This is a genomic window from Sorangium sp. So ce281, assembly GCF_051527395.1.
Lineage (GTDB): Bacteria > Myxococcota_A > Polyangia > Polyangiales > Polyangiaceae > Sorangium > Sorangium cellulosum_B.
Genome location: NZ_CP150322.1, coordinates 5365343 through 5423013, shown reverse-complemented (window position 1 = coordinate 5423013; position 57671 = coordinate 5365343). Strand labels below are relative to the sequence as shown.

General features: G+C 70.9%; 44 protein-coding genes and 1 pseudogene (2 of these 45 running past the window's edge). 24 read left to right on the top strand and 21 right to left on the bottom strand.

Translation table 11 applies throughout. From position 1 onward, the window contains the following. Positions 1-1211: the 3' portion of a glycoside hydrolase family 15 protein gene (locus WMF27_RS20490; protein WP_437767203.1), read on the top strand. The gene continues 1060 nt to the left of window position 1, outside the view; only the last 1211 of its 2271 coding nucleotides appear in the window; its start codon lies beyond the left edge, outside the window; it ends in the stop codon at positions 1209-1211. Between the two features lie 36 nt (positions 1212-1247). Here WMF27_RS20490 and WMF27_RS20485 read toward each other — a convergent pair whose 3' ends face one another. Next, on the bottom strand, positions 1248-2084 hold the full coding sequence (locus tag WMF27_RS20485; protein WP_437767204.1) for a polysaccharide deacetylase family protein: 837 nt from the start codon (positions 2082-2084) through the stop codon (positions 1248-1250). A 312-nt stretch (positions 2085-2396) separates the two neighbouring features. Here WMF27_RS20485 and WMF27_RS20480 point away from each other — a divergent pair, with 312 nt between their 5' ends. From WMF27_RS20480 to WMF27_RS20470, 3 genes are all read left to right on the top strand, one after another. After that, complete coding sequence (locus WMF27_RS20480; RefSeq protein WP_437767205.1) at positions 2397-3563, top strand: alpha/beta hydrolase family esterase; 1167 nt, start codon at positions 2397-2399, stop codon at positions 3561-3563. A gap of 411 nt (positions 3564-3974) precedes the next feature. Further along, positions 3975-4760: a response regulator transcription factor gene (locus tag WMF27_RS20475; RefSeq protein ID WP_437767206.1), complete on the top strand. Its 786-nt coding sequence runs from the start codon at positions 3975-3977 to the stop codon at positions 4758-4760. A gap of 153 nt (positions 4761-4913) precedes the next feature. Then, positions 4914-6452, top strand: coding sequence for a hypothetical protein (locus tag WMF27_RS20470; protein WP_437767207.1), 1539 nt, complete (start codon positions 4914-4916; stop codon positions 6450-6452). A gap of 78 nt (positions 6453-6530) precedes the next feature. On the opposite strand, the gene WMF27_RS20465 is transcribed toward WMF27_RS20470, so the two are convergent. Both WMF27_RS20465 and WMF27_RS20460 read right to left on the bottom strand, forming a co-directional pair. Then, positions 6531-7598, bottom strand: a complete 1068-nt coding sequence (locus tag WMF27_RS20465; protein ID WP_437767208.1) for a tetratricopeptide repeat protein — start codon at positions 7596-7598, stop codon at positions 6531-6533. A 48-nt stretch (positions 7599-7646) separates the two neighbouring features. Then, a complete protein-coding gene (locus WMF27_RS20460) occupies positions 7647-9161 on the bottom strand; it encodes a serine/threonine-protein kinase (protein ID WP_437944426.1) in 1515 nt (504 codons plus the stop codon). Positions 9162-9372: 211 nt separating this feature from the next. Here WMF27_RS20460 and WMF27_RS20455 point away from each other — a divergent pair, with 211 nt between their 5' ends. From WMF27_RS20455 to WMF27_RS20445, 3 genes are all read left to right on the top strand, one after another. After that, complete coding sequence (locus tag WMF27_RS20455; protein ID WP_437944424.1) at positions 9373-9780, top strand: Kazal-type serine protease inhibitor family protein; 408 nt, start codon at positions 9373-9375, stop codon at positions 9778-9780. 373 nt (positions 9781-10153) lie between these two features. Further along, the gene (locus tag WMF27_RS20450; protein WP_437944423.1) at positions 10154-11917 is read left to right on the top strand and encodes a CotH kinase family protein; all 1764 of its coding nucleotides are present in this window, start codon (positions 10154-10156) and stop codon (positions 11915-11917) included. Between the two features lie 66 nt (positions 11918-11983). Then, a complete protein-coding gene (locus WMF27_RS20445; RefSeq protein WP_437769828.1) occupies positions 11984-12241 on the top strand; it encodes a serpin family protein in 258 nt (85 codons plus the stop codon). 126 nt (positions 12242-12367) lie between these two features. Here the strand turns inward: WMF27_RS20445 and WMF27_RS20440 are convergent, their stop codons facing one another. The 4 genes from WMF27_RS20440 to WMF27_RS20425 all read right to left on the bottom strand — a co-directional run bounded on the left by WMF27_RS20440 (position 12368) and on the right by WMF27_RS20425 (position 14788). Beyond that, a complete protein-coding gene (locus tag WMF27_RS20440; protein WP_437767212.1) occupies positions 12368-12511 on the bottom strand; it encodes a hypothetical protein in 144 nt (47 codons plus the stop codon). Beyond that, a complete protein-coding gene (locus WMF27_RS20435) occupies positions 12508-13629 on the bottom strand; it encodes a hypothetical protein (RefSeq protein WP_437944421.1) in 1122 nt (373 codons plus the stop codon). The genes WMF27_RS20440 and WMF27_RS20435 overlap by 4 nt, the downstream gene beginning before the upstream one ends. 105 nt (positions 13630-13734) lie before the next feature. Beyond that, on the bottom strand, positions 13735-14124 hold the full coding sequence (locus tag WMF27_RS20430) for a hypothetical protein (RefSeq protein ID WP_437944419.1): 390 nt from the start codon (positions 14122-14124) through the stop codon (positions 13735-13737). 136 nt (positions 14125-14260) lie between these two features. Beyond that, positions 14261-14788 carry a hypothetical protein gene (locus WMF27_RS20425; protein WP_437767215.1) on the bottom strand — a complete coding sequence of 176 codons (528 nt, stop codon included), beginning with the start codon at positions 14786-14788 and terminating at the stop codon, positions 14261-14263. Between the two features lie 489 nt (positions 14789-15277). Here WMF27_RS20425 and WMF27_RS20420 point away from each other — a divergent pair, with 489 nt between their 5' ends. Then, positions 15278-15439: a hypothetical protein gene (locus WMF27_RS20420; protein WP_437767216.1), complete on the top strand. Its 162-nt coding sequence runs from the start codon at positions 15278-15280 to the stop codon at positions 15437-15439. Between the two features lie 146 nt (positions 15440-15585). On the opposite strand, the gene WMF27_RS20415 is transcribed toward WMF27_RS20420, so the two are convergent. Continuing rightward, positions 15586-16572 (bottom strand): protoglobin domain-containing protein, encoded by a 987-nt coding sequence (locus WMF27_RS20415; RefSeq protein ID WP_437767217.1) that lies wholly within the window; start codon positions 16570-16572, stop codon positions 15586-15588. Between the two features lie 184 nt (positions 16573-16756). Further along, positions 16757-19501, bottom strand: a complete 2745-nt coding sequence (locus tag WMF27_RS20410; RefSeq protein WP_437944416.1) for a bifunctional acetate--CoA ligase family protein/GNAT family N-acetyltransferase — start codon at positions 19499-19501, stop codon at positions 16757-16759. Positions 19502-19686: 185 nt separating this feature from the next. On the opposite strand from WMF27_RS20410, the gene WMF27_RS20405 reads away from it, so the two are divergent. From WMF27_RS20405 to WMF27_RS20390, 4 genes are all read left to right on the top strand, one after another. Continuing rightward, on the top strand, positions 19687-21288 hold the full coding sequence (locus tag WMF27_RS20405) for a pectinesterase family protein (protein WP_437944414.1): 1602 nt from the start codon (positions 19687-19689) through the stop codon (positions 21286-21288). A 70-nt stretch (positions 21289-21358) separates the two neighbouring features. Further along, positions 21359-22432, top strand: coding sequence for a mannonate dehydratase (uxuA, locus tag WMF27_RS20400; RefSeq protein WP_437944412.1), 1074 nt, complete (start codon positions 21359-21361; stop codon positions 22430-22432). A gap of 120 nt (positions 22433-22552) precedes the next feature. Next, entirely contained in the window at positions 22553-23827 is a 1275-nt protein-coding gene (locus tag WMF27_RS20395) for a hypothetical protein (RefSeq protein ID WP_437944410.1), read from the top strand. Between the two features lie 257 nt (positions 23828-24084). Then, positions 24085-25824: a hypothetical protein gene (locus WMF27_RS20390; protein ID WP_437944408.1), complete on the top strand. Its 1740-nt coding sequence runs from the start codon at positions 24085-24087 to the stop codon at positions 25822-25824. 77 nt (positions 25825-25901) lie between these two features. On the opposite strand, the gene WMF27_RS20385 is transcribed toward WMF27_RS20390, so the two are convergent. Continuing rightward, a complete protein-coding gene (locus WMF27_RS20385) occupies positions 25902-29564 on the bottom strand; it encodes a hydantoinase B/oxoprolinase family protein (RefSeq protein ID WP_437944407.1) in 3663 nt (1220 codons plus the stop codon). Between the two features lie 498 nt (positions 29565-30062). Here WMF27_RS20385 and WMF27_RS20380 point away from each other — a divergent pair, with 498 nt between their 5' ends. The 3 genes from WMF27_RS20380 to WMF27_RS20370 all read left to right on the top strand — a co-directional run bounded on the left by WMF27_RS20380 (position 30063) and on the right by WMF27_RS20370 (position 33821). Continuing rightward, positions 30063-31049 (top strand): Rpn family recombination-promoting nuclease/putative transposase, encoded by a 987-nt coding sequence (locus tag WMF27_RS20380; RefSeq protein ID WP_437767224.1) that lies wholly within the window; start codon positions 30063-30065, stop codon positions 31047-31049. A 161-nt stretch (positions 31050-31210) separates the two neighbouring features. Continuing rightward, on the top strand, positions 31211-32032 hold the full coding sequence (locus tag WMF27_RS20375) for a hypothetical protein (RefSeq protein ID WP_437767225.1): 822 nt from the start codon (positions 31211-31213) through the stop codon (positions 32030-32032). 175 nt (positions 32033-32207) lie between these two features. Then, positions 32208-33821: a protein kinase domain-containing protein gene (locus tag WMF27_RS20370; RefSeq protein ID WP_437944405.1), complete on the top strand. Its 1614-nt coding sequence runs from the start codon at positions 32208-32210 to the stop codon at positions 33819-33821. A gap of 55 nt (positions 33822-33876) precedes the next feature. On the opposite strand, the gene WMF27_RS20365 is transcribed toward WMF27_RS20370, so the two are convergent. Both WMF27_RS20365 and WMF27_RS20360 read right to left on the bottom strand, forming a co-directional pair. Continuing rightward, positions 33877-34821, bottom strand: coding sequence for a bifunctional methylenetetrahydrofolate dehydrogenase/methenyltetrahydrofolate cyclohydrolase (locus WMF27_RS20365; RefSeq protein ID WP_437767227.1), 945 nt, complete (start codon positions 34819-34821; stop codon positions 33877-33879). Between the two features lie 120 nt (positions 34822-34941). Continuing rightward, positions 34942-35739: a hypothetical protein gene (locus tag WMF27_RS20360; RefSeq protein ID WP_437767228.1), complete on the bottom strand. Its 798-nt coding sequence runs from the start codon at positions 35737-35739 to the stop codon at positions 34942-34944. A 432-nt stretch (positions 35740-36171) separates the two neighbouring features. Here WMF27_RS20360 and WMF27_RS20355 point away from each other — a divergent pair, with 432 nt between their 5' ends. Continuing rightward, positions 36172-41109 carry an MG2 domain-containing protein gene (locus tag WMF27_RS20355; protein WP_437767229.1) on the top strand — a complete coding sequence of 1646 codons (4938 nt, stop codon included), beginning with the start codon at positions 36172-36174 and terminating at the stop codon, positions 41107-41109. Positions 41110-41184: 75 nt separating this feature from the next. On the opposite strand, the gene WMF27_RS20350 is transcribed toward WMF27_RS20355, so the two are convergent. After that, positions 41185-42747 (bottom strand): endo alpha-1,4 polygalactosaminidase, encoded by a 1563-nt coding sequence (locus WMF27_RS20350; RefSeq protein WP_437944403.1) that lies wholly within the window; start codon positions 42745-42747, stop codon positions 41185-41187. A 265-nt stretch (positions 42748-43012) separates the two neighbouring features. Between WMF27_RS20350 and WMF27_RS20345 the strand changes: the two genes are divergently transcribed. Then, positions 43013-44500 (top strand): sigma 54-interacting transcriptional regulator, encoded by a 1488-nt coding sequence (locus tag WMF27_RS20345; RefSeq protein ID WP_437767231.1) that lies wholly within the window; start codon positions 43013-43015, stop codon positions 44498-44500. On the opposite strand, the gene WMF27_RS20340 is transcribed toward WMF27_RS20345, so the two are convergent. The 7 genes from WMF27_RS20340 to WMF27_RS20310 all read right to left on the bottom strand — a co-directional run bounded on the left by WMF27_RS20340 (position 44490) and on the right by WMF27_RS20310 (position 51046). Then, positions 44490-44678, bottom strand: a complete 189-nt coding sequence (locus WMF27_RS20340) for a hypothetical protein (RefSeq protein WP_437767232.1) — start codon at positions 44676-44678, stop codon at positions 44490-44492. The genes WMF27_RS20345 and WMF27_RS20340 overlap by 11 nt on opposite strands. A gap of 152 nt (positions 44679-44830) precedes the next feature. Then, a complete protein-coding gene (locus WMF27_RS20335) occupies positions 44831-45457 on the bottom strand; it encodes a leucine-rich repeat domain-containing protein (RefSeq protein ID WP_437767236.1) in 627 nt (208 codons plus the stop codon). Further along, positions 45370-46983, bottom strand: a complete 1614-nt coding sequence (locus WMF27_RS20330) for a hypothetical protein (RefSeq protein WP_437767237.1) — start codon at positions 46981-46983, stop codon at positions 45370-45372. The genes WMF27_RS20335 and WMF27_RS20330 overlap by 88 nt, the downstream gene beginning before the upstream one ends. 167 nt (positions 46984-47150) lie before the next feature. Further along, positions 47151-48011, bottom strand: a complete 861-nt coding sequence (locus WMF27_RS20325; protein WP_437767238.1) for a formylglycine-generating enzyme family protein — start codon at positions 48009-48011, stop codon at positions 47151-47153. Next, positions 48011-48889, bottom strand: coding sequence for a hypothetical protein (locus tag WMF27_RS20320; protein WP_437767239.1), 879 nt, complete (start codon positions 48887-48889; stop codon positions 48011-48013). The genes WMF27_RS20325 and WMF27_RS20320 overlap by 1 nt, the downstream gene beginning before the upstream one ends. A 4-nt stretch (positions 48890-48893) precedes the next feature. Then, the gene (locus WMF27_RS20315) at positions 48894-50585 is read right to left on the bottom strand and encodes a serine/threonine-protein kinase (protein ID WP_437767240.1); all 1692 of its coding nucleotides are present in this window, start codon (positions 50583-50585) and stop codon (positions 48894-48896) included. A gap of 65 nt (positions 50586-50650) precedes the next feature. Next, positions 50651-51046 (bottom strand): VOC family protein, encoded by a 396-nt coding sequence (locus tag WMF27_RS20310; RefSeq protein WP_437767241.1) that lies wholly within the window; start codon positions 51044-51046, stop codon positions 50651-50653. Positions 51047-51418: 372 nt separating this feature from the next. Between WMF27_RS20310 and WMF27_RS20305 the strand changes: the two genes are divergently transcribed. The 3 genes from WMF27_RS20305 to WMF27_RS20295 are packed head-to-tail and all read left to right on the top strand — an operon-like array spanning position 51419 to position 52766. Beyond that, positions 51419-51952 carry a hypothetical protein gene (locus tag WMF27_RS20305; RefSeq protein ID WP_437767242.1) on the top strand — a complete coding sequence of 178 codons (534 nt, stop codon included), beginning with the start codon at positions 51419-51421 and terminating at the stop codon, positions 51950-51952. Then, positions 51949-52494 carry a hypothetical protein gene (locus WMF27_RS20300; protein ID WP_437767243.1) on the top strand — a complete coding sequence of 182 codons (546 nt, stop codon included), beginning with the start codon at positions 51949-51951 and terminating at the stop codon, positions 52492-52494. Before WMF27_RS20305 ends, WMF27_RS20300 begins: the two co-directional genes overlap by 4 nt. Then, complete coding sequence (locus WMF27_RS20295) at positions 52491-52766, top strand: hypothetical protein (RefSeq protein WP_437767244.1); 276 nt, start codon at positions 52491-52493, stop codon at positions 52764-52766. The genes WMF27_RS20300 and WMF27_RS20295 overlap by 4 nt, the downstream gene beginning before the upstream one ends. On the opposite strand, the gene WMF27_RS20290 is transcribed toward WMF27_RS20295, so the two are convergent. Continuing rightward, the gene (locus WMF27_RS20290; RefSeq protein WP_437767245.1) at positions 52741-53883 is read right to left on the bottom strand and encodes a hypothetical protein; all 1143 of its coding nucleotides are present in this window, start codon (positions 53881-53883) and stop codon (positions 52741-52743) included. The two genes, WMF27_RS20295 and WMF27_RS20290, sit on opposite strands and share 26 nt — an antisense overlap. Before the next feature lie 541 nt (positions 53884-54424). Here WMF27_RS20290 and WMF27_RS20285 point away from each other — a divergent pair. The 4 genes and pseudogenes from WMF27_RS20285 to WMF27_RS20270 all read left to right on the top strand — a co-directional run. After that, positions 54425-54547 (top strand): annotated as a pseudogene (locus WMF27_RS20285) (IS481 family transposase); the annotation flags it as partial. Between the two features lie 100 nt (positions 54548-54647). Then, a complete protein-coding gene (locus tag WMF27_RS20280; protein WP_437767246.1) occupies positions 54648-55811 on the top strand; it encodes an IS481 family transposase in 1164 nt (387 codons plus the stop codon). Between the two features lie 715 nt (positions 55812-56526). Further along, positions 56527-57495 (top strand): ATPase, encoded by a 969-nt coding sequence (locus tag WMF27_RS20275; protein WP_437767247.1) that lies wholly within the window; start codon positions 56527-56529, stop codon positions 57493-57495. 174 nt (positions 57496-57669) lie between these two features. Beyond that, positions 57670-57671: a 2-nt sliver of a cupin domain-containing protein gene (locus tag WMF27_RS20270; RefSeq protein ID WP_437767248.1), read on the top strand. It continues 946 nt past the right edge of the window; just 2 of its 948 coding nucleotides fall inside the window; only part of the start codon is in view: it crosses the right edge, with 2 bases visible at positions 57670-57671; its stop codon lies off the right edge, out of view.

Below are 57671 nucleotides of genomic sequence, written 5' to 3'. Positions count from 1 at the left end.
CGGGCGGTTACCACCTCGTGTGGCCGCGCGATCTCAGCCAGATCGCGCTCGCGTTGCTCGCCGCAGGCGACGCGCGCTCGCCCGTGGCCGCGATGCGGTTCATGAAAAGGATCCAGCTCTCCGCGTCGGACGGCACCTGGGATTTCGGCTCTCTCCATGTCTCGAAGGAGGGTTCATTTTACCAGAACACCTGGTCCGACGGAGAACCGTACTGGAGAGGCCTGGAGCTCGATCAGGTCGCGCAGCCGATCGACCTCTGTTATCACGTGGTCGAGGCGCGGCTCGTCGCGGCGGATGCGTGCTGGGATCTCGCGCGCCGCGCCGCCGACTTCCTCGTCGCCTTCGGCCCCTGGACCCCGCTCGATCGATGGGAGGAGGTCTCGGGCGTCTCGCCGTCGACCCTGGCCTTCGTCTGCGCCGCGCTCACCCATGCCGCGGAGATCGCGGGCGCGATGGGTGACCCCGAGCGCGATGCCCGGTACAGAGAGACGGCCGAGCGCTGGGCCCGGCAGATCGACGGCTGGACGTTCACCACCCAGGGGGGCACCGCCAACGGGCGGTATTTCGTGCGCGTCGACGGGACCGGCAGCCCGGACGCCCCGAGAGACCCGAACGACGAGCGACGCTACGTCTTGCGTGGGCGCTCCTGGCTGGAGCGCGACATCGTCGATTGCGGCTTCCTCAGGCTCGTCGTCCTCGGGGTGCGCCCGGCGCACGCGGCGAACATCGCCGATTCGCTGGCGGCCTGCGACGCCGCGCTGCGCGTCGAGGTCCCCGGGGTCGGCCCTGGATTCTATCGCTATGTCGGCGATGGGTATGGCTTCGACCCGCTCACGGGCGAGCGGACACGAGGCATGTTGTGGCCGATTCTCACGGGCGAGAGAGCCGAGTACGAGCTCGCGAAGGCGCTCGAGAAGCCCACCTCGCCGGCGGCGGCGCGCAAGAGGATGCGGCCCTACCTCGACGCGATGGGGCGCTTCGCGACCTCGTCCCAGATGCTGCCGGAGCAGGTCTTCGATCGCGGGCCCCGCGCCGGCCAGCCGACCGGCTCGGCGGCGCCGCTCGGGTGGGCGCACTCCGAGTTCGTCCTGACCCTGCGCGCGCACGACGACGCGACCCTCTTCCGCCTGCCGATGAGCAGCCCCGGAGGCGCCACCCGAGGGGACGCGCGTCCTCGCGGGACGGGCGTGGCTCCGCCGCTCCGCGACTGATCCGCCTCGGGGGGCCTCGTCCACGCCACGGGCAGCCTAGCGAGGCACCTCGCCGTGGATCACCTGCCGCACGGTCAGGACGACGACGCGGCCCGCGTCGCGCTCCTCCGCGAGCCAGTCCAGGAGGGTGGAGAAGTCCTGTCTGGAGATGCTGTACTTGCCGCAGGCATCACAGACATGGTGGAAGATGAGCTGTATCCATCCGCCGTCCTGCTGCGCGCTGCGGATGATCGCCTGGATCGTGGGGACGCCCTGGCTGCGGGTGAGGGAGCCGGCCGCGCGGGTGGCGGTGGGGTCGCGGGGAGGGATGGACTCCGCCCGTGGGCACACGATGCATGAGGGGAACGCGAGCCCGCCCGCGCGCCTTCCGCTGTCGTAACCGCAGGAGCGCACCAGCTCGACGCTGACGCTGTCGTGGGCGCCCCAGGGATAGGCGAAGTCGCTCACGGCGAAGCCCAGCGCGAGGAGGGCGCGGCGATCATCGCAGATCTGCCGGCGCTGCTCGCTGACCTTGAGCCCGGGCAGCCGCACGTGATTGATGGTGTGGCCGCCGATCTCATGGCCGTCGGACGCGAGCGCGCGGAGCTGCGCGACCGTCAGGTAGCCGGGGCGGTCGAGTGCACCGCTGTTCACGAAGAACGTGGCATGCATCCTGTGCTCGGCGAGGATGGAGCGCACGGAGAGCTGATCCGCCAGCGTGTCGTCGAACTCGATGGATACGACAAGGGCGCCCGGGGGACGCCGCGTCAGGTGGACCGGGGAGAGGAGGACGGCGGCGAGGCACGCCACGACGAACGCCAGCACCGCCTGCTGCCGGCGCGTCGCGGGGCGCGCACAGCCCCTCTCCGTGGGCACGATCTCCACGGAACACATCGCCGTATCATCGACCGTGCCCGGGCCTCCGGCGCCCTTCCGGGGAGACCAGCGCGCTCTCTGCGCCTTCCCGGAATGCCTGGAGATGCTCCCGGGACGGCGAGCGGCGGCGAGCGGCGGCGGCGTCGAGGCATAGGCCAGTATGCCCATGCCTCGAGCCTGCGACGTCGGATATGACAGCCACGTGCATCGGGTGATGTGACGACGGACGGCGAGCCGGGAAAACGAGGGGCGGCGCTGTCCCACGCTTCCGAGGACATGGCCCGAGCACCGGATGGCGGTCTTGAACCCACCGGACAGAGGTGCTGACCAATGATGTACGGACGAACGAGTTTACCGAAGCTGATTCTGGTATTGGGAGCGCTCGGCATCTCCCTCTGGGGCTGCGGTGGCGATAGCGACGGGACCACCAGCGCCGGCGGCGACGGCGGCGGCCCCGCCGCCGGCGCCAGCACGAGCAGCACCTCGGGCAGCGGCAGCGGGTCGGGAGGCACGACGAGCTCGGCCAGCGGCAGCAGCAGCACCGGCAGCGATGGCGCCGGTGGGAGCGGCGCCGGCGGTGGCGCCAGCACGAGCGGCGCCGGCGGCGACGCCAGCACGAGCGGCGCCGGCGGCGACGCCAGCACGAGCGGCTCCGGCGGCGGCGCCAGCACGAGCGGCGCTGGTGGCGGCGAGCCCATCACCTGCCCGTCGCCCGCGCTGAGGGCCGGCGACACGAACAAGACGATCACGATCGGCGGCTCGAACCGCAGCTATGTCCTGCATGTCCCCGCCGCGTACGACGGCAGCAAGCCGGTGCCCCTCGTGGTGGACCTCCACCCCCTCGGCGGCTCTGGCCCGTCGGAGCGGTCGGGCTCGCCGTATCCGGCGCAGACCGACCCGGAGGGGGTGATCATGGCGTTCCCGTCAGGGCTGTCCGGCCCGTCGGGCGGCGCCTGGAACGTGGGGCCCTGCTGCGTGAAGAACACCGACGACGTGGCGTTCGTCAAGGCGATGGTGGCCCAGATCCAGGAGAGCGCCTGCATCGACCCCAAGCGCATCTACGCGGTCGGCTTCTCGATGGGAGGTGGAATGTCCCACTACCTCGCTTGCCACGCGGCCGATACGTTCGCCGCCGTGGCGCCCGCCGCCTTCGATCTCCTGCAGGAGAACGTCGGCGATTGCAAACCATCGCGCCCGATCACCGTGATCTCGTTCCGCAGCACCGGGGATCCGATCGTGCCTTACGCCGGTGGATACTCCGCGGTGGTGAGCGGCATGCCCATCACGTTCCTCGGGGCGAAATCGACCCTCGAGAAGTGGGGCCAGATCAACAAGTGCACGGGCTCGCCATCGGCCGAAGACAGCAAGGGCTGCTCGACCTTCTCGAACTGCGAGGGCGGCGTCGAAGTGGCCCTCTGCACGAAGCAGGGAGGGGGCCACGACTACGGCAACGCCGCGGTCGGCTGGCCGGTCCTGAAGCGGCACGTCATGCCGTGACCGCCTCCTGACGCGCGCTCCGCGCGCTCGACGCGGCGCGTCCCCTCATTCCCGCGCGCGGCCTCCCTCGATCGTCGCCGTCCTGCCCACACCCGCCTCCACGTTCGTGCGACTCCGCTGACATCGAGATACGACCCGCTGTTGGATGCAATGACGCTACGCATCCCACAGCGCGGTCTGTCGGGCTGCAGCGCCATCAGAAGAATCTGTTGCCGGTGCGCGAATACCGCGTGATCGTAGCTGCGGCGTGACACGCGAACTCGCGCGTTGGTGGCTGACGCCTTGATCGTTCGACGTGGTGAGTGATACTTTGGGAGCCTGCCTCCCGAGCGGCTTCGTCGTCCAGCGGGAGGCGTCAACGAGCTTCCCATGAAGGTCAGCGGAACCACAATCCTGACGCGGAAAACCTTGGTGAGCCGGAGATTCGGCTCGGAAGCGTGGCGCGGCCTCTTTCGTGACATGGCGCTGAGCCACCCGTGGTTCAGGCAGCCGATCACGGCGAGCAGCCTGGTTCCGCTTCCCGAGTTCCTCACGTTCCACGACGAGCTCGTGCGGCGCTTCTATCCGGACCGCAAGGACGCCCTCTTCGAGCTCGGGGCCGAGTCGGCGCGCTGGGCGCTCGTCGATGGCCCGCTGAAGCGCTTCGTCCGAGATCCGGGGATCTCCTCGCTGGTCACGACCATTCCCACCCTCTGGCATCGTTACTTCTCCGAGACCGACAGCCGCTCCGAGGCGGCGCTGCGTGACGCCGGCGTCGAATTTCGAGTTCACGACCTCCCGGCCTGGCACCCGTACTTCGAGCACTTCGTGATCGGGTACACGAAGGAGATGCTGGAGCTCTATTGCGCCAACCCGATCTGGACCCATCGCCTCGCCGGGGGACGCGGGACGACGTACAACTATCTGCTCGCCACCGATCCCGCTCCGAGCGCTCCTCCGAGCGGCGAGCGCGCCAGCGGCGAGCGCGCCAGCGGCGGGCGCGCTCGGCCCGTCCGGTCGCGAAGGGCGCTCACGGCGCGCGAGCTGGAGGTGCTGCGGCTCGTCGGGGTCGGCAAGACCAACCGCGAGATCGCCGTCGTCCTTCACATCTCCCAGAAGACCGTGCAGCATCACATCGCCCACGCCTACGACAAGCTCGGCATCTATAGCCGCGCCGGCGCGACGCTGTGGCTGGGCGAGCGGGGGCTCCTGGGCTGACGCGCGGCGAGACGGCGCCAGTCCGTCGATCGCCGGTGGAAGAGGGCGAGCGCCACCGCGACCCGCAGGCCGGATCGAGGTGCTGGCCGGCGATCGCGGACACGCGCACCCGCCGGAGCCGGCCCGGGAAATTCGTGTATTCTGGGGAATACCATGCTTCTCGTTCGTTCCGCAGGAACCTGCAGCTGGGCCGTCGTCGGGCTGGCGTCGTGCCTTTGGGGCTGCAACGCCATCCTTGGCATCGATGAGCCGACGCTCGCCGCCACGGGCTCGACGGCTGGAGCGGGAGCGAGCGGCGCTGGCTCGACCGGCGCTGCGACCAGCGCCGGCGCAGGGGACGGAGGCGGCGGATCGGCCAGCGCGGGCGGCGGCGGGTCGGCCGGCGCGGGCGGCGGCGGGGCGGCCGGCGCGGGCGGCGGCGGGGCGGCCGGCGAGGGCGGCGGCGGGGCGGCCGGTGTCGGGGGGGCATCGCCGGTGGGTCCAGGCATCGACGAGACCTTCGGCGTGGCCGGGATCGCGAGGACCGATCTAGACGGCAAGCCCGCCAGGTCCTTGTCCATCGTCGAGCTCCAATCGCTGCCGTCAGGGAGGATCGCCGTCTCCGGACATGATGAGTATCTCTTCCCCGAGGCCTACGACCGCGGCGACGCCTTCGTCGCGTTCCTCACCCCCGAGGGGGGGCTCGATCCCTCGTTCGCTCCGGCGTTCAACGGCCAGGAGGGGTTCCAGAACGGCCGCGGCGTCCTTCCGATCGATCTCGCCATCAGCACCGACAAGGTCTGGGGGGCCTACGTCGATGAGGCGCATGGCGACATCCTGGTGCGCATGGGACACCTCAACGACGGCACCGATTACACCAGCCGGCTCTGGGTCGCCCAGGTGCTGCCCTCCGGCTCCACGCTGACCCCGTTCGGAACCGGCGGCCATCGCGAGGCGCCGGGAACGTACATCTTTCCGAGCACCCTCGGAGGCCAGCTGCACCGCGAGCTGACCCATTCAAAGCTGGGCGACAGCCTCGCGCTCGTCGACGTCGGACCTGGGTTGTCTCCGACGAGCCAGACCATCGAGATCCCCATCGAGGTGTCGCCCCCGCTCGTGGCCGCCGCGAGAGACGGGTTCGTCTACGTCGTCGGCTACCTGAGCGTCTTTCGCCTCGCCGAGACCCGCTACGGGCTCGAGCTCGATTCCTCGTTCGCCAATGGCACGGGCGGGTATGTCCAGGTGAACGAGGCCGATCTACAACGGACACGTCAGCCGTTCGCGCTCGTCACCGACCGAGCGAGGAACATCTATGTCGGGTTCGGCGCGGACTGGAACCAGCCGCGGGCGTCGGCGATCGTCAAGTTCAAGTCGGATGGCAGCGGCCTCGACCTCTCCTTCGGTGCATCGGGCATCCTGAAGAGCGATCCGGCGAGCGAGGCCGCGTGGTCGTGCCTCGTCCTCGACCGCAGCGGCCGCGTCGTCGTCGCCGGCAACGATCTCAAGGGACCGGTCGCCCTCCGCTTCGCGGCCGATGGGGCGCCCGACCCGTCGTTCGGCTCCAGCGGCTCCGGCGGCATTCCCCTCCCGTTCCCGCCCCAGCGTTGCGCGCTCGACGCCGCAGGCCGCCTGATCCTCGCCGGAAGCATCGCGGACGCCGGCGACGCCGACGGCAGAGCGCTGCTCGCCGTCACCCGGCTCCACATCGACTGAGCGAGCCGCCGGAGGCGAGCGTCTGCAGGCGTGTCGCCGCCGCGCTGCTGCCGCGCCCTGCCGCCTCCTTGCCGGAGATCACCACCACGATCCCTGCACCGCGACCCCGCCCGGGAGCAGCGCCGCAAGCGCGCTCCACGACGGCGCCTTCCCGCCGGCGCGCACCTCGGAGCCCGCGGAAGAGGGCGCCGTGAGCAGGAGCGTCAACCCTCCGGCGGCCAGCGCGCCCCCCGCGATGAAGGCCACCGTCGCCCCGTCGCCGAGCGCTCTCGCGGAGTTGCGCAGCTTGAACCCCGTCGGGTCGCAGCGGTCCTGCGCGTCGCAGCGGCCGGGCTCGTCGCTCTCGCCGCTCTTCGCGAGCGCGAGCCCGCCGAGCACCGCACCGGCCGCAACGCCCGCCGCGCCGAGCCCCAGGGCGGCGAACGACACCGGGCGCCTCCACGGCGCCGCCCCGCTCGGCGCGCCGGTCGCCCGCTCGCTCTTCGCGCCGGTGCCGGGTACGTTCTCCGAGCGTGCGCTGCGCATGCTCGCCGGGCTTGCGTCGCGCTCGAGCGGCGGGATCCGTGCGACGCCCGCGTTGCCGTCCGCGACCTCGATCTGCTGCGTCCAGGGCTTGCGGCCGGGCGCACGGGCGACGATCTCGTGCGCTCCGCCGTCGACCGGCACCGGCGCGGCCCACTGCCCCGCACCGACCGGCACGCCGTCGCGCGTGATCGCGAGCCCCGGGATCGAGCGCACCTCCTCCGGGACCTCGATCGTCAGCGTCGCCAGCCTGGGCCTCAGCGCCGCCGCCTTCTCGGCAGCCCGCTGCCCGCGCTCTGGCTGCCCGGCGCGGGGCGCGAGCGATTCGACGAGCGCATACTGGGACCACGCGCTCGCGAGCTTGCCCCACCGCTCGTAACACTCGCCGAGCGTGAGCTTCGCGCCGAGGCCGGTGGGAGCGAGGCGTGTCACCTCCTCGAGCCTGGGGCACGCGCTCTCGTACCGGCTCGCGTCCATCTCGGCGACGGCTTGATCATAGAGCGCCTGCGCCGCGAGCGCGGCCTGGGAATCGACCCCCTGCGCCCGCGCCACAGCGGGCGCGAGGAGGCTCAGCGAAAGGACGAGCGCGCGTGTTGCTCGCGCGCATTGCAGAGGTCTGGTCATCGCTTGCTCTCCGTCGTTCGATCCTGCCGATTGCCGATGGCAGAGGCTCTAGAAGACGCCCTCGTACTTCTTGGCCGAAGGGGGCGGTTGCGGGGCGCTGATCGCCGCAGGAGCGCTGGCGACCGCCCTCGCCGCTGGGCTCGCCCTCGGCTTCGCGGAGGCCGGCGCAGCTGCGCTGGCCGGCCTCCCGGCGGGCGGTGAGGCCACGGACCTCGGCAGCGTCGTCGTGGCGGATGGAGCCGAAGCCGCGGAGGCCGTTGTCACCGGCGCTGCGCCGGACGGCGGGTCGAGGGGCGGCGTGGCCACAGAGGGAGCCGGCAGCGGAGCGGCCTCCCGGGTCTCTTGAGAAGCCGGCAGCGGGGCGGCCTCTCGGGCCTCTCGAGACGCCGCCGGCGCGCGAGGGGTCGCCCCCTCGGCGCCCGCTCCGGCAGAGCCCCATGCGAGCCACACACCTCCGCCCGCGAGCGCCATCGCACTCAGCACCGCGCTCAGGAGGATCCCAACCTTGTGGGCCTTCATTGGCGGCGATGGCGCGGTGACGTTCCCCCAGGAGGAGCCTGTCGCAGCAGCAGCAGCGGCGGGCGGCGCGCTCGTGGGCAGCGCGAGCGCGGGTTGCGACACATGGCCAGACGGCAGCGCTCCGCTGTGCGCCGCGAACCCCGGCAGCGAGGCGGCGCTCTGCCGAACCGCGCCCGCGGCAGGGCCGGGCGCCGTCGGCACGGCTTCCAGAGCCGCCATGAGATCCTCGATGCGTTGAAAGCGATGCTCCGGCCGCTTCTGGAGGCAGCGCGCCACGACGGCATCGAGCTCTGGCGGCACGCCCGGGCGGAGCTGGCTCGGCGGGGGCGCCTGATCCTGGAGCACCCGCCCGACGATCTCGGTCAGCGTGTCCGCGGGGAACGGCACCCGGCCCGTCACGAGCTCGTAGAGGACCACGCCCATCGCCCAGATATCGCTCCGCGCGTCCACCTGCTTGGCGTGCATCATCTGCTCTGGGGACATGTAGAGCGGTGAGCCGAGCATCGATCCCGTCTTCGTGAGATCCATCCCATCGGGCGTGACCAGCCTCGAGATGCCAAAATCGAGGACCTTCACGCGCGGCGATCCGTTGGGACGGCGGGTGAGAAACAGGTTGGCTGGCTTCAGGTCGCGGTGCACGATCCCGAGCACGTGCGCCTCGGCGATCGCGTCCGACGCCTGGAGCACGTAGGTCACAGCGTCGCGCACGGGCAGCGGGCCGTGCGCCTGCACAACCTGCTTCAGATCCATGCCGTCGAGAAACTCCATGACCATGTACGGCGCGCCGTTCTCGAGGCTGCCCACGTCATGGACCTTCGCGACGTGCTCGCCCTTGAGGCGAGCCGACGCCCGCGCCTCGCGCAGGAAGCGATCGAGCGCCACCTGGGTCCCCATCGCCTCGGGCAGGAGGAGCTTGATCGCGAAGAGCTCGCCGAGATCGAGGTGGCGGGCCGCAAGGACGATCCCCATGCCTCCTCGCCCGAGGACGCGCTCCACGCGGTACTTGCCAAGCAGGATCGTTCCCGGATGAATGATCGCGTCCATGCCGTGTCGCTCCAGCGACCGCCAGGTCGCGCGGTTCGCAGGCAAGAACATCCGTGACAGCGCGGACGATCATACAGACGCGACCTGGAAGAATCCAGGCGGCATTCCGTTCGATTTTTGTCCGCTACAGCGGTAACGGCGAGCAGACGCCTTCCAGGACGACTCGCCGTCGGTGATCGTGAGAGGGCCGCGCAGGATTGAAGGAAACATCATGAACGTTCAGGCTTGGTTCAAGGGCAGTCGCATTGCATCCGTCGTCTGGCTCTCGCTCGCCATGGCCCCGCTCGCCGCGGGCTGTCAGGTGGAGGTGGCCGACGATGCGCCCGAATCGATCGACTCCGAGTCGAGTGAGGTGAGGGAAGGCGGCGGGCCGCAGGGCGGCGTCTGCGGCGGCATCGCGGGGATCGCGTGCGAGCGCGGCTTCTTCTGTGACTACGACATCAAGGCGCAGTGCGGCGCGGGCGATCAGACGGGCGTCTGCGCGCCCATCCCGCAGGCGTGCACCCAGCAGTACGATCCCGTTTGCGGCTGCGACGGCAAGACGTACAGCAATGCATGCTTCGCGAACGCGGCGGGCGTGTCGGTCGCGTCGCGCGGCAAGTGCGGCGCGCCCTCGTGAGCGCGCGCCGCGGGGGGGCCTGATGTGCCGCGTCCCCCCGCGGCGTCGAGTCGATAGCTCTCGCCGTCCTCCCGTATCGATGTCGACCTACCTTGCTCTCCTCGGGGAGCGGAGGGGCCTGCGCGTTCGTCGCGGGAGGGCGCGCGGCGCGCCTGCGCCGCCCTCCTTCCACGCCACGTGGAGATCTACGCTGCATCATGAAGGGAAAAAACTTCTGTGATTGATGTGGAAAATTCCACCATACCCCAGCCCTGCGCCTCGGGCCGATCTGGCCGATGACGGCATGCCGCACGCTTCTGGCGCGAGGTTTCGTCACGCGATCGACGCAGAATTGACATAAGATCGCCCCGAAACGCGAGCTGAGGAGCGATCGATGATCTTGAGAATTCTTCGTTGCCTGTTGCCTTTCGCCACGTTGGCGGCCGCGCCTCTCGTGGGCTGCGGTTCGTCCGACGACCCCGGCGCGACCGGGACGGGCGGCGGCGCGAGCAGCAGCACCGGAGGGCAGGGCGCGGGCGGCGCAGGCGGCGGCGGCGGCGCGGCGGGCGGCGCCCCCACGGAGCCGCCGGATTACGCCGCCGCGTTCCCGCAGGACCGGGTTGCCCGCATCGACATCACCATCACGCCCGGGCAGTGGCAGCAGATGGTCGACGACATGACGGACATGGCTGGCGAGTTCGGCTCGCAGGCCGGTCCATTCATGCCACCTCCGGAGTGGGTCGCGGCCTGCGATGGTCTCGTGGCCGGCGACGCCTGCACGATCTCGCTCTTCGGATCCGACACCGCGGGGACGTGCGCGGCGCTCGCCGGCGGCCTGACCTGCCAGCCGAACCCGCAGGACCCCGACGAATTCACGCCGCCGCAGGACTGGATCGACGCCTGCGAGGGGCTCGCGGCGGACGCCGGCTGCTCGATCGACATCTTCGGGACCGAGACCGAGGGGACGTGCACCGACGTCGAGGGCGAGCTGGCCTGCATGCCGGCCGGCCCCGGAGGGGGCGGCGATCCGGGGCTCGTCAGCAGCGTCGAGCTGCTCCCGCGCACGCCGGTCTACGTCGAGTGCGACGTCGCCACCGAGGATCGGCAGTGGAAGCACGTCGGCATCCGCTTCAAGGGCAACTCGAGCCTGCTCCTGCCCTGGAACGCGGGTAACTGGAAGCTGCCGCTGCGCCTCAACTTCGACCGATTCGAGGACGCGTATCCCGAGATCAAGAATCAGCGCTTCTACGGCTTCGACTCGATGTCGTTCGCGAGCGGGTACCTGGATCCCTCGCTCCTGCGCGAGAAGATCGGCACCGACATCTTCGCCAAGGCGGGGATCCCTGCGCCCGCGACCGCGTTCTACCGGGTCTTCATCGATCACGGGGAAGGGCCCGTCTATTTCGGGCTGTACACCGGCATCGAGCTCCCGTCGGACGAGTCGTTCCTCGACACCCATTTCGGCGGCCACAAGGGCAACCTCTACAAGCCCGATGGTACGGGCGCGCGGTGGGAGACGTGGGACCCCGACACCATCGTCAAGGAGAACAACGAGGACGACACCGATCTCTCGGACGCGCGGGCGCTGTTCGACGCGCTGCACGCCGATCGCACCGACGCCGCCGCCTGGCGCGCGGGGCTCGAGGCGCGCCTCGACGTCGACGGCTTCCTGCACTGGTTCGCGCTGAACGCGGTGGTCGAGGACTGGGACGTGTACGGCCGCCTGCCGCACAACTACTATCTCTACGCAGACCCGAACAAGGGCGGGCAGTTCATGTGGATCCCCTGGGATCACACCTTCGCGTTCTCGGACGCCGACGCGGGCGTGACCATCGGGCTGACGGCGCTGCCCCTCTCGATGGCCGACGTGACCGAGCAATGGCCGCTCGTCCGGTTCTTGCTCGACGATCCGGTCTATCTGGAGGTCTACCGCGGCTACGTGGCGCAGGCCGCCGCCAAGGAGTACGAGGCGGCCGCTTCCGAGGCGTGGTTCAAGGCGGCGCACGACCTGATCGCGCCGTACGTCGTCGGGCCGGAGGGCGAGATCGAGGGGCACACGCACCTCACGACGCCCGAGGACTTTGACAACGGACTTGGCACGCTGATCGCCCACGCCAAGGGACGGACAGCGGAGGTCGCTCTCTACCTCGAGCAGTGAGGGTCGAGTCGTCTCTGCACAGGACGAAAAAGTCCTGCGCCACAGTGGGTCAACCCTGTCCCTGCGATCGCCTTCGGCGCCGCGGATTTCTCGGGGATCGACGGGCAGCGGAGCCTTTCCATCTCCGCCGTGGTCCACAAGGCGTTCGTCTCCGTGAACGAGGCGGGCACGGAGGCCGCGGCGGCGACCGCGGTGACCCTCGACGAGAGCGGGCCGCCTGAGCCCGCGGCCATCCGCTTCGATCGCCCGTTCTTCTTCTTCATCCGGGACAACGCGACGAGCGCGATCCTGTTCGTGGGCCGCGTGGCCGACCCGTCGGCGTAGCGCCGCGAGGCCGCGCGTCCGGCGCGCGGGCGCGGCTCACCCGGCGGTCGCCTCGCGCAGCCGGGCGCCCGCCTCCGCGCCGCGCCCCGTGGCTGATCCCCTCCACGGGCTGCAAGGCCCGCAAAATCAATGAGCGAGCACGGCGTACGGCAAGCTGACGAGGAGCGACAGCCCGTTCACGCTCCCCAGGAGGCCGTGGAGCTTGCCCCGGTCGCCCGCGCCCAGGTAGACACGCCTCGGCCGACGCCGATTCCGGCGTCGAGGCGTCATCTCGAAGGGCTGCGCGGCTTTCGCCGACGCGCCGGCCGCCGCCGCGAGGCCGCCCCGAGGCGCTTTTGGATCGCCGCCTGCGTCTCGCGAGGCAGCGTCGCGATGTACTCCGCGGACAATGCCCGGAGCACCGTGTCCGGCAGGGCGAGCACCGCCTGCGCCTCGCTGAGCCCGGCGAGGCGCTGCTCGGGAGCGAGCCCGGCGAGGCGCTGCTCGGGGGCGAGCCCGGCGAGGCGCTGCTCGGGGGCGAGCCCGGCGAGGCGCTGCTCGGGGGCGAGCCCGGCGAGGCGCTGCTCGGGGGCAAGCCCGGCGAGTAGCTGCTCGGGGGCAAGCCCGGCGAGCCGCTGCTTGGGCGGCACCCGCGCGACGAGGCGCGTGAGCACCTTCTCGAAGCTCTCGACCACCCGTTTTTCGTCCTTCATGTGCCGCTTCCTCTGCCCCGGGAGCGGACGTCGAAGCTGCTCGACATGCTCCAGGAGCGTCCAGAACACCGTGATTTCCGCCGGGGAGAGCGCCGGGATCCCGCCGGGGTCGGCGACCATCCCAGGCGTCACAGTGTACAGCAGATGGTCGCCCTCGCGAGCGTTCGCCGGCACCGTCTCCACCACCCGCAGCGGAAAGACGCAGAGCCGACCCTCGTGTGTGCCCGGTCCCGTGGACGTGAGCGCGCAGCCGAGCGATCTCAGCGCCTCGACGAAGCGCGGGGTCAGGCGGGGCGCGAGCACGCGGAGGGCGACGGAGGAGGGGTCCTCAATCTCTGCAACGACGAGGTACTGCAGCGCGTAAGCGAGGAGCATGCGGGCGTCGTCGCGTTCGAGCTCGTCGGTCGGCCCCTTGAAATGCACGAGGGTGTGCTCGGCCAGCTCGCCCACGACGCTGGTGAGAAGGCTCGGCCTGGGCGGGGCGCCGCGCCGCCGGCGCCGGAGGATGACGAGGTCGACGCGGAGCGGCTCGCGCGCGAGCTGAAACTCCGAGATGCACTGATACCAGCCCGCGGGCAGCACGTGCTCGAGGAGCGCGACGAGCACCGGGTGCCACGCCGTGTAGACGCGGGCGCGACGGCGTCCCTGCGGGGAGCGCGTCCCGATCTTCGTCGTCGTGCGCGCGGCCTTCGGCATGAGGAGCAGCGCTACCACGACCGCCGCTGACAGGCGAGCTCGTGGCGTGAAGCGGTGACGCTGGCGGCGCAGCGCGGTGCCCGCCATTCATGGCCGCTCACACGATTACGTGACGCCCGGAGTCGTCGTTCCGGTGAAGGCATCCCAGGCGCGGATGTAAGCGCGCGCATCGGGTCCCAGATGAGAGACGACGCGCGCGACGGCGGCAGGGGCATCGACGCTGCGGGCGCAGATTGCCTCCAAGAGCCCCGTCGCGACCGCATCTGCCGCTGGGCCACTTCCTGACAGCGAGCGCTCCACGAGCCGCGAGACCTCATCAAGCGTGGTGTCATCGAGGTCGGACTCAAGCTGGACGAGCGCACGCCCGATGTGGCCGAAGACGACCGTCGCGGGCGCCGAATCGGGCTCCCAGTCGGCGACGACCTCAGACACCGCTTCCCGCAACTTCGGGTGGCAGGCGACAAAGTCCTGGTACGGGTTGAGCGAGTCTGCCATCGACGTCCTCCTGCTCGGAGAGGGCTCTCCTCCACGTTCAGGCGGTACGGCGCCGGGATCGCCTGGCTTTAGCTCTCTGGACCTGCAAAGCGAACACCTGCCTATTCGCGAGCGCCTCTCGGTCGCCGCGAAGGCGCTATTCCGTTGGCCAGGGGCGGCTCCTGCGACCAAACCGGGCCATCATTTCCCTGGCGCGCGGAGATGAGCTCAGCCGGTTCGCCACCGCCGGATGATCAGCCTTTCCTGCGTGCTCGAGCGCAATCACGGCCTCGGCTGCCGTGTCCATGTCTCGATCGAGCGCTTCATCAAGCACGGATAGCGTCTCGTCGTCCTTCCAGCCGATGCATCGGAGGGCCTGGATCGCTTCTGCCGAGCAAATTCCGGTTGAATCGCGAGCGGCGTCGCGCAGGAGAGGCTCTAGACTGATGGCTTGCGCTCCCATGAATCGGGCGGAGATCAGAGCGCATCGGTAGACCTCCCCGTAGCTCCGGTACGAATGCCCGAAAGGATTGACCGCCGAGCCATCCAATACCGATCGTATGGCAGCCAGCGCCGGTGCGCCCATCTCTGCCATTCGGTGCGTCGCAAAGACTCGAGCAGCAGGATCGGAAAACAGCGTGATGAGTTCTTCCGGAGTCTTGGTGCTGAGATCCGGCTTCTCCATGATCCATTCGTCCTCGCCAGGCAACGCGCGCTGGATGGCCCAGTCTATTCCATCGGGCCCGGTTCCGCATAGCACACGAAGCCCGCCCCCGCAGAAGCCGCTCGTTCGATCTCTGCCAGAGCTCCCCAGGGGGCCCCGCCCAGCACGGTCGCCGCCGGGCCGTCGAGGGCGCCGCCCGCCCGCCGCGACCACGCCCCGTGAGCTGTCCCGCCGGCTTGCAACTCGCGGTGGGGGATCGCCGCCGGCTTGCCGCTCGCCGGGGAAGGTGACCGCATCCGCACCACAAGGCGCACGCGTGGCTCGAGGGGGACTTCTCGATCCCATGCTCGTTGAGATGATGGGGCGGAATTCGCCGCGAGAACGCTCGGCGAGGCGGTCGCCCACAGAGCGGGATGGTTCGGCGGGCGGGCAACTGCGCCGGGAGGGCCAGGCGGGTGTGTGTACCTCCTGATGCTCCCGCTCCGCGCGCTTCGAGGGTAGGATGGCGGAATGACGCGTGTGATCGTCGCCGGCGCTGTGGTGTGGACCGACGTGGACGCGATCTTCCACGTCGACCACCCGGACGACCTGCAAGTCCTGGTTCACTCAAGTCGAGGAGGGCCCTCGATCTGGGCGACCTGCTCGGCGCCGGCCAGCCGGAGGAGCTCGTGAGCTTCGGGCTCATCCCGGAGCTCATCGGGCGGTCGCCGGTGGCGGTGACGCTGCACGAGCTCAGCGAGGAGCCGCTCATCGACATCCCGTCTACGCGAAAGAAGCGGAGCTCGCGTAGCGCGCGGTGGCGGCGCGCCGGCGCGGGATCACCGCGCGCCGCCGGACGCGAGCCGCCGGCCCTGCTCGGCGGCGCGCGCCGGCGGCTCCGCCGTGTGCTGGCGCTCTGCTTTGGGCATGATCGCCATGCCCACGATATCGAGCGCGAGCTTGATCCCTGCGGCCAGCTCTCCGACCGCGTGCATTCCGGACATGTCCGCGTCGATCTCGACCAGGGTCTTCGCCAGGCTGGCGCGGACCCCTGTGAGCACCACGCTGGCCCCGAGCAGCCGCACGGCGGCCGTGGTCTTCACCAGGTGTCGAGCGATCTGCGCGTCCACCGTGGAGATGCCGGCGATGTCGAGGAGGAGCACCTGCGCTCGCTCCTCGCTCACGCGCTGGAGCACGGCCTCGATGATCTGCTGCGCGCGCTGATCGTCGATGGCGCCGACCAGGGGCAGGAGCAGCACGGCGTCGTGGACGCGGATGATCGGCGTGGACATCGCGCGGATCGACGCTTCATGGCGCCTCAACACGTCGAACGTCGTGGAGAAGTACGCGTCGAGCGCCAGGGAGACGTCGAAATAGACCAGCTTCTGGACGCTCTTGAACGCGCGCACCACCTCTGCAGGATCTCCGATGTCCTCGGAGAACGCCTCGAGCAGGAGGTGCATGTACCGGCGATACGCGCCGAGGTACCACGTGGGCTCGACGCCGATGCGCGCGTGCGCCGCGCCGACGTGCAGCCGGTGCTCGACATAGGCCCGGTCCAGCTTGCCGGTGAAGAGCCCCAGGAAATACTCGCGTTGCAGCTGCTTCACGCGGCGCAGGGAGTCGCCGTCGCGGAAGAGCTGGCGCGTCGGCCCGAAGGCGAGCAACAGCTCGTAAAACGCGTCGACGATCCTCTCGGTGCGCTTCTCGGCGTGCGGCCGCAGCGCCGCGACGCACGCGAGATCCTCGTCGGTGATCTGGAAAAACGCGCGACGATCCTCGATTTCGCGATCGAGCGGTCGCGACGATATTCTGTCTTGGGCCATGATGGGTCTTTGAGAGGAGAAAGGGCGATAGCACGCTTCGGGCCAAAGTAGATACGTCCCGGTCGTATTCCCTCTCGACGAGTGCTGGGCGGCTCGTTCTGCCCTCATCACGTGCAAGATTTGCGACGCCGCGCAAGGCGTGCGTGGTTCGCAGACGCGATCGGCGTCGGCCGCGACTGCGCGCCTACAGCGTCAGCTCCGCCCTCGCGGTCGAGTCCCCGATCTCGCGCGTCAGCCGGAAGCCGAGCTTCTGCGCCACGCGCTGCATCTCCACGTTGTCGGCCAGGATGTCGGCGCTGATGCGGGAGAGCCCCTCGTCGCGGCCGATCTGGACGAGGAGGCCGAGCAGCCGTGAACCGAGCCCCTGCCTCTGGTGCTCGTCGCTGATCAGCAGGGCGAACTCCGCGTCGCGCGTGCCTGGCAGCTTGCTCAGCCGGCCGACGCCGATGATCTGCCGCTGCGCGCCGGCCGCGGGCGGCTTCTCGACGACGAGCGCCATCTCGCGGTCGTAGTCCGCGAAGCAGACGCGCGTCAGCCGCTCGTGCGCGGTGCGCAGGTCGAGCTGCATCGGGTAGAAATAGCGGAGCCGCACGGTCCGCTCGGACAGCTTCTGGTGGAACTCGACCATCTGCGGCTCGTCCTCGGGGCGGATGGGCCGGATCGTGAACGCCTGTCCGTCCTTGCTCTTGAGCTCCGTCACGTACTGCGTGGGATACTCGCGGATCGCCGACCTGGGGAGCGAGGACTCCGGCGTGTCCGGCGCGTGCAGGACGACGCGGGCGTCGAGGGCGATGGCCCCCTCCGCGCTCACGGAGAGCGGGTTGATGTCGATCTCGCTTATCCATCGCTGCTCGATCACGAGCTGCGAGAACCTCACGAGCAGGTGCTCGAGCGCCGTGAGGTCCACGGGCTTGCGGCCGCGCACGCCCTTCAGCGCGCGGTAGATCCTCGTCTGCTCCATCATGCGCCGCGCCAGCGTCGCGTTGAGCGGCGGCAGGCCGAGCGAGCGGTCCTTGAAGATCTCGACGAGCTGCCCGCCGGCCCCGAACAGGAGCACCGGGCCGAACTGCGGATCGATCGAGCTGCCGAGGATGATCTCGTACGCGTCCTTCAGCGAGATCATCGGCTGGACCGTCACGCCCTGGAAGTGCTGCGCGCCGGCCCGCCGGGAGACGCTCTCCTGGATCTCCTCGAACGCCCTGCGCACGGCGTCGTCGTCGCGCAGATCGAGCTTCACGCCGCCCACGTCGGTCTTGTGGGTGATCGTCGCGCTGTACAGCTTGAGTACGGCCGGATACCCCATCTCCCTGGCCGTGGCCACGGCCTCGTCCGCGCTCCTCGCGACGGCCGTCGGCACCGTCGGGATGCCGTACGCCGCCATGAGCTGCTTCGACTCCACCTCATCCAGGAGCGTCCGCCCCGACGCGCGGACGCCGGCGATGAGCTCCCTGGCCCTCTCGCGATCGACGTTCAGCGCCCGCTCGTCCGTGCTCGGGGTCTCGTAGAGCCCCCGGAGGGCGTACGCGTAGCGGAACATGGAGCAGAACGCGCGAGCGGCGGTGTCGGGGTACTCGAACGTCGGGACCCCGGCGCGGTTCAAGATGGCTTTGCCCGCCTCCACCTCCGCGCCGCCCATCCAGCTGGCGAGGACCGGCTTGCCCTCGACGTGCGCGTGCTTGCGCAGCGCCTCGGCGGTCTGGGTCGGCTCGGTCATGTCCTGCGGCGTGAGGATGACCAGCACGCCGTCGTTGTTCGGGTCCTTCGCGCAGATCTCCAGGGCCTTCGCGTAGCGATCGGCGCCGGCGTCGCCGAGCACGTCGACCGGGTTGCTGCGGCTCCACGCGGCGGGGAGGAAGCCGCTCAGCTCGCCAAGGATCTCCGGCGAGAGCGGCGCCAGCTCGCCGCCGTTCGCGACGAGCGCGTCCGCCGCCAGCACGCCCGGGCCGCCGGCGTTGGTGACGATGCACAGCCGGTTGCCGCGGGGCCGGGGCTGCTTGGCCAGCGTCTCGGCCATGGAGAACAGGTCCGCGATGTCGTTCACGCGCAGCACGCCCACGCGCCGGAACGCCGCGTCGAGCACCTCGTCCGAGCCGGTGAGCGAGCCGGTGTGCGAGGCGGCCGCCTTCGCCGCCGCCTCGCTGCGGCCCGGCTTGATCACGATGATCGGCTTGGTGAGCGCCACCTCGCGGGCGGCCGACAGGAACGCTCGCGCGTCGCGCGGGTCGCCGATCGACTCCATGTAGATGAGGATGCTGCTCGTCTTGGGGTCGTTGCCGAGGTGGTCGATCAGGTCGCCCCAGCCGACGTCGAGCATCGAGCCGACGCTGACGAACGCGCTGAAGCCGACCTGCTCCTGGAGGCTCCAGTCGAGCACCGCCGTGCAGAGCGCGCCGGACTGGCTGATGAACGCGACCTTGCCCGGCCGCGCCTGCCCCTTCGCGAACGTCGCGTTGAGCCCGCCGATCGGGTTCATGACGCCCAGGCAGTTCGGGCCGATGATGCGCATCCTCCCGCGGGCGCGCTCCATGATCTGCTGCTCGAGCTGGACGCCCGGGGGGCCCATCTCCTTGAATCCCGCCGAGATGATGATCGCGCCGGGGACGCCGGCGTCCACGCACTCGCCGATGAGGCCCGGCACGCTCGCGGCCGGCGTGACGAGGACCGCGAGATCCACCTTCGCCGGCACGGCCGCGATGCTCGGATAGGCCTTGATGCCGAGGACGCTCTGCCGCTTCGGGTTCACCGGATAGACGGTGCCGCCGAACGGGTTGCTGATCAGGTTCCAGAGGAGCGTGCGGCCGACGGCGCCGCTGTTCTCGGTCGCGCCGACGACCGCGACGTTCCGCGGCCTGAAGATGGGGTCGAGGCTCTGAGGCTCCTGACGAAGGACATCGTGGGCGCGGTCGGTCATGGGTACGGAGTCAGCCATGAAGCTCCTCGAGGGGTGATGGGGCGGACGCACCAGGCGTCATTGCGCGGGAACGACGATGGCCGTCGTGCCACACGGCCGGCCCTGGTGCATGGGGAGTCTCTGCGAACAGAGCAGGGGGCACGTTCCGTGCCCTGTGCGCAGTTTGCCAGGCCGCGCAGCGCCTTGATACCCTGCGCGGCGCCATGATCCGCTCTCGACTTTTTCTCTTCGGGCTCCTCGGTCTGTGTTCGATCGCCTGCGAGGGCGCCGAGACGGCGGACGCCACAAGCGCCGAGGCGTCCAGCGGCGCCTCGACCGCCGGCGCCTCGACCAGCGGCGCCTCGACCAGCGGCGGAGCGACCGGCGGCGGGTCGACCAGCAGCGCGGCGTCGGGCGGCGGCGGGTCGACCAGCAGCGCCGCATCGGGCGGCGCGGGAGAGGGCGGCGCCGGCGCGGCCGGCGGCGGCGAGGGCACGGGCGCGAGCCAGGGCGACGGCGGCGCGGATCCGGTCGACCTCCCTGCCGGCGTGAGCGCCCTGTTCCCCGCGCCGGGCGCCCGGGGGCTGTGCCCGGATCCGCCGCTCCGCATCACGTTCCCCGGCGCGCCGACGCTGGGCCGCGCGGGCGCCGTTCGCGTGTTCAACGCCGCCCGGCCGGGCGCGGCGGTCGCGACGGTCGACATGGCCTCGATGACCGTGACCGCCACGATCGGCGGCCGGACGTTCAACGTACCTCGCCCGGTGTACGTGGACGGCAACGATGCCGTCGTGTCCTTGCCGTCGCGCGCGCTCGACTACGGCCAGTCCTATTACGTCACGGTCGACCCCGGCGCCGTCGTCCCCCCGGGCGGCGGCTCGTTCGCGATCGCGGACGCGACGGCGTGGCGCTTCGACACGGCGGGCGCGGGCCCATCGAGCGTCGCGTCGCTCGAGGTGGCGCTCGACGGCTCCGGCGACTTCTGCTCGGTGCAAGGAGCGCTCGACGCGGTCCCGGCGAACAACAGGGACAGCGTGCTCATCACCGTTCAGCGCGGGACCCACCACGGCGTCGTCTACTTCGAGAACAAGCACAAGATCACGCTGCGCGGGGCCGATCGCAAAGGCACGGTCCTCTCGGGCACGAACAACAACAACCTGAACCCGAGCACCAGGGGGCGCGCGCTCGTCGGCGCCGACAAGGTGAGCGACCTGATCATCGAGAACCTCACCATCCACAACCTGACGCCGCAGGGCGGCTCCCAGGCGGAGGCGCTGCGGCTCCAGGACTGCGACAGGTGCGTCGTGCGCGACGCCGACATCCTGAGCCTCCAGGACACGCTGCTCTGGTCCGGGCGCCTCTACGCGGACAACTGCATGATCGCCGGCAACGTCGACTTCGTGTGGGGCACGGGCGCGGCGTATTTCAACCGGTGCGAGATCAAGACGGTCGGTCGATCCGGCTACAACGTCCAGGCGCGCAACGGCGACGCTGGCTACGGCTATGTCTTCGTCGACTCGCGCATCACGAGCGACGCCGGCATCACGGGGAACACGCTGGCGAGGATCGACGTGAGCCAGTATCCGGCGAGCCACGTCGCGTACGTCAACTGCACGCTCGGCAGCCACATCTCGCGGGCGGGGTGGACGATCACGGGCGGGTCTCCTCCGCGCACCCTCCGCTTCTGGGAGTACCAGAGCCGGGACGCGGATGGACGCCTCATCGACACCAGCGGGCGTATCGCCGGATCGACGCAGATCTCCGCGGCGCAAGCGGCGATGATGCGCGATCCGGCCATCGTGCTCGGCGGCTGGGCCCCTCCGCGCTGAGGCGGCCGCGCGGCGCCTCGACCCCTGAGCTCTGCACGGGATGACCCGTGACGCTGGGAGGACCGAAACGATGAAGATGACCTTTCGCTGGTACGGCGAGAACGACCCCGTGAAGCTCGAGTACATCCGTCAGATCCCGGGCATCTACGGCATCGTCTCGGCTATTTACGATGTGCCGGTGGGCGAGGTGTGGCCGGTCGAGCGGCTGCAGGCGCTCAGGGCGCGCGTCGAGGGCGCCGGGCTCCGGTTCGAGGTGGTGGAGAGCGTGCCGGTGCACGAGGACATCAAGCTCGGCAAGCCGACCCGCGCGCGGCTGATCGACAATTTCTGCCAGAACATCCGCAGCTGCGCGGCCGCCGGCGTGAAGGTGATCTGCTACAATTTCATGCCGGTCTTCGACTGGACCCGCACCGAGATGGCCAGGGAGCTGCCCGACGGCTCGCTGACGCTGGCCTTCGACGCCGGGGCGGTGGCCGAGATCGACCCGGAACAAGGCATCTCGCTGCCCGGCTGGGACTCGAGCTACAAGCCGGAGCAGCTCCGCGCCGTCCTCGACGAGTACAGGAACGTCGGCGAAGACGCGCTCTGGGAGCACCTCACGCACTTCCTCCGGCGCATCATCCCGGTCGCCGAGGAGGTCGGCGTCCGGATGGCCATGCACCCGGACGACCCACCCCGGCCGATCTTCGGCCTGCCGCGCATCGTCAAGAACCGCGACGACCTGATGCGCCTCGTGAAGACCGTCGACTCTCCGGCCAACGGCATCACGCTGTGCTCCGGCTCGCTGGGCGCCGATCTGTGCAACAGCATCGTGTCGCTGGTGCGCGAGTTCGGCGGCATGGGCCGCATCCCCTTCGGGCACCTGCGCAACGTGGCGGTCCAGGAGGACGGCACCTTCTTCGAATCCGCCCACCTGTCCTGTGAGGGCTCGCTCGACATGGCCGCCATCGTGAAGGCGTATCATGACGTCGGCTTCGACGGCTATGTGCGCCCGGATCACGGCCGCATGATCTGGGGCGAGACCGGCAAGCCGGGGTATGGCCTGTACGACCGCGCGCTGGGCCTCGTGTACCTCAATGGTCTGTGGGAGGCCACGTGCAAGCTCTCGCCCGGACCCGCTGCCAAGGCGCCTGCCCCTGGATGAGCGGGTGAGCGGGTAGGGGAGGCGGGGGCACCGGCCTCGACTGGGCCGGTCCGTCGCGGACGCCGATCGCCGATGGCAACCTTTCACTTCCCGCGCGGCGGAGGCTAGAGTGTCGGCACCGTGCCTGCTACGACCCTCGACGACGCCTACCAAGCCCTCGAACTCAAGGCGCTCGGTCCCGACGACCCGCTCTACGTGCAGACCACAATCCCGGTCGGCAGAGGGCGCCAGCTGCCCCCGCTCGCGCGGTTGCGAGGCCAGCTCCTCAAGTCGAGCGAGCGGGACCGCTTCTTCCTGTCGGGGCACATCGGCAGCGGCAAGAGCACGGAGCTCAAGCGGCTCCTCGCCGATCCCGACATCCAGCGGCGCTTTTACGTCGTCGCGTTCGATATCGAGCCGGAGCATCAGCCGAGTCTCGCTTCACACGAGCTCCTGTTCCTGATCGCGGCGCGGCTCTACGCGCGCGCGAGCGCCGACAAGACGCTGGTGAAGTTCGAGCGGTCGGACCGGTGGCTTGGCATGCTGCAGCGGATCGACGCCGCGCTCTACAGCCCGACCGGGCTCGTGGCGAAGGGCGGGAAGTTCGGCCTGAGCTTCGACCTCTTTTTCGTCAAGCTCAGCCAGGAGCTCGCCGTGGAGCAGGGCCGACGCCGCGAGTTCCGCGGCTTCGCCGAGACCCAGGGGAGCGTGCTCGTCGAGCTCATCGACGCCCTCGTCGACGATATCGGAACGGCGTTGGTGCACGCTGGCCTCCCGCACCGCGTGCTCATCGTCGTCGACGACCTCGAGAAGCTCCGATCGAATGGGCAGTTCACCGAGATATTCGACACCAACCTTGGCGCGCTCCTCGCGCCGCACGTCCCCATCCTGCTCACGGTGCCTCCTTCCGTCACCTTCGGCGGTCCGGGCGGCACCCTCGGAAGAAACGTCAATCACCTGCGTCCGATCCAGGTGCTGCGCAAGACCAACGCCCTGGACCCGACCAACGCCGAGGACCCGACCGGCGTCGCCGTCATGCGGAGCATCTTCGACGCGCGCGTCGGCCCTGGGCTGTTCGACGCCGAGGTCGTCCGCGAAGCCGCCCTGTACTCCGGCGGGGTCGTGCGGGACTTCTTCAACCTCCTGCGGTTCGCGATCATCCAGGCGCAGCTCTACGGTCAGGATCACGTCGATGAGATCGCGTGGGAGGACACGCTCACGGAGGAGAAGACCAGGTTCATCGCCACGCTCTATCCCAAGGACAAGGAGGCGCTCCGCGCCATACGCGAGGTGCACGAGCTGGCCGATGCCGGACAGCTCGAATATGCCCGGCGATCGGTCGTGATCGAGCACAACCACGACGGCATCTGGTGGGAGGTGGCGCCGATGCTCTGGGAGTGGCTGGACAAGGCGTGAGCCGGGTCGTGCGGAAGCTGCGGCGAGCGGACGAGCAACAGCTCCGCGGCCTCCAGGCCGCGCTGCGACGGGGGCATTTCGTGATCGTCGTCGCCGACGACGCGGCCTGGCCGCTCGTGCGCAGCGCGATCGGCGTCGAGGCGAGCGGCGAGTTCACGCTCGAGACCGGCGGCGATGTCGTGCAGATGTTCGACTCGCCTGCTGCCGCGGGCGAGGGCGTCGTCTTTCTGCACATCGGCGAGCCCGCGGCGGACGCGATGCTGGCGCTGAACCTCAACCGCGACAAGCTCCTCAGCCGGAGATGCCGCTTCCTGCTGCGCCTGCGCGGCCTAGAGGCGTTTCAGCGCTTCGTGCGGGAGGCGCCGGACTGCTACTCGATCCGCGACGCCGTCGCCCTCATCGAACCTCAGGAGGCCATCGAGCTCGAGCCCTCGCGGGAGCCTGAGCCCGACGTCGAGCTCCAGATCGCCAACGAGCGTTCGCCCGCTGCGCTGCTGACCTTCGGAGAAGAACTGCTCATGCAGAATCGTCTGTATGACGGGCACCGTGCATTCGACCGCGGGATCGCGCTCTTGGAGCGGAAGAAACGGCTCTCGGCGCGCGACCGGTTGGTGCTGGCAGCGCTCCACGAGCACCGCGCCGATGGTGCCACCAAGCAGGAGCGTCGCATCCACGTGCAGGAGGCGCTGCGCATACTCGGGCCGGTGCGGGAGGAGTTCAGCAAGGAGTACACCAACATCCTCGCGCAGCTCTCGGACTACTACGGCAGCGAGATCGCCGCGGTGCGCGAGGCCCTCGATGCCGCAGAGCAGGCGGTCCCGCGCAATCTGGATCTCGTCACACGACAACTCATCGTGCTGGCGGACGCCTACCTTGACCGCGAGGACGTGCGGGGAGCGCGTGACGCGTTCGGACAGGCGCAAATAGCCTGGTTCGCGACCGAGAATCGCCTCTTCATTCACAGGCTGGAAGCGGTTCTCCTGAGCAAAGAAGGGCGCTGGAAGGAGGCGACGCACAAGCTCCAGGACTGCCTGCGTCAGACCGCGCAGGCGGGGACCCGCTTCTGGATCCATTCGTTCGCTCTGAGGCTCTCCGCGCTCCTCCTCCGCCAGGGGGAGCTCGGGGCCGCTGTCGACGTCATTGCCTCCATCAAGTCCGAGCACGCCGACGAGCTTCGCCTGAACGTCCGCCGTTCGCAGGGGGAGCTCGCCGCATTTCGTGGCATCGAGGAACTCGCCGACGTGACCGCGGCCGACGGCGATCTCTCCGGTGCGCTCACCCGCGCCCGCGCCAGCGCCGGGTGGGTCTGGCGCGCCGTGCGCGCCGGGCTCCTCGAAGAACGGAGCCTCGATCTCATGGACGCCGCCCTCGCGGCGCTCATTTCGCGGGTCGCCGCGATCGCGCCCGCGACCCCTCCGTGGTCGCGGATCGAGGCGGAGCTGCTCGCAGCGGACAACCTCTTCGCACGCGTCGGATCGGAACAGGCAGCCGCGGAGGCGGCCGAGCGTGCGCTAGCGTTCGCGCGTGCGGGCGCGCCCGAGCTTATCGCGGCGTGCATGCGCCGCATCGCCATCGCGGCGCTCCGGTCCGGTTCGGTCGAGCGGCTCGATGCGTTGCTGGACGACGCCGCCCGCGCGGCGGTGGCTCACCAGCTCCCGGGCGAGGCAGCGTGGATCGCCGGTCTCCGGCTCTGGTACGCGGTCCAACGCGGCGCAGCGGTTGCCGATGCCGAGGAGGCGCTCGAGGCAGCCTTCGCTCGATCGGGAAGCGTCCTCGTGCAGTCCGCGGTGCTCCTGCGCATCGGGCGCGGCACCGGGCGCCGCGACCTCGTCGGTCGCGCCCGGCGCATCTACCACGCGCTGCCATGGCCCGAGCGCGAAGGCGCGTGCCTCGAGGCGCTCGGCATGCCGCAGGCGGCGCGCGATCGGTACGAGGCATTCGGGCTGCGGCTCGCTGCGCTGGCCGTCGGTCGGAGCCCCGAGCCCGTCGAAGCGTGAGCTGATGCGGGCCCGATGAGCCACCCGCCCGCCGCTCGCCGCCAGCGACGGGCACCTCCCACGGTGCCAGTACTCCCTCAGGCGGGCGCCCCGTACCCGCCGCCCCCCGGCGTCTCGATCACGAACACATCGCCGCTCCCCATCTCGACCGATCCGATGTGCCCCAGCACCTCGACCGAGCCGTCCGCGCGCACCACCAGGTTGCGCCCTGGCGCGCCCGCCTCCCCGCCCGCCAGGCCGAACGCGGCCGTCGAGCGCCCGTTCGACAGGATCGACGCCGTCATCGGCTCCAGGAAGCGCACGGCGCGCGTGCCGCCGTTCCCGCCCGGAAAGCGCCCGGCCCCGCCGGAGCCTTCGCGGATCTCGTAGCGATCCAGCCGCACCGGGAACCGATGCTCCAGCACCTCCGGATCCGTCAGGCGCGAGTTCGTCATGTGCGTCTGCACGACGCTCGTCCCCGCGAAGCCGCGCCCGGCGCGCGTGCCACGGCCGCCGCCGCTCCCGCCGATCTCGATGCCCGCCCCCGAGCCGCCCGAGATCGTCTCGTAGTACTGGAGCCGCTCGTTGCCGAACGTGAAGTTGTTCATCGTCGGCTGGCTGCTCGCGAGCACGCCGAGCGCCCCGTAGAGCGCGTTCGTGACGCAGGTCGACACCTCGACGTTGCCCGCCACCACCGCGGCCGGCGGGCGCGGGCTCAGCATCGAGCCCTCCGGGATCACGACCTCGATCGGCTTCAGGCAGCCCGCGTTGAGCGGGATGTCGTCGTCCACGAGCGTGCGGAAGACGTAGAGCACGGCGGCCATCGTCACAGCGCGGGGCGCGTTGAAGTTGTTCTCCGTCTGCCCGGACGTGCCGGTGAAGTCCACGACCGCGGCGCGGCGCTCCCGGTCGATCCGGAGGGCCACCTCGATCGTCGCGCCGTTGTCGAGCGGCAGCGAGAAGCGCCCGTCGTGCAGGAGCGCCGGGTCGAGCCGCGCGATCGCGAGGCGCACGCTCTCCTCGGCGTTGTCCTGCACGTGCTTCATGTAGGCCTGCACCGTCGGGAGGCCGAACTGCGCCACCATCGCGGCGAGCTCCTGCGCGCCCTTCTCGTTCGCCGCGATCTGCGCGCGCAGGTCGGCCAGGTTCTGCTGCGGGTTGCGCGCCGGGTACGGCCCTCCGCCGAGCAGCGCCAGGAGCTCCGCCTCGCGGAGCCGCCCGGCCTCGACCAGCTTCACGTTGTCGAGCAGGACGCCCTCCTCCTCGATCGCCCTGGAGAACGGCGGCATCGAGCCCGGCGTGACGCCGCCGATGTCCGCGTGATGGCCGCGCGACGCCACGTAGAACAGCACGCGAGCGCCCGCCTCGTCCCACACCGGCGTGACCACCGTCACGTCCGGCAGGTGGGTGCCGCCGCGGTACGGATCGTTGAGCGCGTAGACGTCCCCCGGCTTCATCCCGGGGTTGCGCGCGATCACGGTCTTGATCGACTCGCCCATCGAGCCGAGGTGCACCGGCATGTGCGGCGCGTTCGCGATCAGGCTGCCCTCCGCGTCGAACAGCGCGCACGAGAAGTCGAGCCGCTCCTTGATGTTGACCGAGTGGGCGGTGTTCTGGAGCCGCAGGCCCATCTGCTCGGCGATGTTCATGAACAGGTTGTTGAACACCTCCAGCATCACCGGGTCGACCTCGGTGCCCACCGCGCGCCGCTCAGGGCGCGGCGCCACCCGGGTGAGCACCATGTGGCCGAGCGCGGTGATCTCCGCCCGCCATCCCGGCTCGACAACGGTCGTCGCGTTGGCCTCGGCGACGATGGCCGGCCCGTCGATCACCGCGCCGCGCCCGAGCCGCTCGCGCCGGTACAGCGCCGCGTCGTGGAACGCGCCCTCGGCGTACATCCGCGCCCGGGCGTCGGCCTCGGGGCGGTGCGGGCGCGCCTCCGCGGGCCGCTCGTCGGCGGCCTCGCCCGGCCCGATCGCCTCCACGGAGACGCTCTCCAGGACGAGCGCCTTGTCCGGCATCAGGAAGGCGAACCGCCTGCGGTAGGCCGCGTCGAACGCGGCGCGGATCGCCTCCGCGTCGCCGTCGGGCACGACGAGGGCGGTGTCGGTGCCCTCGTAGCGCACGTGGACGCGCCGGACGAGCCGCACCCGCTCCGGCGAGAACCCTTGCCCCACGAGCTCGGCCTCCGCGTCGCGGCCGATGCGCGCGAGCGCCTCGCGCGCCGCGGAGAGCCCCGCCTCGTCGAGCCGCCGCTCCACGGCCGCCTCGCGGATCGCGCTCTGGTCCGAGAGGCCCATGCCGTAGGCGGACAGGACCCCCGCGAGCGGGTGGACGAAGACGCGGCGCATGCCGAGCGCGTCGGCCACCGCGCACGCGTGCTGGCCGCCGGCGCCGCCGAAGCATTGCAGGGTGTACTGGGTGACGTCGTGGCCGCGCGCCACCGAGATCTTCTTCACCGCGTTGGCCATGTTCGCGACGGCGATCTGCAGGAAGCCCTCGGCCAGCTGCTCCGGCGTGATCGGGCGCGACGTGTCGCGCTGCACGTCGGCCGCCATGGCCCGGAAGCGCTGCTCGACGACCTCGCGGTCGAGCGGCGCGTCGGCGCCCGGGCCGAACACGTGCGGGAAGAACTCCGGCTGGATCTTGCCGAGCATCACGTTCGCGTCGGTGACGGCCAGCCGCCCGCCGCGGCGGTAGCACGCGGGCCCCGGGCTCGCGCCCGCCGACTCCGGCCCGACGCGCAGCCGCGCGCCGTCGAAGCCGAGGAGCGAGCCGCCCCCCGCGGCCACGGTGTGGATGCTCATCATCGGCGCCCGCATCCGGACGCCGGCCACCTGCGTCTCGAAGGCGCGCTCGAGCTCGCCGGCGTAGTGCGACACGTCGGTCGAGGTGCCGCCCATGTCGAAGCCGATCACCTTCTCGTGCCCGCCCGCGAGCGCGGCGCGCACCATGCCGACGATGCCGCCCGCCGGGCCGCTCAGGATCGCGTCCTTGCCCTGGAAGCGGCCGGCCAGCGTCAGCCCGCCGCTCGACTGCATGAAGTAGAGCGGCACGCCGGGCATCTGGCCGGCCACCTGCTCGACGTAGCGGCGCAGGATGGGCGACAGGTACGCGTCGACCACCGTGGTGTCGCCGCGCGAGACGAGCTTCATCAGCGGGCTCACCTCGTGCGACGCGGAGACCTGGGTGAACCCGACCTCGCGCGCGATCTCGGCCGCCCGCCGCTCGTGCGCGGCGAACCGGTAGCCATGCATGAAGACGATCGCGCAGGCGCGGATCCCGGCCTCGAACGCCTCCGAGAGCGGGCCGCGCAGCGCCTCGCCGTCGAGCGGCTGGACCACCTCGCCGCGCGCGCCGACGCGCTCGCGGGCCTCGACCACGCGCTCGTAGAGCAGGTCGTGCAGCGCGATGTGGCGATCGAACAGGCGAGGGCGGTTCTGGTAGCCGATGCGCAGCGCGTCGCGGAAGCCGCGCGTGGTGACCAGCACGGTGCGGTCCCCCTTGCGCTCGAGCAGCGCGTTCGTGGCGACCGTGGTGCCCATCTTCACGCACTCGACCTCGGCGGGAGAGATGACCTGATCGGGCGCGAGGCCGAGCAGGCGGCGGATCCCCTCGACCGCCGCGTCGGCGTACTGCTCGGGGTTCTCCGACAGGAGCTTGGCGGTGGTGAGCGAGCCGTCCGGCCGTTTGGCCACGACGTCCGTGAACGTGCCTCCGCGATCGATCCAGAACTGCCACTTGTGCGAGGTCGAGGTCATGGAACCCACTCCTTGCCGGCCGCCTCCTCCGCCGCGCTCCGCGCCGTCCTGCCCGCCGAAGGGCGGCAAGACTAAGTTTTCATTGAACAATCTTCAACCGTCGGGAGGGCGGCCCCGCCCACGCCGCTGGAAGCTCGCAGCGTCCCGGGAATTGCTGTCCTGTACGTAAAATTGGCATCTCGGCTTGATGGAGGTCCTTGCCGTCGGCCCGCTCCCCGTGGCCTCGCTCCTCTGGCAGCCGCCGGGCGCGTGGATGTTCACGTTCGTCTGCGAGGCCACGTTCGCGCCGTAGCAGCGCGCCGGTCCGCTCGCTGGTGGCCCGGCTCTCCGTCGCCGAGATCGACAAGTCGATCGAGGTCGTGTGCGACAGGATGCTCACGAAGGACGGTGCGTCGCGCGAGCATGGATTACGGAGAGCCGTTCTGATTCATTCGCAAAAGAGCTTGTCGAAGAAATGGTGTCTGTGACGCGCGCATGAGGCATGGTGCTGCCCGACCCATGCAGATCAACGCGCATGATGCGCTGTTCAAGGCAGCCTTTTCCCAGGTCGAGCACGCGGCGGGTGAGCTGAGGCAAGCGCTGCCGCCCGCCCTCTCGGCGCGGATCGACTTCGCGGCGCTGCGGCTTCGCCCCGGGAGCTTCGTGGATGAGGCGTTGAAAGAGCGACAGAGCGATCTGCTCTTCTCGGCGTCGATGGGCGAAGCCCGCGTGCTCCTGTATCTCCTGTGCGAGCACCAGAGCACGGTGGAGCCGCTGATGGCGTTCCGGCTCCTCCGGTATATGGTGCGGATCTGGGAGCACCACCTGGCGGAGCACCCGGGGTCGAAGCTCCTGCCGGCGATCTTGCCGGTGGTGCTGCACCACAGCGAGACGGGATGGACCGCGGCGACGTCCTTCGAGGACCTGCTCGAGGTCGACGAGGGCGCGCGGGCCGTGATGGCCGACCATGTGCCGCGGTTCCGGTTCGTGCTGGACGACATCAGCCAGGAGGGAGACGAGGCGCTGAAGGCGCGGGCGATGAGCGCGTTCTCGCGGCTGGTGCTGTGGTGCCTGCGGCACGGGCGGGAGCCGGACGAGCTGCTCCGGCAGCTGGGGAAGTGGCTCGACCTGGTGAACGAGGTGCGGCGCGCGCCGAACGGGGTGGAGGCGCTGCGGGCGATATGGCGGTACATTCTGGCGACGAACGAGCGCGACGAGGCGGACGAGGTCCTGCAGCGGCTCCTGGCCGCGGCGGGAGAGCCCTGGAAGGAGGAGATCGTGTCGGCAGCCGATCAACTGATGGAGCGCGGCAGACAGCAGGGGTTGCGGGAGGGGTTGCGGGAGGGGCGCCGCCACATGCTGCTGAAAGTGCTCGGCGCGCGGTTCGGCGCGCTGCCCGACGACGCCGTGGCGCGGGTCAACGCCGCCGACATCGCGGTGCTCGATCGATGGTCCGAGCGCGTGCTCACCGCGCCGACGCTCGCGGCGGTGCTGAGCGAGCCCTGAGGCTGAGGCGCGCGTCGCCGGCCGCGCGCAAGGGGGGCGCCGCCTCGCCACGACCCCATGGCCGCGTACGCCCGCTCGGGAACCGGCGTTCAGCGCTGTACAACCGTTCGTGCGGCGTGATAAGCGCTCGAGCAGCTCTCGAAGCGAGAGGATCTGCTCGAATGTCCAGCAAACAACCTCCTCCGCACGTCACCGCCGCCCACGCGGCGGGCCTGGCCGCGCTGCTCGGCGCGACGGACGCTGCCGCGGAGAACGAGCGCGCGGGGAGCGCGGAGCGGCACTTCGAGCGGTCACGAGGGGTGCGGTCAGCGCGACCCGGGCCGCGCGCGAAGCCCGCCGCCGGCCCGCTCCCGTCGCCGCCGGGCGGCAGGTCGAACGCGGGCGGCGCGCGGGAGTACGCGCACGCCGCGCCGACGCGCTCGCCGGTGCTGAACGCGTTCCTGAGCGAGCTCGGCACGGAAGGCGAAGCGCTCGTGCCGGCGAACGTTTACGTCTTCGACGAGCACACCCTCGCGCCGCGGCTCGTCGAGCTCGCGCGCCAGCGGGTGGTCTCCATGCTGCTCGCCGTGGGCAGGACCGAGGTGGCCCTGACCCTGGCGCAGATGCCGCAGATCACCAACGAGCGCGCGGCGCGGCTCTTCATGCGGCAGGCGGTCCACGTCGGCGGCGATCTCGGGGCGATCACGGGCGACTACGCGCGGCACTACCGGCGCTCGGGGGCCCCGGAGCGCGACGACCAGCGCGCGGGCTGCATCATGGCCGCGTTCGCAGGACGCCTGAGCGCCATGGCGGAGAAGCTCCTCGGCCCGCACGTGCGCGCCGAGCTGCGCGCCGCCCTGGAGGCGCTGACGTCGCAGGGCAGCCCTCCCGCGCGGCGGGCGCGCGCGAGCGATCTGCGCGCGCCGCACGGCGCCGGGCGAGGCGCCCCTGCGACGGCGGCGCGCGACGCCGCGAGCTCGGCGACACGGCCGAGGCGCAAGTAGGCGGCGCGCGGCGCCGCGAGCGCGGCGATCCGGTCGAGGCGAAAGGGCGCGGCGCGCGGCCCGGGTCGGATCCTGTTGCGGTGGGCTCCGTCGTTTGCTTCGTTGGGCGCGAGGCGTCCCGGCTGCTCGACTCCGAGCCCCTGGGGTGCGCGTCCCCAGCGAGAGGCCGAGGCTCATGAATTCGCTCGCAGAAGGCAGCGTCGTCGCCGGAAGATACCGCCTCGAGCGGGTGCTCGCGCGGGGCGGGATGGGCTCGATCTGGGTGGCCCGGCACCTCCAGCTCGACGCCACGGTCGCGGTCAAGCTCATGGCGCCCGAGTACGCTGCCTCGTCCACCGCGCGGGCGCGCTTCGAGCGCGAGGCGAGGGCCGCGGCGCAGCTCAAGATACCGAACGTCGTGCACGTGCACGATTATGGGCTCGAGGGCGACACGCCTTTCCTCGTGATGGAGCTCCTCGACGGCGAGGATCTGGAGACGCGGCTCGGGCGGGAGGGGCGCCTCTCCACGGCGGCCACGCTCGGCATCGTCACGCAGGTGTGCAAGGCCCTGCGCCGCGCGCACGAGATGGGGATCGTCCACCGCGACCTCAAGCCCGCGAACCTCTTTCTCTCGCGGCAGGACGAGGACGAGCTCGTGAAGGTCCTCGACTTCGGGATCGCCAAGGCCCAGGGCACGCTGCTGGCCGGCAACGAGACGAAGACAGGCACGCTCGTCGGCTCGCCCTACTACATGAGCCCCGAGCAGGTGCGCCGCAGCAAGACCCTCGACTGGCGCAGCGATCTCTGGTCCGTCGGCGTGATCGCCTATCGCTGCCTCACCGGCCGCCTCCCGTTCCCGGGCGAGGAGATCGGCGAGGTGTTCGTGGCGATCTGCACGGAGGACGTCCCCCTCGCGTCCGGCGTCGTGCCGGAGCTCGGGCCCGCCGTGGATGGGTTCTTCTCGCGGGCGCTCGCGCGCGACCCGGCGCATCGGTTCCAGGGCGCGAGCGAGCTCGCCGAGGCGTTCGGCGTGGCGGCCTCCGCGGCGGGGTCGGCGCCCCGACCTCTCCAGCCGTCGGTTCCCGCGGAGGGGGCGTCTCCGCTGCTCGTCGTCCGCGGCGGCACGATGGCCGCGAGCCCAGATGCGATCGGGGCGCGTCCAGATGCGATCGGGGCGCGTCCAGATGCGATCGGGGCGCGTCCAGATGCGATCGGGGCGCGTCCAGATGCGATCGGGGCGCGTCCAGATGCGGCGAGCCCTCCGAGCCCCGGCACGATGGGCGCCGCCTCCAGCGCGTCCTTGCCGACGCTGCGAAACGAAGCAGGGCCCCCCTTCCACGGCGCTCCGAGCCGCGGCGCCTCGGAGGGCGCTGCGCCGGCGTTCCAGGAGGCCGTCAGCACGTTGACGTCGGCCGGAAGTACGCTCGCCCCGACGAACGCCGACGGCCGCCGCGCCAGGATCTCGCTGGCCCTGGGCGCCGGCGCGCTCGCCCTGGGGCTCGTCACCTATGCGGTCCTTCGCGCCCCCGCGCCCGGCGGCGAACCGACGTCGCAGCCCGACCCGGCGGCCTCGCCTGCCGCCGCGTCCGCGCTGTCCGCCGCCGCGCCGTCTACCGCGTCAACGGAGCCTCCGCCGCCGCCCTCCCACAGCGCGACGGCCGCGCCGGGCGCGCCTTCGGCCTCCGAGGCGCAGACCAGCGCGCCCGCGCCCGTGCGCGCGCCGCCGGCGCCGTCGTCGTCCGCCAGAAAACGGGCGCCGCTGCCCCCGAGGCCCCGGATCCCTCGGGACGATCCCACCGACCACATGTGACCAGCCGCCGCGCAGCGAGGAGCCCGTGCGCTCGCGCGCGTCGCTGCGAGCGAGCTCACCCGCCCGGGTGGGTGTTCTTGTAGAGCCGCAGGCTGTTTCGGATCGCCATCGTCACCGTCATGGGGCCGACGCGGGGCACGAACACGCTCGCTTTGCTCTGGATATCGTCGCTGAAGTTCTTGAAGGTGGAGAAGTTGATGCAGAGGGCGCCCTCGCGGATCTCGGCGCCCTGCACGACCGGGAAGCTCCGCGAGGGCACGCCGGTCACCACGATGTCGGCCTGCCGCAGCGCGGTGGTCCGGTCCACCGTCGTCTCGCGCACCTCGTGCATGTCGCCCGAGGAGCTGGGCACGAAGAGCAACGGACCATCGATGTCGAACGAGGTCACGTGGGCTCCGTCGTGCGCCATCATGCTCGCGAGTGGCCTCCCGACGACCTCGCTCCGGTTGAAGATGCACACGCGCCGGCCCTCGAGCGGCCGCTCCCCCTCATCGAAGAAGCCGGCCGCCTCGACCAGCTTGAGGATGGCCAGCGGCGTGCACGGCAGGATCGCCTTCCTGGTCTTCGCCTCGTCCAGGAAGCGCTGGTTCTGGTACAGGCAACGTGCCCAGAACGTGTGGAGCCCCTCGATGTCCTTCGCGGGATCGACGCTGTCCCGCAAGTACACGTCCTGCTCCGTGCCGAAGATCGGGTAATACACCATCATCCCATGCACGCGCGCGTCCTCGTTCGCCGCGCGGATGGCCTCCTCGGCGTCGAGCCGCGTCGCGTGGCGGATCTCGAAGCGGACCCCCACGTCCTCGCACGCCTTGCGCGTGTACTCCGCGTACGTGTACGACGGCCCGTGATCCGCCGCGAGCACACCGACCAGGACCAGCGGCTCGGGCAGCGCCGCGAGCTCCGCCCGGATCTCGCTGCGGAACGTCTCCGCCACCGCGGTCGGATCGAGGACGCTGGCCGTGCGCGTGCCCGGGCTCGGCGGAATGTGGTGAGGGTCCATCCTGGGGCGGAGACGAGCACGCGCGAGCATCGGTGTCAAGTTTCCGGCGGGGCGACGATCTCAACTCCACCTCTCGGAAACTCCATCTCTCCGGAGAGCCGCCGTGCCTGGCTCACGGGCTCATCGCGAGGAGGACCGCCGCTCCGGGCCCTCCTCCACCACGGGCGCCGCCACGCGGTTGCTCTCGGCCTCGGCGGGGCTGCCGGCGCCGGGCACGCGGAGGAGCATACCGCCCTTGCCGCGCAGCTCATCGACGAAATTCGCTCCGAACACCTCCTCGGGCGTGTCGCCGTCGCGTCCGCCCATGCCCGAGAGCCCCTCGAGGCTCGCGAGGTTTCCGTCCCGGCGTCTGGGCGCCGGACGAGAGCGCAAGATATCGTCCCGGGTCACCTTCAGCGCCACCACGTCCTCGCGCATCACGTCGATCCAGGACGCGGGGAAGTCGGCCTCGGCGCCCGCGGGGCCGCGCACGCGGATCCGCGAGATGTCGTTGCCAGGATCGTTCGCGCCGATGCCCACGAGCTGCGCCTCGGCCTCGTCGGCGGTCATCACCCGCGTGTCGGGGCCGAGCTCGACCGTATCGTCCGTGACCCCGAGCGCCTCCTCCAGCTCCTGCCTCCGCTCGGGCGGCTGCGGCACGAGCGAGGTATCGACGCGCCCCGGCGGCTGCGCCGTCGTCCGCCCCTCGTAGTACCGAGGCAGCGCCAGGAGCTCGTCCCGGCCGGGCCGTAAGCGGAGGTGCCCGTCCGCCGTTCCCTGCACGAGATCCATCGAGATCAGCAGCTCCTCGCTCGCCAGCGGAGAACGGAGCACCACGTGGGTCAGCACGCCCCGCTCCCGGTCGACCAGGACGCGGTCGAGCACGCCCGCATCGAGGCCGCCGTCGGCCATCACGGGCATCTCGAAGTCGATCTGCATGATCCCCTCCTCGGCGGCGAAGCGCCTTGCGCTCGCGCGAGAACCTGAGACGGTCGGATCCCGATGTCCAGGGGAGCACGGCGCGGCCCCTCGTGACCGGTCGACCCCATCCCATGGGCCGGGCACGCCACGCGGCCTCGCCATCGCGGGGGGGTCGGCGGTGCTCGGCTCGTCGAGTCATCGAGTCATCGAGTCATCGAGTCATCGAGTCACAGAGGCGTCGCGATCCCCCCAAGTGAACGGAGTCCCGCACGCGGTGGAGGCGCGGATCGGCCAGAATCTTGGCACAAGGTGGCGCACATTCTGCGCGCGGTCCGCGTCTATTCCCGCGGATTTGCTGCTCGAGGGCGGTGGTTCCTCTTGGTACGGCGGATGCAACCTACGCGCCGGTCGCTGGGGATGTGCCAGCGCCGCTCGGGAGGATTTGGACTTATGCGTGTACGCTTCGATGCTCTTCGCCGACGCTGGAGCTCTCCCCACCTGCTCGCCGCGCTGGCGCTGGCGAGCGCGTTCGCGGCGGGGTGCTCCTCCGACGAGGCCCCGCCAACGACGCTTGGTCGCCCGGATCAACCGCGGAACGGCACGCTCGAGATCGACGAAGCGCGGCTGCTGGGCGTGATCGACGGGAGCGATCTGCGCCTCCAGATCCCGGTGCGCAACCTGACCGCCGGCGCGACGAGCGGCCACCTGCGCGTCACGCTCGTCGATCTCGGCGCGGACAGGGAACAAGGCACGACCGAGGTCGACCTGGAGATCGCGGGCGGGACGGCGACGACCGCGGAGGCGCGCCTTCCGGCGCCGGCCGTGAGCGCGCAGCCGGGCCTCGCGCGGTACCTCGTCCGCGTCGACGACGGGTCGGAGGAGGGGCTGCTCGTCACGCGGAGCCTTCTGCGCGTCATCCCGCCCTACGACGTGCAGCTCGAGGGGCCGGCGCGCGTGGTGCGCGGGCGCACCGCGAGCTACCGCGTGCGCGCGACCGACGCTTTCTCCCATCAGCCGGTGCCCAACGTGGACGTCGAGCTCGCGGTGGGCGAGGGGGCGCGGCCGCTCCGCGGGACGACCGACGCGCTCGGCGCCGCCGTGTTCGAGGTGGAGCCCGGCGCGCTCGGCGCGCACCCCGTCTCCGCGCAGGCGCTCGGCTTCGGCGTCAACGCGGCCCTCACCGCGAACATCACCGTCGAGGGCCCCGGCCCGAAGCTGCTCCTCACCACCGACAAGCCGCTCTACAAGCCCGGCCAGACGATCCACCTGCGCGCGCTCGCGCTCGAGCGGGGGAACAACGCGCCGCTCGTCCGCGAGGCGATCACGTTCGAGGTGGAGGACGGCAAGGGCAACAAGATCTTCAAGAAGCCCATCGAGACCGACGCCTACGGCGTCGCCGCGACGACGTTCCGGATCGGCTCCATCGTGAACACCGGCGAGTTCAAGGTGCGCCTCGTGAGCGGGGAGACCACGACGGAGAAGGTCGTGACCGTGGGGCAGTACGCGCTGCCCAAGTTCGAGGTCGCGGTGAGGACCGACAGGCCGTGGTACACCGCGGGCGACACGCTGACAGGCACCATCGACGCGCGCTATTTCTTCGGCAAGAACGTCGCCGGCGGCAGCGTGACCATCGAGGCGGCGTCGCTGGACGTCGGTCAGACGACGTTCCAGCGCATCGTGGGCGAGCTCGACGCCGAGGGCCATTACGGGTTCAGCCTGACGCTTCCGCCGAGCCTCGCGGGTCTGCCGCTGGAGCAGGGCGACGCGGCCGTGACGCTCACCGTCACCGTCGCGGACACGGCGGGGCAGGAGGTCACGAAGGCGATCCCGGTCAAGGTCGCCGCCGACGCGGCCACGATCGTGCTCGTGCCCGAGGCGCGCGAGCTCGTCCCGGGGATCCCCAACACCCTTCTTCTCTTCGTCACCGACCCGCTCGGGGCGCCGCTCGCCGACACCGAGGCGGTCATCACCGCGCCGGACCGCACGCAGCTCACCGCGCGCACCGACGCCTTCGGCCAGGCCGCGGTGAGCTTCACCCCGCCGGTCGGTACGGCGGACGGCGCGTTCGAGGTGCGGGCGACGGTCGGGGCGCGGGCGGTCACGCGGAGGTTCTCGTTCGGCACGCAGACGGGCGGCGAGCACCTGCTCGTGCGCACCGACCGGGCCGTCTACGAGACCGGCGAGACGGTCGAGGTCACCATCGAGTCGAGCGAGGAGGCCGGCAGCGTCTATGTCGACTGGCTGAACGACGGTCAGGCCGTGGACATGCGCTCTCTCGAGCTCGAGGGCGGGCGCGCCCATTTCAGCATGCCTGTCGACGCCGGATTGCTCGGCAGCAACCGGGTCGAGGCCTACCTCGTCGACGACGATGGCAATCTGGTCCGCTCCGGCCGCACCGTGTTCGCGCGGGGCGACTCCGCGCTGAGCGTCGAGGTCGAGGCCGACAAGCCCCTGTATGCGCCGGGAGAGACGGCGACGCTGCGGCTGTCGGTCAAGGACGACGCGGGGAACCCGAAGGTCGCCGCGCTCGGCGTCCAGGTGGTCGATCAGGCGGTCTTCGCGCTCGTCGACGCCCAGCCGGGGCTGCTCCGCACCTACTTCGAGCTGGAGGACGAGTTCGCGAAGCCGAGCTACGAGATCCACGGCCCGGCCGCGAACCTCCAGGACCTGTTGTTCAACGCGACAGCGAGCGAGGACCCCGAGCAGGCCGAGGCCGCGCAGGTGAAGACCCAGGCCTCGCTCGCCGCGCTCGCGGGCACGTCGCTCACCGGCCTCCAGGCGCGCACGTGGCCCGCCGTGCTGGCGAAGGTGCCGGCGGAGCTCGCGCCGTTCTACGAGCGCCAGAAGGGCGTGATGAAGCCCTGGCTCGCGGAGGCCGCCGCGGCCGCCGCGCGGGAGCTGAAGGCGCTCGGCTGCGACGCCACCCAGTTCAGCTGCAACGGGCAGGGCGTGTACGTCGAGCTGCTCGGGAACCGGGTCGCCGAGCGCCTGCGCGCCTTCGACGTGTGGGGCAACGCGTACCGGGTGGCCTCCAGCTGGAGCGGGCTCTCGCTGCAATCGTCGGGGCCCGACGAGGTGGCGCAGAGCCAGGACGACGCGACGTTCGCGTTCTCGTTCGGCGATCTCGGGGTCCAGGTGCCCCCGCAGGACTGGGCAGAAGGGGGCATCCCCGGCGACGCGGACGGCGGCTGGGTCAACGGCGGCGCGACCGGAGGAACCGGAGCGGGCGGCGGCTCGGCCGGGGATCCCACCGCGGAGCCCGGCGGCGACAACGGGGGCGGGCCGCGCGTCCGGCGCGAGTTCCCGGAGACCCTCTACGTCAACCCGAGCGTGATCACGAGCCCCGACGGCACGGCCACCCTGAGCATCCCGCTCGCGGACAGCATCACCGAGTGGCGGCTCTCGGCGCTGGCGAACTCGACCGACGGCAAGCTCGGCGGCATCCAGAGCGGCTTCAAGGTGTTCCAGGACTTCTTCGTCGACGTGAGCTTCCCGGCGACGCTCACGCGCGGCGACGAGGTCGAGTTCCCGATCGCCGTCTACAACTACCTGGAGACGCCGCAGACGGTCGAGCTCACCCTCGAGCCGGGGAGCTGGTACACCCCGCTCGGCGACACGTCGACGACGGTGCCCCTCGCGGCGGGCGAGGTGCGCGGCGTCCGGTTCCCGGTGAAGGTGAACACGGTGGGCGTCAACTCGCTCACGGTCACCGCGCGGGGCAGCGCGGGCGCCGATGCCGTGGCCCGCACCGTGCGCGTGGTCCCGGACGGCAAGCCCTTCGCAGAGAGCGCGTCTGGCATGCTCGCGTCGGGCAGCGCCGATCACGCGCTGTCGTTCCCTGCGGACGCGGTCCCCGGCTCGAACCAGCTCTATCTCGAGATCTACCCCGCGTTCCTGTCGCAGGTCGTGAGCGGCATGGACAGCATGCTCCAGATCCCGAATGGCTGCTTCGAGCAGACCACCTCGACGACCTGGCCCAACGTGCTCGTCACGCAGTACATGAAGCAGACAGGCCAGATCACCCCGGAGATCCAGATGAAGGCCGAGTCGCTGATCTCGGCGGGGTACCAGCGATTGCTCACGTTCGAGCACCCGGGCGGCGGCTTCTCGTGGTTCGGCGAGCAGGACGGGCATCCGTACCTGTCGGTCACCGCGTTCGGCGTCATGGAGTTCGCCGACATGATCAAGGTCCACACCGTGGACGAGGCGATGCTCGCCCGGACCGTCAACTGGCTCGCCGGGCAGCAGAAGGCGGACGGCACGTGGGAAGGCGACCAGACCGAGTTCTTCAGCTTCCACACGGGCACGCTCCGCAACAGCGCCTTCGTGCTCTGGGCGCTCGCGAGCGCGGGGTACACGGGGCCCGAGATCGGGACGGGGCTCGCCTACCTGGGCCGCTCGCTGAAGCCGGCGACCGACGACCTGTACACGCTGGCGATCGCGGCCAACGCGCTCGCCGTGGCCGACCCCTCCGGCGCGCTGACCGACGGCGTGCTCGACGCGCTGGACCAGCGCAAGACCGCGGAAGAAGACGCATTTTTCTGGGATGACGGCGGCACGCAGACCTCGTTCTACGAGTCCGGGAACGACGCGAGAGTCACGACGACCGCGCTCGCGGCCCACGCGCTGCTCTCCGCGGATGCCCACCGGCCGAGCGCCGACGGCGGCGTGAAGTTCCTGACCCAGTCGAAGGACCCGAACGGCAACTTCGGCTCCACCCAGGCGACGATCTGGAGCCTGCGCACGCTGCTCCTCGCCGCGAGCAAGGGGACGGAGGGCGCCACGGGGAGGGTGACCGTCGCGGTCGACGGCGCGTCGGCGGGCGCGGTCCTCCTGTCGGAGGAACAGTCCGACGTCATGACGACGGTCGATCTCACGCACCTCGCGACCGCGGGCGCGCACGACGTCACGATCGCGTTCTCGGGGGAGGGAAAGCTCAGCTACAACCTGGTCGGCCGCCACAACCTCCCGTGGAGCGCGGTCCCGAGCGACGCGGGCGGGCCGCTCGCGGTCAGCGTGACGTACGACAAGACCCAGCTGTACGTGGACGACATCGTGACGGCGTCGCTGAGCGTCCAGAACAAGACGGACTCGGTGCAGAGCATGGTCCTCGTGACCGTGGGGCTGCCGCCCGGCTTCCAGCTCCTGACCGAGGATCTCCAGGAGTACATCGCGGCGGGCCAGCTCTCGAAGTTCGAGATCACGGGCAAGCAGCTGATCCTCTACGTGAAGGAGATCCCTGCGGGGCGCGCGGCCACCTTCGCTTACCGGCTGCAAGCGACCATGCCTGTCTGGGCGGAGGACGGCGGCGCCGAGGCGCACCCGTACTACCAGCCGGAGCAGCAGAGCTTCTCCGGAGCGCAGACCTTCGAGGTGGCGGCGGAGTGAAGGGCTGAGCGGGCGAGGGGCGCGCCCGCGGGGGCGCGGCCGGCGCCCCTGCGCCGGCGGGCGCTGGCGCGTGGATCAGGGGCAGGCGACGCGCCAGGCGTCGAGGTCGAGCTTCTTGATCAAGGTCGAGAGCCCGAGCGGCTTCGTGGCGGCGCAGACGGCGTTCGCCTGCGAGGCGTCGACGTACTCCGCGTGGAACACCGCCTTGCCGGCGCGGATGAACGGGGTGAGCATGTCGCACTCGTCGTATTCGTGGCACTCCTCGTTCAGGGCCCAGTCGAAGCTCCCCACCAGGTCTCTCACCTGATCGAGATCGTTCTTCAGCCCGATGGACAGCCCGCGCGCGTGCGCCTCGGCGGCCAGGAAGCGGTTGTAATCGAGCTGCGTCGCCGCCGTCAGCGGGAAGCCGGGGCCGTTGGTGTAGCCGTCGACGTTGTCGGGCTCCACGCCGTCGCAGCGCTTCTGCACCGCGAGGTCCAGCCGAGCCTTCATGACGTCGCGCACGCCGGCGTTGCGGGTGTCGAGCCACCGCTCGCCCGGCCAGCCGTCGAGCGGGTTGCCGAGCGCCGCGGCGGGGAACTTCGACGCGTCGTCGCGCCAGTCCTCGCTGCTCCCCGCGCTGAAGTAGCAGATCACCTTCTTTCCGGCCGCGCGCAGCGTGTCGATCTTCGCCTGCGGGGCGTCGAAGAGATCGATATCGTACATGGCGACATCGAGGCTGGTGTCGATGGTGCCCGTGAGCTGCCATTGCCACGTCGTCCCGGGCGCGGGGACCCAGATGCCGGTGCCAGTGGAGCCGCCGCTGCCGCCGGAGCCGCCGGAGCCGCCGGAGCCGCCGGAGCCGCCGCTGCCGCCGGCGCCGCCGGAGCCGCCGCTGCCGTCGGCGCCGCCGGAGCCGCCGCTGCCGCCGGCGCCGCCGGAGCCGCCGGAGCCGCCGGAGCCGCCGGAGCCGCCGGAGCCGCCGGAGCCGCCGGAGCCGCCGGAGCCGCCGCTGCCGGTGCCAGTGGAGCCGCCGCTGGTCGTGCCCGTGAGGACGAGCTTGTCGAGCATCGAGCTGTCGGCGGAGCTGCTCGTCGCGTACCGGATCTTGAGGGTCCCGCCCGCCACGAACCGCCCGAGCGATCCCGGCAGGCTCAGGCTCGCGCTCGTCCAGGACCAGTCGCGCGCGAACGCGTTGTCGCCGACCGGGACCCAGGCGCGGGCGGCCGCGTCCCACGCCTCGAAGGTCCAGCGCATGGCCGACCTCGCCGGGCCGCGGTAATTCACGCCCAGCGCGAGGGACGCGAGCTGCGTCGCCGAGGTGCCCTTGGGGAGCGCGTACTCGCACGTCGCGCTCGTGCCGGGCGCGAACTCGACGTACTTGCTCCACACGTCCTGCTGGCCCGTGAGCTCCGCCGTCGCGAGCGCGGCGGCCGTCTGCCCGGCGCCGATGCTGCCCCGGCTCACCGTCAGCCTGGAGCAGGTCATCGTGAGGGCGCCGGTGACCGCGTCGCCGCTCGCCGCCGAGGCGATCTCCGCGTCGGAGCCCGGATCCGCGCCGCACCCGGCGGCGGCGAGCGCCGCGGCCAGGCTCACGAGGGCATGGCGCAGGGGGCCGCGGATCGCGAGAGAGGTCGCCGGTCGGATGGGATAAGTCATGCTCGTCTCCTGTCGTGCTGGTCGTTCGTGAAGCCAGGCGCACGTCGGCGCGATGCGCCTCCAGACGCTCCGGTGCCCGCGACGGCTCCCGGCGATCGCGGCTCCCGCAGCGTCACCGCGCGCCAGAGAGGCGCCGGTCCGTGCGCGCCGCGGAGGCACTGCAAGGCGGGGACCAGCGCGCGCTCCGCGTCTTCCGCGCGGCGGCGCGCGCTGCCGTTGCTGCGGGTTGCGCAAGCGTCGTACACTTGCGCAACCCTCGAACGGCATGGCGGAGCGAGACCCTCGTCGACAGGCAGCTTCTCCGCCGAGCGCGGCGCCGCCGCCGACCGCGGCCGAGGTCGCGACCGAGCTCGACGCCGCGGAGAGCGCGCCCAGCGAGCGGACGCCGCAGGGTCAGGCCTCCCTGATCGTCCGCGCCGGTGATGGCGCGGCGCGGGTGATCGATCTCACCGACGGCGATGTGGTCGCGGTCGGCCGCGCGCCGGAGTGCACGGTCTGCGTGGACGACGCCCGCGTCTCGCGCAACCACGCGCGCGTCGCGCGGCGGGGCCAGGTCGTCGCGCTCGTCGACCTCGGGAGCCGCAATGGCACGTCGGTGAACGGCGCCGTCGTGCGCGGGGCGGAGCGGGCCCTCGCCGGCGGCGACGTGATCCGCATCGGCCCGGCCGAGATCGTCGTCGCGATCGCGGCGGCGGCGCCCGTCGAGGCGGCGCCGCCGGGGGCCGCGCCGGAGGCGCTGGAGGGCCCGCCCTCCGGCGCCGGCGCCGGCTTCGTCGTCGCGGACGAGGCGATGGTGAAGGTCTTCCAGGTGGTGCAGCGCCTCGCGCGCGCGCAGACGACGGTGCTCGTGCTCGGCGAGACGGGTTCGGGGAAAGAGGTCGTCTCCGAGCAGCTCCACCGCATAAGCCCGCGCGCCGGGGGCCCGTTCGTGAGGCTCAGCTGCGCTGCGCTGCCCGAGGCGCTGCTCGAGAGCGAGCTCTTCGGGCACGAGAAGGCCGCCTTCACCGGGGCGGATCGCCGCAAGATCGGCTACTTCGAGGCGGCGCAGGGCGGCACGCTGCTGCTCGACGAGATCGGCGAGCTGCCCCTCGCCATGCAGGCCAAGCTGCTGCGCGTGCTCGAGAGCCGGCGCGTGGCCCGGATTGGCGGCACGCAGGAGATCGAGCTCGACGTGCGCGTCGTGTGCGCGACGCACCGGGACCTCCAGGCCGAGGTGGCGGCCGGGAGGTTCCGGCAGGATCTCTACTATCGCATCAGCACGTTCGTCCTCCGCGTCCCGCCGCTGCGCGAGCGGCGCGCCGAGATCGCGCTGCTCGCGCACCGCTTCGCGCAGCAGGTCGCCGGGCGCATGGGGGAGCGGGCGCCGCGCTTCGCGCCCGCGGCGATGCAGGCGCTCGAGGCGCACGCGTGGCCCGGCAACCTGCGCGAGCTGCGCAACGCGGTGGAGCACGCCGTCGTCCTGGCCGAGGGCGGCGTCATCGAGGTCGAGCACCTTCCGGCCTCCGTGGTGGAGGGCGCCGAGGGCGCCGCGCCCCCAGCGAGCGCGGGCGCGGGCGCACCCCCGGCGAGCACGGGGGCGCCGCCGCCGTCCGCCGACGGGACGATGCCGGCGCGCCTCGCCGAGCTGGAGAAGCGGAGCATCGAGGACGCCCTCGCCGCCGAGGGGAACAACCAGACGCGCGCGGCGAAGCGGCTCGGCATCTCGCGGCGCGCGCTGCTCTACAAGCTGGACAAGTACGACATCAGGCGATGAGCCGCGGGGAGCGCGCATGGGCGCCGCGCCCGGGAGCCGGCGCGCTTCGGCGAGGGGGGATGCTGGTGGAGTCGCCGGTCGCGAGCCGGCGCGCGAGCTCGGCCAGGTCTCGCTCGAACGCCTTGGTGTGCTCCTTCCGGACGCGCCGGGTGATGGCGACGTGGATCGTCCGGCTCACGCGCGGGCTGCCTGGTTCCGCGTGTCAGAAATCCCGCCAGAAAAACCGGTCCTCTCCTACCGCTACAGCCCTGACTCGAACGCCCTGTTCGCCGCAGCGCTCGCCGTCGGCTGGGACGCGGAGCGCCTTCGTGCATCCCCGGGAGCGGGGCGTCACGGGCAGTCCGAAAGGACGTGCGCTCCGCGCGCCCTGAGCGCTGCGAGGTTGCTCGCCTGAGCTGCGCAGTCGATCGGGTTTCTGCGCAAGCCCACCATGCCGCTTTGGCCGAAATCCGGGTTGGCCACGAGGGGTGTCAGATCGGACACCAAGCTGTCCGAGATGTCAAAGATGGACAGGGAAGGAAGGCTCGCGAGCGGAGAGAGGTCGGAGATGCGGTTGCGCCCGAGGAACAGCAGCCTCAGCTCGGTCAGGGTCGACAGGGGCGAGGTGTCGCTGATCTCGGCGTCGTACAACCGGATGAGCGAGCGCAGCGGCGCGACATTCGTGATCGGGTTGCGCCTTGCGGTCAGGGAGCGCAGCTCCGTGAGCGAGCGCAGCGGCGAGAGATCTGCCAGGCGATTGCCGATGACGTCGAGCTGCGTGAGAGAGCGGATGCACTCGATGCCGGAGAGGGAATGGATCTCGCGATCGGCGGCAAGGTGGCGGACATCGTGGCCGCCTGCGCGAGGAGAGACGCGACGCGCGCGTTCGTCTAGAATCCCTTTTTCCGGAGGACGAACTGTCCGCCATCGGTCGGCGGAGCGTAGCTCTTTCCTGAAAAATCGAAGGCCGTTTCCCACGCCCCGCTGACCCAGACGCCGCCTTTCGTGTCGACGGCGACGTGCGTCAGGCCGTTCGGGTTACCGGTCGCGAACTCGACGCTCTCGCCCTTCGCTCCGTCTGCCGCGAAGCGCGTGAGGCGCCCTCCTTTGGCATCTTCTTCCGTGCCGAGCCAGCCGAAGCGACCGGCCACGTAGCTTTGACCATCGCCGCCCAGGGCCAGCGCGTTGCCGTAATAGTCTGGTCCGCCGAGCCGGCTCGCCCAACGCACTGTCTCACCGTCCTCGAAATCATAGAGGACCGACTCCGATCTTTTCTCGTCGAAGGTGTCCGTATGATCGAGGAAGGTCGATGTCGACGTCTGTGAGGCGAGGAGGAGGAGGCGTCCAGAGGCGGTCGACTTCAGGTCTTTCACATAGTCGAAGCTCGCCCCGCCAAAGCGGAGCGCGCGCAGGGGATCGCCGCTCTCCGGGTCGAGCCAGGCGAGCCAGCCGTTGTAGACGGCTGGATCGTCCTGCCCTCCAGCCTTTTCGAGCTCTGTCCCTCCGATCGTGAGTCTTCCAGTGAACGCGCCGCCGGCGAGGATCTCACCGCCACGATTGAACGTGAGGGCAATCGTGTATCCCTGGCTGATATCGTGCTCGAACGTCGTGCTCCAGATCTCTTTGAGGGTCGACCCGGAGAACTTCATGATCCGAGGTTTTTGTACGGACGCGTCGTCGTTGTACACGCCGAGGCCAACGACGACGTCGCCGTCCGCGTCGACCGCCATCGTGCTCAGAGGAGAGCTGCCTTCGAGGGTGACCCCGGCCGCAAGGGCGATCGAAAAGTCGGGGTTCACCTTGACCAGATAAAACCCTTCCTCGACGGCCGTGAGGGTGAACTCGCCGAAGGTCATGTCCATGTAGAGCTGACCGACGAGGAAGATCGAGCCTTCCGCGTCGATCGCCATCAACTCTGGCTCAGCGGCTCCGGGCAGCGCGAGCGCGTGGAGAACTTCTCCGGTCGCCGAGTACTCCGCGAGAAAGGGTTCGCCGATCGAATCGGGGAGGAGCTCCGCGGGAGCTCGAGCTCCGACCGTGACGACCGAGCCATCTGGGGTCGCTGCGAGCGGTTGACCGAGGCCAAAGGCGTTGCGCCGCGGGAAGCTCAGGAGAAATTCCTCGCCGGCCCCATCGGGGTCGGGCTGCGCTCCGCCGCTCCCGTTCGCGCCGCCACTCGCAGCGCCGCCGCTTGCTGCGCCACCCGCACCGCCACTTGCTCCAGCTGACGCCGTTCCGCCGGCGCCCGCGCCCCCGGTCGACGCATCTCCGCCGGACGCGTTCTCCGCACTCGCCGCCGGTCCGCCCGTCGTCCGGCACGCGAGGAGAACGAAGGGCAACGCGAGAGCGATGAAGCGGCGTACCTGCGACGTCGGGATCTGACCAAGGCCGATCTTGGCACACGCTGACACGCGTCCAAGGTCGCGGTTTCCTCGGCCGAGGCCGAGGGCCAGCGCGATCCCAGAGCTTTTCCGGAGACTTCGAAGAGGCGAGGAGGGGGGCATCGTTCCCGTCGGAGCAGACTTCGTGCCGCTTTGGTGCCTCGCCCTCGAGGGGCCAATGGGCGTCTTCCTGGCAGGGGAAGTTCCCTGGTCGCCTCCGGGGTTCCCCCTCTACGTCAGGGAAGATGTCGCCGAGGGAAGAGCCCGCGGCCGCCGGCGTCGTCGCGGCGCTACCCGCTGCAGCAGCGGAACCCGATCGTGTGATCGGTGTCGGCGCGCTCGCGCTCGTCGCGCGCGTCGCACCGGAGCTCTTCGAGCGTTCCCTCGCTGTCGAACGCCCCGCCCCGGGTCCTGCAGAGGTCGCCGGGGCCGACGTCGTCGGAGCACGCGTCTTCCCACTCGCGGACGTTTCCGCTCATGTGCTGCAGGCCGAGATAGCCGCCCTCGCACGCCAGGCTGGTGTCGTCGCCGACCGGCACCGTCTCGGTGCCGTCGCCGTTGCACTGGAGAGCGTCGAACTCGCCGGTGGAGTGAGCGAGCGCGCCGTGCTTGCTGCACGCGTCGAACCACTCGCCCTGCGCCATGTCACCGCGGAACGGCAGCGGGCCGCCGTGGCGCTCGCCGCAGAGGCGCTTGCCCTGGCTCTTGCAGAAGGCGCGCGCGTCGCACCAGTCGACGCAGGTGGCGGGGTGCTCGTCCTCCTTGCGGCGCGCCGTGCACACGGGGGGCGCGTCGGGCTCGGTGTCGTCGAAATCGAAGGTGCCGTTGAACGCGCAGAACGGCTCCTGCCCCGCGACGTCCGGCCGCGTGGCGAGGAAGGCGCGGTAGGCGGCGTTCGACACCTCGGTTCGATCGACGCAGAACGAGCTCTCGATCGTCACCATGCCGGCGGGGCACTGGCAGACGCCCTCGGTGCACGCGGCCGTCGTGCAGTCGGCGCTGGCGTCGCAGGGCTGGCCGTACAGGCACGAGGCGTTGCCGGCCCCGGGCTCGCAGGTGAGGCCGTGCAGCGGGCGCACGAGCGAGCACGCCGAGAGGAGGGCCGCCGCCAGGGCGGCGGCGCCGCCGCGGGCGCGGGCCGACGCGCGCATCAGAAGGCCCCCGCGACGCCCGCGGCGCTGCCGGCGATGAACGGCCGGAGCGCCGTCGCGCCGGCCTTCGGGGGCTGCGCCGCGGCCGGCCGGGTCATGTAGAGCCACGCCGCGGCGCCCAGCGCGACGACGCCCACGCCGAGGCCGACGTCGGCGATGGCGTGCTGGACCCGGATGGCGCGCACCTCGCCCTCCGCGCAGCGCGGGGCGCACGTGGCGCGCAGGTCGGCCTCGGCGCTCAGCGAGAGGGCGCCGGCGACGGCGAACACCGCGAGGCCAGCGACGCCGACGGCGCCGGAGGCCCACACGAGCCCCGGGACCGAGGGCTCCGCGGGGGGCGCGGCGCGCGGGGCGAGCGGGCGAGGTGAGGTGGGGGCGCCGGCCGCAAGCGCGCCCAGGGTCACGGTGAGCGGGCGGTTCTTCTCGCCCTCGCGGATCAGCACGCGCTCCTCGACGGCGGGGCCTGTCGCGGGCTCGAAGCGGAAGGTGCGTGGACCCGGGTCGACCGGCAGCGCCTTGCCGTCGAGCGCCGCGGCGAGGGGGCGCCCGTCCACGAGCACGCGCACGTCGAGGCGCTCTCGCCCGTGCGCGTCCTTCGCGGCGACGACCACGGAGGGCAGGCTCTGCTCGACCTCGGCGAGCCACGGCCCGCAGTCGGCCACGGCGGCCGCCGGGCACGTCGGCTGCGAGCAGACGACCAGCGCGGCGCGCGCCTCGATCAGCCGACCGTCGCGGCGGAGGCCCTGCGCGCGCTCGTAGGCGTCGGCGCACGCCTGCTTGTGGGGCGCGGCGTCGGCGCGCGCGCCGGTGAGCGAGAGCGCCGCCGCGGCGGCGAGGGAGAGCGCGAGCCGGGCGCGGGCGGGACACGGAGGGTTCATCGGTTCACAGGCACTCAGGCTTGAGCCGGCGTATGCCGGCCTTGTCCACGGTATAGGGCGGGGAGCAGCGCTGGGCGTCGGCGCGGGTCGCGCGTGCCGCGGGGGCGGGCGCGCGCGTGCCCGCGGCAGGGCGCGCCGGGCGCTGTGCGGGCGCGGGCGCGACGGTGCTCGTCGGGTCAGCCGCGGGAGCGCTCGCCGGGCCAGCCGCGGGAGCGCTCGCCGGGCCAGCCGCGGGAGCGCTCGCCGGGCCAGCCGTCACGGTGCTCGTCGGCCTCGCCGCGACGGCGCTCGCCGCCGAGGCGCTGGCCGCCTGCGCCGCGGGCGCGTGGGCCGCGCGCGCGGCGTCCTCCGGGCCGGGAGGGGCGCGGCGCCACGACTGCGCCGCGAGCGCGGCCGCGCCGCCGAGGAGCAGCGCGCCGAGCAGCGCGAGCGGCGGGCGCGCGCGCTTCCTCTCCGCGGGGGGCGGACCCTCGTGCCGCGCGCCGTCGGTCGCAGGCAGTCCCAGCGAGATCCCGCTGGACGTCACCGATCCGGGCGGGGGCTCAGCCGCCGGCGTCCCGTGATCGAGGGCCCTCGACGGGATCGCGGGCGCGGTCTCTGCCAGCCCGCGCCCCGGATGGCTCTGCGAGATGGGCTCATCAGGTCCGCCCCCGTCGCCGGGCGCGCCCGACCCACCCCGCGCGGCCGCGCCCGAGCTGGCCGCCGCCGGGCCGCCCGGGATCCCCGCCGACGCGCTCTCGATGGCGGCGACGCGCGCCGCCCGCCGCGCGAGCGCATCGCCGGCGAGCTCCTCCACCCACTCGCCCACGGCGCGCGGCGACGCGAGCGGGACGGCGTCCTCGATGGCGACCGCGAGCTCGCGGGCGGTCGGGTAGCGGCCCTCCGGGTTCCGCTCCAGCGCACGGAGGACGATGGCGTCGAGCGCAGGCGGCACGTGCGCCGCGAGCGAGCTCGGGGGCCGGATCGGCTCCTCGAGCACGGCCCGGATGAGGTCGCCCTCGTCGCCGCCGTCGAAGAGCCGGCGGCCTGCGAGCGCCTCCCAGAGGACCGCGCCCGCCGCGAACACGTCGGTCCGCCGGGTCACGTCGGCGCAGAGGACCTGCTCGGGGGCCATGTACGCGAGCTTGCCCTTGATCTGCCCGCCGCGGGTGGTGCTGAGCCGCCCGCGCGCCTTGGCGATGCCGAAGTCGAGCAGCCGCGCCGTTCCGTCGACGCCGACGAGCACGTTCTCGGGCGAGACGTCCCGGTGCACGATGCCGAGCGGCTCGCCCGACTCGCTGCGCGCCTCGTGGGCCGCGTGCAGGCCGTGGAGCGCGCCGCACGCGATGCTCGCGACGATGGGCACCGGCGCCGGCGCGCCGCGCGCGCGCGCCGCCCGGAGCAGCCGCGCCAGCGACTCGCCCCGCACGTACTCCATGACCAGGAACGCCTCGTCCTCCGCGACGAGGAGGTCGACCATGGCGACGACGTTGGGGTGCTGGATGCGCGCGACGATGCGGGCCTCGTCGCGCAGGCTCTCGGCGATCTCGGGCGCCTCGGCGAGCGCGGGGTGCAGCCGCTTGATGGCCACGGTGCGCGAGAAGCCCGCGTCGCCGACGAGCCGGCCGAGGTGCACGGACGCCATCCCGCCGGATGCGATCGCGCGGTACAGCAGATACCGCCCGATGGGCCTGGGCTGCGACGGCTCCGGCGACATGCCGGTGGGATGATACACGAGCGCGCCCGGCGCCGCCTGGGAGGCGCCGGCGCGGTCAGTGGGCCTCAGCTCTGGAGGGGTGTGCTCGGCTCGACGAAGCAGAGGCGGTAGCCGTCGGGGTCGGTGACGACGACCTCTCGTGTGTGCCACGGCTGGTCGCGCGGCCCGTCGACGGCGGCGCCGGCCGCCGCGGCGCGCGCGGCGATGGTCTCGATGCCGCGGTCGCCGGCGGCGCTGAAGCAGACGATGACGCCGAGGCCGCGCTGCCCCGCGAGCGAGACCCCCGGCGGCGTCGCGACGAGGAAGAGATCGGCATAACGCGCCCAGCGCAGGTGGATGAACACCGGATCCTGGTGGACGCGGGTGAAGCCGATGAGCTCGTAGAACGAGGCGGAGCGCTCCGCGTCGGTGACGAGGAGCTTGACGTAAGCGGGCATCACGTAGGGGTCGTCGCTGGGCATGGTCCCTGGGCGCGAAGGTGCGCCGCGCCGTGCCGGAAGGCAAGGCGCGAGCGCCGGACGGGGCAGCGGCCGCCCGCGAGCCCGGCGGTCCGCTGGGCAGCGCGGGAGGGATCGAGAGAGCGGAACGGGCTCTGGGATGGAAAGTCAATCCACTCCGTTGCTCGCGCGCACGTTCGCCGACAAGACGCTCTCTCTCGAAGCGGTGCGCTCTTAGCGCGGAGCCGTGTGCGCATGGGCGAACGCCCGGAACGGAGCGACTCATGTCCTTTCGGATCTGCTCGCCGAGTTTCTATTTGACGCCCAGACCACACTCGGAAGAATGCGAGTGCATCCGCACCGCGTGTCGCCGCCGCTCGGCGAGGAGTCTGCACCATGTCGATGCGCTTCCACGGCAAGCTCGGCCTTTTCTGCGCTTGTGTCCTCGTCGTGGCTCCCGCGTCGGCGCTGGCGCTCGAGTTCAGCGGCGGCGTGAGCGTCGGCGGGATCCAGATCGGGACCGAGCCTGAACTCGCCGTGAGCCCCTTCGTCGGGTGGCTCTGGCGTAAGACGAGTGACTTCCGGATCGAGGTCCACAACGTGCTCAGCATCGTTCCCGGCGGGGGCATTGGGGTCTACGATCGGACGGCGATCACGCTCGGGTACGCCACGAAGACGGGCTATGTCAGCCTCGGTCCCTCGCTGTCGGTCTACATGATGCGGGTGTGCGGCGCCGTGATCTGCGACCGCGTGATGGGGGTCGCTCCGGGCGGCCGCGCCCAGTCCGACTGGTACTTCGCCGGGCGTCTGGGGGCGTCCACGAGCGTCAATCTGGACTGGGCCGGCGGGAGCAGTCGCGTCCTTCCCGGCAGCATGGTCCTGATGGTCACGGCCGGGCCTATCTGGAGGTTCGGGGGAGAATCAAAATGAAGAGGCGGATCGTTCTTCTGGTTCTCGGTCTCACGGGGTGCAACTTCGATATGGGAGAGTGCTACGTCCGGGGCGAAGGAAGGGAGGGGGCCGGCGGGAGCATCATCACCCCTACGGGCGGCGTGGGCGGCTTCGGGTACGTACCTCTCCAGCCGCAAAACCACACCGGCTACGACGAGGATCCGTGCGGCGGCTCACGGGTTGCCGAGTGTACGGTCACGTGGAAAGCGGATTCAGCTCAGTGCAAGAACCGGGGTGAGGCAGGTACCTGCACCACGCTCTACCAGGGCCTTCATGGTAGCCTGGACGAAGCCAAGGAACGATGTGAGTATGCGAACGGGGTGCACCTTGGCTCGGGAGTGCAGTCGTGCGGCCCGTGCCGGTGGGTGAATGGGGCGAACGACGATCCGGTTGAGAGGTGCAAACAGAAATGCGAAAGGATCAATGAGAAGTGCATAGAGAACTGCCCAAAGGGGGACAAGGATTGCATGTACAAGTGCAATCTGGAGCTTGGCGACTGCCTCAGGGATTGTGAAAGATGAACATCCTAGAGATCGTGTCCACCTTCACGCCATCGGACGGAAGCGCGCCGCGGACCATAACGATCCGCATCAGCGACCTCCGCGAGGAACCCGACGGGTTGTGGTCCGTGGCCGTGGACGTGCTTGGGTTCAAGACCGATGACCATGTGCGCCTCAAGGGTGCAGACTGGCTCAATGCCATCGAGAGTGCGGCGGGGTTCATTCGGAGGCTTGCGGGAGGCAAGGTCAGGGATTACGGCGGTACCATCACCCCGCTTCTCCTTCCGCCTTGACGTCCGGGCCGGGAGAGCCAGAGTTCGCGCCGCGCGACCTCCGAGCGAGGCGCCCCTGGACCGCGGCCGTTGCGCCGGCGTCGATGCCCGTGGTCCCTCTATTGCCGGCGCCCAGCTGCTTAGCGAACTTATTCGGTGGACCAGCGCTTTCGAAAGTCCGGTATTCGCCGCTCTCGATGGCGAGCGCCCACGTGTTCAGCAGTGATGCGTGCCTATCCCAGAAGCTTTTGCAACCGTCGATGTAGTCGATGACAGCGTCTCGCTGCCCGACGGCGAGCAACTGGGATGCGAGCTCGAAATCGGGGCCAAATGAGTTGAGCTGCGGCGAGCCACGGACCTCGCTGGCCGCCCGCAGATGTTCTGCCGCGCCGGCCGAGTCGTTGCGTGCCATCGCGACCTTTCCCAGGGCGATGTGTGCGTAGTGCACGGCGTTTCCGTACTGCGATGAGTCGGCGAGATCCGCCGCTTCGGCGAGCAGTCGCTCTGCGGCTTCGGTCGCCCGCTCGTAGTTCTCGCACATGACCGCCGCCGCTGCGATGTCCATGAGAATCCCGAGCGTCTCGAGCGTAGAGCGCTCAATCGTGCGCGCCGCTTCATATTCCGCGAGCGCTCCTTGCGCGAGTCGTGTGCGTTCTTCGCTCGATGTCGAGCCAATGCTGGATCTGAAGTGCAGCCCTCCCAGGCGCTGTCGCCAGGCTGACTCGTCGGGTTCGATCGTAGCTCCCCGCTTGTACAGATCTTCGGCGATGTATGGATCTCCGGACTCAAGAAAGCTGCCGGCGTTCCTGAGGACAGCCAGGTCGTTGGGGCTGTTGGATACCGTGCTCAGCCAGAGGCGTTTCCCCTCGTTGTACGCATCCGGGTAATGTTCCGGGTGGATGCGCGCGAAGGCAGCGAGATGGATTTCTGGGCGATGTGCGATCAGCCAGTGAATGTGGTCTGCTCGTCGCTGCTGTGCGTCATCGTTCGGGCTCGTGAAATAGAATCCGAGCAACTTGGTGCGCGCTTCGATATCGTTCGAGCTCTTCAGCAGGTGGGACTCGAGGGCCGCTGCATCTTGCGCTGCCAGGTCGATGCCGTCGGTGCACAGGGAGAGCCAGTCGGGTGCGCGTTCCATGGTGCCGCGAGGATAGCGCGCCTGGCGGGCGCATGTCGGTGAACTCGTTGCCGCTCTTGTCTACCCGACCGGGCTCGTGCACGTCGCCCAGGACGTCGCGCCCCATGGCCCAGGAGCAGACCGCGCGGCGCGGGGTAGAGGATCGAGGGCCTCAGCGCCGCGGCAGTGTGACACGGACGTTCCTGCGGGCGTCTGGCTGTCCTGATCCGCGGTGACGCTGCCTCGGCCGAGCCGGCGAGCTCGCTGCTGCAAGCTTCAATCCGGCTATTCAGGAAACCGCAGCGTCTTGACGGAGTTGCCGTCCTCCGCCTCCCTTGGAAGCCGCGCCGCACACGGCGAGCCCGCCCCCGCGACCCTCCTGCGCGGTCCCAGCGGCCCTCCTACGCGGCCTCGGCGCCCTCCTGCGCAGGCCCCCGCGGACCCTCCTGGGTACGGACCGGTGGCCTGGGTAACGGTTCAGACCGGGAGCCTGGGTAGCACCCGGACGGACCGGGAGCTTAGGTGACACAAGTCGTAGAGGACTGGCGACGGAGGAGCGCTGGTGCCTTGGAAAGAGACATGTTCAGTGGACGAGAGGCTTCGGTTCATCGCGCAGGTCAACGAGTCGGACGAGACGTTCGCGGAGCTGTGCCGGCGGTTCGGCATCAGCCGGGTACGGACCGGTGGCCTGGGTAACGGTTCAGACCGGGAGCCTGGGTAGCACCCGGACGGACCGGGAGCTTAGGTGACACAAGTCGTAGAGGACTGGCGACGGAGGAGCGCTGGTGCCTTGGAAAGAGACATGTTCAGTGGACGAGAGGCTTCGGTTCATCGCGCAGGTCAACGAGTCGGACGAGACGTTCGCGGAGCTGTGCCGGCGGTTCGGCATCAGCCGGAAGACGGGGTACAAGTGGGTGGAGCGCTACGAGCAGGCCGGACCGAGCGGGCTGGAGGAGCGGCGGCCCGTGGCGCGCTCGTTCCCGCATGCGACGCCAGCGGCGCTCATCGACGCGCTGATCGAGCTGCGGAAGGAGCGCCCCACGTGGGGGCCGAAGAAGCTGCGTGCGCGGCTGGAGAGCCTGGGCGTCGAGGGGCTGCCAGCAACGAGCACCATCGGCGAGTTGCTCAAGAAGCACGGGCTGATCCGGCCCCGTCGGCGCCGCGTGGTGACGCCGACGACCGCGATGCCGTCGCCGCTGGCTCCAGCCGAGCAGCCGAATGACACGTGGTGCGCCGATTTCAAAGGGCACTTCGCGCTCGGCGACAGGACGCGCTGCCACCCGCTGACGTTGACGGACCAGGCGTCGCGGTACCTGCTCAAGTGCGAGGGCGTGGCGAAGCCGGACGAGGCCTCGGTGCGGCCGCACTTCGAGCGCGCGTTCCGCGAGTTCGGGCTGCCGCACCGCATCCGCTCCGATAACGGCCCGCCGTTCGCCACGATTGGCATCGGTGGGCTCTCGGCGCTCTCGGTCAGCTGGATCAAGCTCGGCATTCATCCCGAGCGGATCGAGCCCGGTAAGCCGCAGCAGAACGGCCGTCACGAGCGAATGCACAAGACGTTGAAGGCGGAGGCGACATCGCCGCCAGAAGCCAACTTGGCAGCGCAGCAGCGCGTCTTCGACCGGTTTCGGCACGAGTACAATGATCAGCGTCCGCACGAGGCGCTCGGCCAGAGGACGCCGGCTTCGCGCTACACGCCCTCGCGCCGCTCGATGCCGAGCAAGCCCTCGTCGCCGGAGTACCCGGACACGATGGCCGTTCGACGCCTGGACGAGCAAGGACGGATGCTGTTCGGGGGCGCGCAGACCAACGTCTCCACACTGCTCGCCGGCGAGCCCGTGGGGCTGACTCCGATCGCCGATGACGTCTGGGAGCTGTACTACGGCCCGGTCCTGCTCGCGCAGGTCACCCTCAAGAACAAGGAGCTGAAGCTGGCCAGGGCGCGGTGACCTGCGCGAACTCACGCCGGATCGTGAGGAGAGGCTCGTGTGTACCGCGACCACGGGGAGCGGTTCGTGTATAGATCCAGGCGGTCCGAGAAAGTGCGGCGAGCGTGTCGCGTCGACGAGCATCCGGTCCCTGTTTCCAGTCCTCCCGGAGCAGGGGCCCGTGGCTCAAGGAAGTGTCACCGCAGCTCCCGGTCAGAAGTGTTACCAGGGCTCCGCTCGTACACCTACGCGGCCTCGGCGCCCTCCTGCGCAGCCCCCGCGACCCTCCTGCGCGGTCCCAGCGGCCCTCCTACGCGGCCTCGGCGCCCTCCTGCGCAGCCCCCGTGACCCTCCTGCGCGCCCATTTTGGTGTCCTACCGTACGATCGCTTGCCTCCTGCGCGGCCCCGGCAACCCTCCTGCGCATCTACTTTGGTGTCCTATCGTACGATTGCGTGATTCCTGTGCAGCCCCAGCGCCCTCCCGCGCGCCCAGTTGGTGCCCTGCGTTACCATGGCTCGACGCCTGCGCATGGCCGTCACCCCTGCTGCGCGCTGCGCAGCCTCGGCGTTCGCTTGAGCGGCGCATCTGTCCCTCTCCCCTTGCGACCTTGCGACGAAAGCGTCGGTATCGTGCTCTCCCGTGACCCGAATCCTCGGCGGCGCCGATTTCCTCATTGAGCGACCGCCCCTCGGCTCGGAGGGGCGCTGACCTCGACAAGGAGACATCTCATCGCCATGGCACAGAAGGCACTCACCGCCGTTTCATCCAGGACCAAGAACACGCGCGCTTCGAGCGACGCCGGAGGTACACACCGCTCGTCGGGCGGTGCGCCCGAGTTCACGCTGAGCGCCGAGCGAGAGGCCGAGCTGCTCCGAGAGGCCGAGTCGCTCGGCGATAACGCCTCCCTCTTTCCAGGCAAGCTCGCTCGACGCGTCATCTGGTCGAGCCGCATCCAGCTCGCCGCCGAGCGCGACGCGGCGGATCTCGTGCGCACTCCGTTCGCCGAGGACGAGCCCCCGCTCACGCGAGAGGAGATCCTCGGGCTTCGTGAGAAGATCGAGCTCCTGCGCATCGTACAATCGCGCTGGCAAGCGGCGCAGCAGCGCCAGGAGCGGGCGGCGGCGGCCTTCCAGAAGCCGGCCGCCGAGGCCACCCAGATCAAGCAATCGCTCCTCCGCTTCTTCGATCTCCGCTTCAAGAAGAGCCCCGAAGGGCAAAAGCGGCTCATGGCGATCCGGGCGGGCACCGGCGACGCGGATCTGGTCCAGGACGCCTCCGATCTCCTCTTGCTCTGCTCCGAGCACGCGGAGGCGGTTCAAAAGGCGCCTCGCGGCGAGGCCGCCGCGGCGGACCGCCTCCGCGAGCTCTCGCCGGTGCTCGCGCGCATGCTCGCCGACAAGAGGCTCTCTCTCGAAGCGGTGCGCTCGCGCAAGCTCCGCGACGCCGCGTACACCCTCGTCGTGAACGCAGAGCGGAGGCTGCGCGCCGCCGCGGAGTACTGGTACGCGGGCACCGACGAGATGAAGGACTATGCGCCGTTCCCCGCCTCCCGCGGCGCCTACGGCGGAGGAGAAGAGGAGGGGGAGGACGGCGGCGAGTCGGAGGAGGCCGAGCCGGAAGACGGCGTGGCGGAGGAGGGCGAGTCGGGAGACGATGAGACGGGTGATGACGGGGAAGACGGGGAAGACGGGGAGTCGCCCTGAGCTCGCCTTTCACGACTCCCTGACGGGACGACCCAGGGCCCGCCCGACCGACGAGCGCCGGTCCCGGAGAGCTCCCGCCAGCTGACTCACCTCCGGCGCCGTAGGCTCCCCGCGCTCACCGAGGCGCTCGCCGCCCGCTAGTTCCGCCTGGCAGCATGCGCCATAGTTCGACGCGT

What these genes read in the sequence shown, in the direction of transcription:
- WMF27_RS20485 (WP_437767204.1), bottom strand. Translation starts at nt 2,084, where the DNA reads ATGTGTTCCGTGGAGATCGTGCCCACGGAGAGGGGCTGTGCGCGCCCC.
- WMF27_RS20480 (WP_437767205.1), top strand. Translation starts at nt 2,397, where the DNA reads ATGATGTACGGACGAACGAGTTTACCGAAGCTGATTCTGGTATTGGGA.
- WMF27_RS20470 (WP_437767207.1), top strand. Translation starts at nt 4,914, where the DNA reads ATGCTTCTCGTTCGTTCCGCAGGAACCTGCAGCTGGGCCGTCGTCGGG.
- WMF27_RS20465 (WP_437767208.1), bottom strand. Translation starts at nt 7,598, where the DNA reads ATGACCAGACCTCTGCAATGCGCGCGAGCAACACGCGCGCTCGTCCTT.
- WMF27_RS20460 (WP_437944426.1), bottom strand. Translation starts at nt 9,161, where the DNA reads ATGGACGCGATCATTCATCCGGGAACGATCCTGCTTGGCAAGTACCGC.
- WMF27_RS20455 (WP_437944424.1), top strand. Translation starts at nt 9,373, where the DNA reads ATGAACGTTCAGGCTTGGTTCAAGGGCAGTCGCATTGCATCCGTCGTC.
- WMF27_RS20450 (WP_437944423.1), top strand. Translation starts at nt 10,154, where the DNA reads ATGATCTTGAGAATTCTTCGTTGCCTGTTGCCTTTCGCCACGTTGGCG.
- WMF27_RS20440 (WP_437767212.1), bottom strand. Translation starts at nt 12,511, where the DNA reads ATGACGCCTCGACGCCGGAATCGGCGTCGGCCGAGGCGTGTCTACCTG.
- WMF27_RS20435 (WP_437944421.1), bottom strand. Translation starts at nt 13,629, where the DNA reads ATGCCGAAGGCCGCGCGCACGACGACGAAGATCGGGACGCGCTCCCCG.
- WMF27_RS20430 (WP_437944419.1), bottom strand. Translation starts at nt 14,124, where the DNA reads ATGGCAGACTCGCTCAACCCGTACCAGGACTTTGTCGCCTGCCACCCG.
- WMF27_RS20425 (WP_437767215.1), bottom strand. Translation starts at nt 14,788, where the DNA reads ATGGAGAAGCCGGATCTCAGCACCAAGACTCCGGAAGAACTCATCACG.
- WMF27_RS20420 (WP_437767216.1), top strand. Translation starts at nt 15,278, where the DNA reads ATGACGCGTGTGATCGTCGCCGGCGCTGTGGTGTGGACCGACGTGGAC.
- WMF27_RS20415 (WP_437767217.1), bottom strand. Translation starts at nt 16,572, where the DNA reads ATGGCCCAAGACAGAATATCGTCGCGACCGCTCGATCGCGAAATCGAG.
- WMF27_RS20410 (WP_437944416.1), bottom strand. Translation starts at nt 19,501, where the DNA reads ATGGCTGACTCCGTACCCATGACCGACCGCGCCCACGATGTCCTTCGT.
- WMF27_RS20405 (WP_437944414.1), top strand. Translation starts at nt 19,687, where the DNA reads ATGATCCGCTCTCGACTTTTTCTCTTCGGGCTCCTCGGTCTGTGTTCG.
- uxuA (WP_437944412.1), top strand. Translation starts at nt 21,359, where the DNA reads ATGAAGATGACCTTTCGCTGGTACGGCGAGAACGACCCCGTGAAGCTC.
- WMF27_RS20390 (WP_437944408.1), top strand. Translation starts at nt 24,085, where the DNA reads ATGCTGGCGCTGAACCTCAACCGCGACAAGCTCCTCAGCCGGAGATGC.
- WMF27_RS20385 (WP_437944407.1), bottom strand. Translation starts at nt 29,564, where the DNA reads ATGACCTCGACCTCGCACAAGTGGCAGTTCTGGATCGATCGCGGAGGC.
- WMF27_RS20380 (WP_437767224.1), top strand. Translation starts at nt 30,063, where the DNA reads ATGCAGATCAACGCGCATGATGCGCTGTTCAAGGCAGCCTTTTCCCAG.
- WMF27_RS20375 (WP_437767225.1), top strand. Translation starts at nt 31,211, where the DNA reads ATGTCCAGCAAACAACCTCCTCCGCACGTCACCGCCGCCCACGCGGCG.
- WMF27_RS20370 (WP_437944405.1), top strand. Translation starts at nt 32,208, where the DNA reads ATGAATTCGCTCGCAGAAGGCAGCGTCGTCGCCGGAAGATACCGCCTC.
- WMF27_RS20365 (WP_437767227.1), bottom strand. Translation starts at nt 34,821, where the DNA reads ATGGACCCTCACCACATTCCGCCGAGCCCGGGCACGCGCACGGCCAGC.
- WMF27_RS20360 (WP_437767228.1), bottom strand. Translation starts at nt 35,739, where the DNA reads ATGCAGATCGACTTCGAGATGCCCGTGATGGCCGACGGCGGCCTCGAT.
- WMF27_RS20355 (WP_437767229.1), top strand. Translation starts at nt 36,172, where the DNA reads ATGCGTGTACGCTTCGATGCTCTTCGCCGACGCTGGAGCTCTCCCCAC.
- WMF27_RS20350 (WP_437944403.1), bottom strand. Translation starts at nt 42,747, where the DNA reads ATGACTTATCCCATCCGACCGGCGACCTCTCTCGCGATCCGCGGCCCC.
- WMF27_RS20345 (WP_437767231.1), top strand. Translation starts at nt 43,013, where the DNA reads ATGGCGGAGCGAGACCCTCGTCGACAGGCAGCTTCTCCGCCGAGCGCG.
- WMF27_RS20330 (WP_437767237.1), bottom strand. Translation starts at nt 46,983, where the DNA reads ATGCCCCCCTCCTCGCCTCTTCGAAGTCTCCGGAAAAGCTCTGGGATC.
- WMF27_RS20325 (WP_437767238.1), bottom strand. Translation starts at nt 48,011, where the DNA reads ATGCGCGCGTCGGCCCGCGCCCGCGGCGGCGCCGCCGCCCTGGCGGCG.
- WMF27_RS20320 (WP_437767239.1), bottom strand. Translation starts at nt 48,889, where the DNA reads ATGAACCCTCCGTGTCCCGCCCGCGCCCGGCTCGCGCTCTCCCTCGCC.
- WMF27_RS20315 (WP_437767240.1), bottom strand. Translation starts at nt 50,585, where the DNA reads ATGTCGCCGGAGCCGTCGCAGCCCAGGCCCATCGGGCGGTATCTGCTG.
- WMF27_RS20310 (WP_437767241.1), bottom strand. Translation starts at nt 51,046, where the DNA reads ATGCCCAGCGACGACCCCTACGTGATGCCCGCTTACGTCAAGCTCCTC.
- WMF27_RS20305 (WP_437767242.1), top strand. Translation starts at nt 51,419, where the DNA reads ATGTCGATGCGCTTCCACGGCAAGCTCGGCCTTTTCTGCGCTTGTGTC.
- WMF27_RS20300 (WP_437767243.1), top strand. Translation starts at nt 51,949, where the DNA reads ATGAAGAGGCGGATCGTTCTTCTGGTTCTCGGTCTCACGGGGTGCAAC.
- WMF27_RS20295 (WP_437767244.1), top strand. Translation starts at nt 52,491, where the DNA reads ATGAACATCCTAGAGATCGTGTCCACCTTCACGCCATCGGACGGAAGC.
- WMF27_RS20290 (WP_437767245.1), bottom strand. Translation starts at nt 53,883, where the DNA reads ATGGAACGCGCACCCGACTGGCTCTCCCTGTGCACCGACGGCATCGAC.
- WMF27_RS20275 (WP_437767247.1), top strand. Translation starts at nt 56,527, where the DNA reads ATGGCACAGAAGGCACTCACCGCCGTTTCATCCAGGACCAAGAACACG.